53 protein-coding genes, 3 tRNA genes, 3 rRNA genes and 1 pseudogene (2 of these 60 only partly in view) are annotated in these 57,210 nt (G+C 69.8%); 9 read left to right on the top strand and 51 right to left on the bottom strand.

The genetic code is table 11. The features are described 5' to 3' along the window. The 4 genes from JOD51_RS06855 to rplS form a co-directional block, all read right to left on the bottom strand. Positions 1-207, bottom strand: the 5' portion of a protein-coding gene (locus JOD51_RS06855) for a DUF2469 family protein (RefSeq protein WP_110826150.1). It extends 117 nt beyond the left edge of the window; the window shows 207 of its 324 coding nt (coding positions 1-207); its start codon is at positions 205-207; its stop codon lies beyond the left edge, outside the window. Positions 208-266: 59 nt separating this feature from the next. Beyond that, a complete protein-coding gene (rnhB, locus tag JOD51_RS06850) occupies positions 267-962 on the bottom strand; it encodes a ribonuclease HII (protein WP_204607591.1) in 696 nt (231 codons plus the stop codon). Then, complete coding sequence (lepB, locus tag JOD51_RS06845) at positions 959-1,708, bottom strand: signal peptidase I (protein ID WP_204607590.1); 750 nt, start codon at positions 1,706-1,708, stop codon at positions 959-961. The genes rnhB and lepB overlap by 4 nt, the downstream gene beginning before the upstream one ends. Before the next feature lie 159 nt (positions 1,709-1,867). After that, entirely contained in the window at positions 1,868-2,221 is a 354-nt protein-coding gene (rplS, locus tag JOD51_RS06840; protein ID WP_110826147.1) for a 50S ribosomal protein L19, read from the bottom strand. 166 nt (positions 2,222-2,387) lie between these two features. Between rplS and map the strand changes: the two genes are divergently transcribed. Next, on the top strand, positions 2,388-3,170 hold the full coding sequence (gene map, locus JOD51_RS06835; RefSeq protein ID WP_204607589.1) for a type I methionyl aminopeptidase: 783 nt from the start codon (positions 2,388-2,390) through the stop codon (positions 3,168-3,170). Between the two features lie 91 nt (positions 3,171-3,261). On the opposite strand, the gene trmD is transcribed toward map, so the two are convergent. The 5 genes from trmD to JOD51_RS06810 all read right to left on the bottom strand — a co-directional run bounded on the left by trmD (position 3,262) and on the right by JOD51_RS06810 (position 7,530). Continuing rightward, entirely contained in the window at positions 3,262-3,948 is a 687-nt protein-coding gene (gene trmD / locus JOD51_RS06830; RefSeq protein WP_204607588.1) for a tRNA (guanosine(37)-N1)-methyltransferase TrmD, read from the bottom strand. Positions 3,949-3,951: 3 nt separating this feature from the next. After that, a complete protein-coding gene (rimM, locus tag JOD51_RS06825; protein WP_204607587.1) occupies positions 3,952-4,560 on the bottom strand; it encodes a ribosome maturation factor RimM in 609 nt (202 codons plus the stop codon). 19 nt (positions 4,561-4,579) lie between these two features. After that, entirely contained in the window at positions 4,580-4,816 is a 237-nt protein-coding gene (locus JOD51_RS06820; RefSeq protein ID WP_110826143.1) for an RNA-binding protein, read from the bottom strand. Positions 4,817-4,819: 3 nt separating this feature from the next. Further along, positions 4,820-5,230, bottom strand: a complete 411-nt coding sequence (gene rpsP, locus JOD51_RS06815; RefSeq protein WP_204607586.1) for a 30S ribosomal protein S16 — start codon at positions 5,228-5,230, stop codon at positions 4,820-4,822. Between the two features lie 185 nt (positions 5,231-5,415). Beyond that, positions 5,416-7,530 carry an oxidoreductase gene (locus JOD51_RS06810; RefSeq protein ID WP_259556664.1) on the bottom strand — a complete coding sequence of 705 codons (2,115 nt, stop codon included), beginning with the start codon at positions 7,528-7,530 and terminating at the stop codon, positions 5,416-5,418. A 94-nt stretch (positions 7,531-7,624) separates the two neighbouring features. On the opposite strand from JOD51_RS06810, the gene JOD51_RS06805 reads away from it, so the two are divergent. Continuing rightward, positions 7,625-8,755: a glutamate--cysteine ligase gene (locus tag JOD51_RS06805; RefSeq protein WP_204607585.1), complete on the top strand. Its 1,131-nt coding sequence runs from the start codon at positions 7,625-7,627 to the stop codon at positions 8,753-8,755. 119 nt (positions 8,756-8,874) lie between these two features. Here JOD51_RS06805 and ffh read toward each other — a convergent pair whose 3' ends face one another. The 3 genes from ffh to JOD51_RS06790 all read right to left on the bottom strand — a co-directional run bounded on the left by ffh (position 8,875) and on the right by JOD51_RS06790 (position 11,830). Beyond that, the gene (ffh, locus tag JOD51_RS06800; RefSeq protein WP_204607584.1) at positions 8,875-10,428 is read right to left on the bottom strand and encodes a signal recognition particle protein; all 1,554 of its coding nucleotides are present in this window, start codon (positions 10,426-10,428) and stop codon (positions 8,875-8,877) included. Between the two features lie 71 nt (positions 10,429-10,499). Beyond that, entirely contained in the window at positions 10,500-11,462 is a 963-nt protein-coding gene (locus JOD51_RS06795; RefSeq protein WP_204607583.1) for a hypothetical protein, read from the bottom strand. Further along, positions 11,459-11,830 (bottom strand): PadR family transcriptional regulator, encoded by a 372-nt coding sequence (locus JOD51_RS06790; RefSeq protein WP_239539796.1) that lies wholly within the window; start codon positions 11,828-11,830, stop codon positions 11,459-11,461. Before JOD51_RS06790 ends, JOD51_RS06795 begins: the two co-directional genes overlap by 4 nt. 81 nt (positions 11,831-11,911) lie before the next feature. Here JOD51_RS06790 and lipB point away from each other — a divergent pair, with 81 nt between their 5' ends. Together lipB and lipA are read left to right on the top strand one after the other, a co-directional pair. Continuing rightward, positions 11,912-12,697 (top strand): lipoyl(octanoyl) transferase LipB, encoded by a 786-nt coding sequence (lipB, locus tag JOD51_RS06785; RefSeq protein ID WP_204607582.1) that lies wholly within the window; start codon positions 11,912-11,914, stop codon positions 12,695-12,697. After that, positions 12,694-13,677: a lipoyl synthase gene (gene lipA, locus JOD51_RS06780; RefSeq protein WP_204607581.1), complete on the top strand. Its 984-nt coding sequence runs from the start codon at positions 12,694-12,696 to the stop codon at positions 13,675-13,677. Before lipB ends, lipA begins: the two co-directional genes overlap by 4 nt. 89 nt (positions 13,678-13,766) lie before the next feature. Here the strand turns inward: lipA and JOD51_RS06775 are convergent, their stop codons facing one another. Both JOD51_RS06775 and ftsY read right to left on the bottom strand, forming a co-directional pair. Next, entirely contained in the window at positions 13,767-15,107 is a 1,341-nt protein-coding gene (locus JOD51_RS06775) for a glycosyltransferase family protein (protein WP_204607580.1), read from the bottom strand. 101 nt (positions 15,108-15,208) lie between these two features. Beyond that, on the bottom strand, positions 15,209-16,078 hold the full coding sequence (ftsY, locus tag JOD51_RS06770) for a signal recognition particle-docking protein FtsY (RefSeq protein ID WP_204607579.1): 870 nt from the start codon (positions 16,076-16,078) through the stop codon (positions 15,209-15,211). Between the two features lie 275 nt (positions 16,079-16,353). Here ftsY and JOD51_RS06765 point away from each other — a divergent pair, with 275 nt between their 5' ends. Beyond that, a complete protein-coding gene (locus JOD51_RS06765; RefSeq protein ID WP_204607578.1) occupies positions 16,354-17,382 on the top strand; it encodes a TerC family protein in 1,029 nt (342 codons plus the stop codon). Positions 17,383-17,532: 150 nt separating this feature from the next. Here the strand turns inward: JOD51_RS06765 and JOD51_RS06760 are convergent, their stop codons facing one another. The 7 genes from JOD51_RS06760 to JOD51_RS06730 form a co-directional block, all read right to left on the bottom strand. Next, entirely contained in the window at positions 17,533-21,297 is a 3,765-nt protein-coding gene (locus tag JOD51_RS06760) for an AAA family ATPase (RefSeq protein WP_204607577.1), read from the bottom strand. A gap of 33 nt (positions 21,298-21,330) precedes the next feature. Beyond that, a complete protein-coding gene (mutM, locus tag JOD51_RS06755) occupies positions 21,331-22,365 on the bottom strand; it encodes a bifunctional DNA-formamidopyrimidine glycosylase/DNA-(apurinic or apyrimidinic site) lyase (protein WP_204607576.1) in 1,035 nt (344 codons plus the stop codon). Positions 22,366-22,369: 4 nt separating this feature from the next. After that, positions 22,370-23,101 (bottom strand): ribonuclease III, encoded by a 732-nt coding sequence (rnc, locus tag JOD51_RS06750; RefSeq protein WP_204607575.1) that lies wholly within the window; start codon positions 23,099-23,101, stop codon positions 22,370-22,372. Positions 23,102-23,114: 13 nt separating this feature from the next. Then, positions 23,115-23,318 carry a 50S ribosomal protein L32 gene (gene rpmF, locus JOD51_RS06745; protein WP_110902027.1) on the bottom strand — a complete coding sequence of 68 codons (204 nt, stop codon included), beginning with the start codon at positions 23,316-23,318 and terminating at the stop codon, positions 23,115-23,117. Between the two features lie 47 nt (positions 23,319-23,365). Next, positions 23,366-23,980, bottom strand: a complete 615-nt coding sequence (locus JOD51_RS06740; protein ID WP_307839410.1) for a YceD family protein — start codon at positions 23,978-23,980, stop codon at positions 23,366-23,368. Between the two features lie 57 nt (positions 23,981-24,037). Beyond that, positions 24,038-24,526: a pantetheine-phosphate adenylyltransferase gene (gene coaD, locus JOD51_RS06735; RefSeq protein WP_204607574.1), complete on the bottom strand. Its 489-nt coding sequence runs from the start codon at positions 24,524-24,526 to the stop codon at positions 24,038-24,040. 71 nt (positions 24,527-24,597) lie between these two features. After that, positions 24,598-26,772 (bottom strand): ATP-dependent DNA helicase RecG, encoded by a 2,175-nt coding sequence (locus JOD51_RS06730; protein WP_259557286.1) that lies wholly within the window; start codon positions 26,770-26,772, stop codon positions 24,598-24,600. A gap of 234 nt (positions 26,773-27,006) precedes the next feature. Between JOD51_RS06730 and JOD51_RS06725 the strand changes: the two genes are divergently transcribed. Continuing rightward, positions 27,007-27,573: an RsmD family RNA methyltransferase gene (locus JOD51_RS06725; protein WP_204607573.1), complete on the top strand. Its 567-nt coding sequence runs from the start codon at positions 27,007-27,009 to the stop codon at positions 27,571-27,573. 63 nt (positions 27,574-27,636) lie between these two features. Here the strand turns inward: JOD51_RS06725 and thiL are convergent, their stop codons facing one another. Further along, positions 27,637-28,698, bottom strand: a complete 1,062-nt coding sequence (thiL, locus tag JOD51_RS06720; RefSeq protein ID WP_259557283.1) for a thiamine-phosphate kinase — start codon at positions 28,696-28,698, stop codon at positions 27,637-27,639. Between the two features lie 84 nt (positions 28,699-28,782). On the opposite strand from thiL, the gene JOD51_RS06715 reads away from it, so the two are divergent. Then, on the top strand, positions 28,783-29,286 hold the full coding sequence (locus JOD51_RS06715) for a DUF3515 family protein (protein ID WP_204607572.1): 504 nt from the start codon (positions 28,783-28,785) through the stop codon (positions 29,284-29,286). A gap of 81 nt (positions 29,287-29,367) precedes the next feature. Here the strand turns inward: JOD51_RS06715 and JOD51_RS06710 are convergent, their stop codons facing one another. The 6 genes from JOD51_RS06710 to leuC form a co-directional block, all read right to left on the bottom strand. Continuing rightward, positions 29,368-30,513 carry a D-alanine--D-alanine ligase family protein gene (locus JOD51_RS06710; RefSeq protein ID WP_204607571.1) on the bottom strand — a complete coding sequence of 382 codons (1,146 nt, stop codon included), beginning with the start codon at positions 30,511-30,513 and terminating at the stop codon, positions 29,368-29,370. A gap of 31 nt (positions 30,514-30,544) precedes the next feature. Further along, positions 30,545-31,558 carry an NAD(P)H-dependent glycerol-3-phosphate dehydrogenase gene (locus JOD51_RS06705; protein WP_204610905.1) on the bottom strand — a complete coding sequence of 338 codons (1,014 nt, stop codon included), beginning with the start codon at positions 31,556-31,558 and terminating at the stop codon, positions 30,545-30,547. A 106-nt stretch (positions 31,559-31,664) separates the two neighbouring features. Then, entirely contained in the window at positions 31,665-32,477 is an 813-nt protein-coding gene (locus tag JOD51_RS06700) for a lysophospholipid acyltransferase family protein (protein WP_204607570.1), read from the bottom strand. Then, positions 32,474-33,841, bottom strand: coding sequence for a UDP-N-acetylglucosamine 1-carboxyvinyltransferase (gene murA, locus JOD51_RS06695; protein ID WP_204607569.1), 1,368 nt, complete (start codon positions 33,839-33,841; stop codon positions 32,474-32,476). Before murA ends, JOD51_RS06700 begins: the two co-directional genes overlap by 4 nt. Further along, positions 33,841-34,437 (bottom strand): 3-isopropylmalate dehydratase small subunit, encoded by a 597-nt coding sequence (leuD, locus tag JOD51_RS06690; RefSeq protein ID WP_204607568.1) that lies wholly within the window; start codon positions 34,435-34,437, stop codon positions 33,841-33,843. Before leuD ends, murA begins: the two co-directional genes overlap by 1 nt. Further along, positions 34,437-35,885, bottom strand: a complete 1,449-nt coding sequence (leuC, locus tag JOD51_RS06685) for a 3-isopropylmalate dehydratase large subunit (RefSeq protein ID WP_204607567.1) — start codon at positions 35,883-35,885, stop codon at positions 34,437-34,439. Before leuC ends, leuD begins: the two co-directional genes overlap by 1 nt. Before the next feature lie 147 nt (positions 35,886-36,032). Between leuC and JOD51_RS06680 the strand changes: the two genes are divergently transcribed. Together JOD51_RS06680 and JOD51_RS06675 are read left to right on the top strand one after the other, a co-directional pair. Next, positions 36,033-37,100: an FUSC family protein gene (locus JOD51_RS06680; protein WP_204607566.1), complete on the top strand. Its 1,068-nt coding sequence runs from the start codon at positions 36,033-36,035 to the stop codon at positions 37,098-37,100. Positions 37,101-37,140: 40 nt separating this feature from the next. Further along, the gene (locus JOD51_RS06675) at positions 37,141-37,566 is read left to right on the top strand and encodes a GNAT family N-acetyltransferase (RefSeq protein ID WP_204607565.1); all 426 of its coding nucleotides are present in this window, start codon (positions 37,141-37,143) and stop codon (positions 37,564-37,566) included. 108 nt (positions 37,567-37,674) lie between these two features. Here JOD51_RS06675 and JOD51_RS06670 read toward each other — a convergent pair whose 3' ends face one another. The 23 genes and pseudogenes from JOD51_RS06670 to serA all read right to left on the bottom strand — a co-directional run. Continuing rightward, positions 37,675-38,277, bottom strand: coding sequence for a histidine phosphatase family protein (locus JOD51_RS06670; protein ID WP_204607564.1), 603 nt, complete (start codon positions 38,275-38,277; stop codon positions 37,675-37,677). After that, a complete protein-coding gene (gene crcB, locus JOD51_RS06665; RefSeq protein WP_204607563.1) occupies positions 38,274-38,648 on the bottom strand; it encodes a fluoride efflux transporter CrcB in 375 nt (124 codons plus the stop codon). The genes JOD51_RS06670 and crcB overlap by 4 nt, the downstream gene beginning before the upstream one ends. Then, positions 38,645-39,178, bottom strand: a complete 534-nt coding sequence (locus JOD51_RS06660) for a fluoride efflux transporter FluC (protein WP_204607562.1) — start codon at positions 39,176-39,178, stop codon at positions 38,645-38,647. The genes crcB and JOD51_RS06660 overlap by 4 nt, the downstream gene beginning before the upstream one ends. A gap of 75 nt (positions 39,179-39,253) precedes the next feature. Further along, a tRNA-Glu gene (locus tag JOD51_RS06655) sits at positions 39,254-39,329 on the bottom strand. Between the two features lie 33 nt (positions 39,330-39,362). Further along, positions 39,363-39,438: transfer RNA gene (locus JOD51_RS06650), tRNA-Glu, on the bottom strand. A 105-nt stretch (positions 39,439-39,543) separates the two neighbouring features. Further along, positions 39,544-40,176 (bottom strand): MBL fold metallo-hydrolase, encoded by a 633-nt coding sequence (locus JOD51_RS06645; RefSeq protein ID WP_204607561.1) that lies wholly within the window; start codon positions 40,174-40,176, stop codon positions 39,544-39,546. 36 nt (positions 40,177-40,212) lie between these two features. Beyond that, a complete protein-coding gene (locus JOD51_RS06640; RefSeq protein WP_259557280.1) occupies positions 40,213-41,031 on the bottom strand; it encodes a LacI family DNA-binding transcriptional regulator in 819 nt (272 codons plus the stop codon). 60 nt (positions 41,032-41,091) lie between these two features. After that, positions 41,092-41,223 (bottom strand): annotated as a pseudogene (locus tag JOD51_RS17325) (helix-turn-helix domain-containing protein); the annotation flags it as partial. A gap of 18 nt (positions 41,224-41,241) precedes the next feature. Beyond that, the gene (locus tag JOD51_RS06635; protein WP_204607559.1) at positions 41,242-41,505 is read right to left on the bottom strand and encodes a hypothetical protein; all 264 of its coding nucleotides are present in this window, start codon (positions 41,503-41,505) and stop codon (positions 41,242-41,244) included. Positions 41,506-41,507: 2 nt separating this feature from the next. Beyond that, positions 41,508-42,344, bottom strand: coding sequence for a carbohydrate ABC transporter permease (locus JOD51_RS06630; RefSeq protein ID WP_259557278.1), 837 nt, complete (start codon positions 42,342-42,344; stop codon positions 41,508-41,510). Between the two features lie 62 nt (positions 42,345-42,406). Next, positions 42,407-43,429, bottom strand: a complete 1,023-nt coding sequence (locus tag JOD51_RS06625; protein WP_204607557.1) for a carbohydrate ABC transporter permease — start codon at positions 43,427-43,429, stop codon at positions 42,407-42,409. Between the two features lie 107 nt (positions 43,430-43,536). Beyond that, positions 43,537-44,760: an ABC transporter substrate-binding protein gene (locus JOD51_RS06620; protein ID WP_204610903.1), complete on the bottom strand. Its 1,224-nt coding sequence runs from the start codon at positions 44,758-44,760 to the stop codon at positions 43,537-43,539. A gap of 270 nt (positions 44,761-45,030) precedes the next feature. Continuing rightward, positions 45,031-45,321 carry a zinc ribbon domain-containing protein gene (locus JOD51_RS06615; protein ID WP_204607556.1) on the bottom strand — a complete coding sequence of 97 codons (291 nt, stop codon included), beginning with the start codon at positions 45,319-45,321 and terminating at the stop codon, positions 45,031-45,033. Positions 45,322-45,473: 152 nt separating this feature from the next. Beyond that, positions 45,474-45,545, bottom strand: a tRNA-Gln gene (locus tag JOD51_RS06610). 43 nt (positions 45,546-45,588) lie between these two features. Continuing rightward, positions 45,589-46,512 carry an NAD(P)/FAD-dependent oxidoreductase gene (locus JOD51_RS06605; protein WP_204607555.1) on the bottom strand — a complete coding sequence of 308 codons (924 nt, stop codon included), beginning with the start codon at positions 46,510-46,512 and terminating at the stop codon, positions 45,589-45,591. A gap of 5 nt (positions 46,513-46,517) precedes the next feature. Further along, positions 46,518-48,005, bottom strand: coding sequence for a glutamate--tRNA ligase (gene gltX / locus JOD51_RS06600; protein WP_204607554.1), 1,488 nt, complete (start codon positions 48,003-48,005; stop codon positions 46,518-46,520). A gap of 133 nt (positions 48,006-48,138) precedes the next feature. Next, positions 48,139-48,255 (bottom strand): 5S ribosomal RNA (gene rrf / locus JOD51_RS06595). Positions 48,256-48,381: 126 nt separating this feature from the next. Beyond that, positions 48,382-51,511, bottom strand: a 23S ribosomal RNA gene (locus JOD51_RS06590). A 479-nt stretch (positions 51,512-51,990) separates the two neighbouring features. After that, positions 51,991-53,520 (bottom strand): 16S ribosomal RNA (locus JOD51_RS06585). The 16S, 23S and 5S rRNA genes sit together here, the layout of an rRNA operon. A 571-nt stretch (positions 53,521-54,091) precedes the next feature. Further along, entirely contained in the window at positions 54,092-54,862 is a 771-nt protein-coding gene (locus JOD51_RS06580; protein ID WP_111076311.1) for a fumarylacetoacetate hydrolase family protein, read from the bottom strand. Between the two features lie 9 nt (positions 54,863-54,871). Next, the gene (locus tag JOD51_RS06575; RefSeq protein WP_204607553.1) at positions 54,872-56,008 is read right to left on the bottom strand and encodes a branched-chain amino acid aminotransferase; all 1,137 of its coding nucleotides are present in this window, start codon (positions 56,006-56,008) and stop codon (positions 54,872-54,874) included. 16 nt (positions 56,009-56,024) lie between these two features. Further along, positions 56,025-57,095 carry a 3-isopropylmalate dehydrogenase gene (locus tag JOD51_RS06570; protein ID WP_204607552.1) on the bottom strand — a complete coding sequence of 357 codons (1,071 nt, stop codon included), beginning with the start codon at positions 57,093-57,095 and terminating at the stop codon, positions 56,025-56,027. A gap of 9 nt (positions 57,096-57,104) precedes the next feature. Beyond that, a protein-coding gene (gene serA / locus JOD51_RS06565; protein ID WP_204607551.1) for a phosphoglycerate dehydrogenase crosses the window boundary here: on the bottom strand, positions 57,105-57,210 show its final stretch. 1,484 nt of this gene lie beyond the right edge of the window; only the last 106 of its 1,590 coding nucleotides appear in the window; its start codon lies beyond the right edge, outside the window; it ends in the stop codon at positions 57,105-57,107.

Genomic DNA, 57,210 nt, shown 5'->3' with positions numbered 1-57,210 from the left:
GACGTCCCAGACCCACACGTCGTTCATCGTCAATTCGAAGTAGAAGTCGTGCTCGGTGTCGCGGCGGACGAGTTCGACCTCGTTCGCCAGGTAGAACCGCCGCTCGGTCTCGACCACGTACCGGAACTGCCCCACGACGTCGCGGTACTCGCGGTACAGGGCCAGTTCGACCTCGCGGTCGTAGTCGTCGAATTCTTCGTCATCCATGGCCCGCCCAGTCTAGAGCGAGGTCGGGCACATCACCGCCCGACCGGACGGAACCGGACTCACCCGTCGACGGCGTCCAGTTCCGCGAACCCGTCCAGGGCGACGCTCGTCGCCGCGTGCAGCCACGTCTTCCGGTGCAGCTCGTGGGGACCGACCGCGCGGATCGCGTCGTAGTGCGCCGTCGACCCGTAGCCCTTGTTCGACGCCCACGCGTAGTGCGGGGCCTCGTCGTGGGCCGCGATCATCAGGTCGTCACGGGCGACCTTGGCGACGACGGACGCCGCTGCGACGGACGCGCAGTCCCGATCGGCCTTCACCCGCACCTGGACGTCGAGCGGCCGGTGTTCCGCCGGCAACGCGCGGGTGAGCCAGTCGAAGGACCCGTCGAGGACGACCACGGCGCCGTCGAGCGAGACGCCGTCCTGCACGAGCGTCCCGATGGCACGGGACCCGGCCAGTCCGAGCGCGGCGACGATGCCCTGCTCGTCGACGACCTGCGCCGACGCCATGCCGACCGCGGTCCGTGCCCAGCGTGTGACCACGGGGACCAGGGCCTCACGGCGTGCCTGGCTGAGGAGCTTCGAGTCGGCGAGGCCCTGCGGCACCCGTCGGACGTCGATCGTGACGGCGGCGGCACCGACCGCGACCGGGCCGGCGATCGCACCGCGCCCGACCTCGTCGACGCCGATGACGGTGACCCGCCCGGCGGCGAGCAGCGACTTCTCGAGCCGCAGGGACGGCCGGACCGGCGTCACTTGTCCCGCTGCTCCACACCGGCGAAGACCTCGGGGTGGTCGTCCAGCCAGGTCCAGCGGTTCGTCGGCCACGAGATCACGAAGGCCCGACCGGTGACGTCGGACAGCGGCACGAAGCCCTTCGACGGGGTGTCGCCGTTGTACCGGGAGTCACGCGAGTTGTTGCGGTTGTCGCCCATCACCCAGATGGTGCCCTTCGGCACGGTGACGGAGAAGTCGGTCTGCGACGCGCGGGTGTCCCCCGCGGGCAGCTTGAGGTACGGCTCGGTGAGCGGGACCCCGTTGACGGACATCTGCCCGAGGTCGTTGCAGCAGCTCACCTTGTCGCCCGGCAGCCCGATGACCCGCTTGATGAGGTGGTCGTCGCTGTCGCCGGTGCCCAGGCCGACCTGCGTGAGCAGCCAGTCCGCCGCCTTGCCGATCGAGGTGGTCGGCTGCACGTTCGGCAGGGTCTCACCGGTGAGCCACCCGCCCGGGTCCTTGAACACCACGACGTCGCCGCGCTTCAGCTTGACGGCACCGGGGACCAGTTCGTTCACGATGACGCGGTCGTTGACCTGCAGGGTGTTCTGCATCGACTCGGAGGGGATGTAGAACGACCGGATCAGGAAGGTCTTCACCAGGAAGGAGACCAGGAGGGCCGCGATGAAGATGATGACGAGGTCCCGCAGGAAGGTCAGGACCCCGTTGCGCGGCTTCTTCGCCGTTCGTGGCCGACGGGCTTCACCCTCTGTCGTGTCCGTCATTTCCGCTCTCGTCGACCTGTTCCCGGCACCGCACCCGAGTTGGTTCCGCCCCGGCGGCGACGGGCTCCAGGAACGGACGAGCCCCTCGCCGATGCACAACCGTACATGGACGAGGGGCTCGCAGAGGAACCGGCTTCCCGGCGCTCCCTGTGAAGGCGATCAGTTGTCGCGCTTCTCCTTGATCTTGCGGCGGGCCGCCTTGCCGCGGAGTTCGCGGAGGTAGTAGAGCTTCGCGCGACGGACGTCACCGCGGGTGACGATCTCGACGTGGTCGATGATCGGGGAGTGCACGGGGAACATGCGCTCGACACCGACCTGGAAGCTCACCTTGCGGACCGTGAAGGTCTCGCCGATGCCGTGGCCCTGGCGGCCGATGACGACACCCTGGAAGACCTGGATACGCGAGCGCGTGCCTTCGACGATGTTGACGTGGACCTTGACGGTGTCGCCGGGGCGGAAGTCAGGGTGGTCGGTGCGCAGGGCACCGGCGGTCACGTGGTCGAGGAGCTGCATGATGGTGTCACTTCCTGCGGACGCACACGGGTCGCCGCGGATCGAATTCGGAAAAAGAACGAGACGTGCCCGGTGTCGGCGACTCCCCCGTGGCAGAGTCCAGCCAGGGCACGATCGTTCATCATGCCACACCGAGCGCACTGCAGCCAACCGGCAGGATGGACCCATGATCGAACTCCGCACCCCCGCCGAACTCGACGGACTGCGTGTCGCCGGCCGTTTCGTCGCCGATGTCCTGGACGCCCTGCTCGAGACCGTCGACGTCGGCGTGAACCTGCTCGACCTCGACCGCGTCGCCGCACGCATGATCGCCGAGCGCGGGGCGGAGAGCTGCTACGTCGACTACCACCCGTCCTTCGGCAAGTCCCCCTTCGGCAAGAACCTCTGCACCTCGGTGAACGACGCCGCCCTCCACGGCCTGCCGTACGACCTCGTCCTGCAGGACGGCGACCTGGTCAGCCTGGACTTCGCCGCGAGCGTCGACGGCTGGGTGGCGGACTCCGCCGTCACGGTCCAGGTCGGCACCCCGCGTGACGAGGACCAGCGACTCATCGCGACCGTCGAGCAGTGCCTCGCCGCGGGCATCACCCAGGCGGCTCCCGGCAACAAGCTCGGTGACGTCTCGGCCGCGATCGGCTCGGTCGCCCGCGGTGCCGGCTACGACGTGAACCTGCAGTTCGGCGGCCACGGCGTCGGACACACGATGCACGGCGACCCGCACGTCCCGAACGACGGGCGCCCCGGCCGCGGCCTGAAGCTCCGCCCGGGACTGGTCGTCGCCATCGAGCCCTGGCTCATGCAGGGCACGGACGAGCTGTACCAGGACGAGGACGGCTGGACCCTCCGCAGCGTCGACGGCTCACGGGCCGCGCACGTCGAGCACACGGTCGCCGTGACCGAGCAGGGTCCGGAGGTCCTCACCCTCCGCCGCGCCCAGCGCGACGCCTGACCCCGGCCCGGTCGGCCACACGACAGACGGGAGGCCCGTCACCAGCTGGTGACGGGCCTCCCGTGACGTCGTCGGTCGGTCTGCGACCCGCTCAGTCCGGCAGCAGGTCCGGTCGGACGCGGCGCGTCCGCTCCACCTGCTGCTCGTGGCGCCAGGCGGCGACCCGACCGTGGTGTCCACTGAGCAGGACGTCTGGCACGTCGAGGCCGCGCCACGACGCCGGCTTCGTGTACGAGGGGTACTCGAGCAGGCCGTCCTCGTGGGACTCCTCGACCAGTGACTCGGGGTTGCCGACCACGCCGGGGACCAGACGACCGACGGCTTCGATCACGGCCATCGCCGCGACCTCGCCGCCGTTCAGCACGTAGTCCCCGAGCGAGAGCTCGACGACGGTGCTGCGCGTCGCCGCCCACTCGAACACCCGGGCGTCGATGCCCTCGTACCGCCCGCAGGCGAAGACGAGGTGCTCGTGCTCGGCGAGCGAGCGGGCGATGGTCTGCCGGAACGGCGTGCCGGCGGGCGTCGGGACGACGAGGGTCGAGGAGCCGTCGGACCGCAGGATCGAGGACAGCGCCTCGGCCCACGGTTCGGGCTTCATGACCATGCCGGCACCGCCGCCGTACGGGGTGTCGTCCACGGTGCGGTGGCGGTCGGTCGTCCACGAGCGCAGGTCGTGCACGTGCAGGTCGAGCAGGCCGCCCTGCCGTGCCCTGCCGAGCAGCGAGACGTCGAGCACCCCGAAGAACTCCGGGAAGATCGTGACGATGTCGATCCGCACGGATCAGTCCTCGGTGTCGGCAGGCGACGTGTCGGCAGGCGACGTGTCGGCGTTCGACGAGCCCGCAGCCGGCGTGACCGTCTCGGGACGGCTCATGTCCTCGGGGTCCTCGAACAGGCCCACGGGCGGCGTCACCGTCACGGTGCCGGCGTCCAGGTCGACCGAGGGGACGATCGCCGCGACGAAGGGCACGAGGACCTCGCCGCGGGACTCGGTGTCGACCGCGAGCAGGTCCTGGGCCGGCATGTGGTCGACCCGAGCGACGGTGCCGACCTGCACGCCGTCGCGGAGGACCGTCAGGCCGACCAGCTGGTGGTCGTACCAGGCGTCGTCCTCGCCGGTCTCTTCCTCGGTGTCCTGTTCGACCCAGAGGATGGCGCGGGCGAGGGTCTCGGCGGCGCTCCGGTCGGCGATGCCCTCGAAGAAGGCGACCGGGTGCGAGTTGTACCAGCGCAGCTCGTCGAGCGCGATGGTCTTCCCCGACCAGGGAGAGTCGTCGGGGACCTGGAGCGTGAAGACGGCTCCGGGCGTGAACCGACGATCCGGGTCGTCGGTGTAGAGCTCGAGCTTGATGCCGCCCTTGAGCCCGTGTGCCTTGGTGATGCGACCCACCCGGAGCTGGGTCGTCTCCCTAGGAATCGCTGTCCACCACGTCGACCCGCACGCGCTTGCCGTCGGCCAGGGCCGTGACGAGCGTGCGGAGCGCCTTCGCAGTGCGACCGGCGCGACCGATCACGCGGCCGAGGTCCTCGGGGTGCACACGCACCTCGAGGACCTCGCCCCGCGCGGAGGTGGAGCTGGCGACGCGCACGTCGTCAGGGTGATCGACGATCCCCTTGACGAGGTGCGTCAGCGCGGATTCGAGCAAGGACTACGCCTCGGTCGTCTCGTCGGTGGTCTCGGCTGCGGCCGGAGCGGCGGGGGCCGTCTTCTCCGACTTGGGCTTGAGGACGGCCTTCTTCGAGCTGTCGACCGTGAAGGCCGGCTTCGGCTCGCGGACCTTGACCTTGGACGCGGTGTCCTTCTCGCCCTTGAACTTGGCCCAGTCACCGGTCAGCTTGAGGAGTGCGGCGACCTGCTCGGTCGGCTGCGCACCGACGCTGAGCCAGTACTGCGCACGCTCGGACTGGACCTCGATGAACGAGGGCTCCTCGGTGGGGTGGTACTTGCCGATCTCCTCGATCACACGACCGTCGCGCTTGGTGCGCGAGTCGGCGACGACGATGCGGTAGTAGGGCGCTCGGATCTTGCCGAGGCGCTTGAGACGGATCTTGACAGCCACAATGACTCCTGTTGCGTACGTGTTGTGGTTGAACCGGAACCGCGGGCGTGGGGGCACACACGGTGGAAGCTCTGAGAGACTCGCGATCCGCTGGATAGAGGGTCGAGCGGACACGATTCGACCGTTCATTCTTGCAGATTCCGGAGCGGGAAGCGAGCCACGTCCCGCGGCGCGTCGGCCGAGGGCTACGGCGCCAGGCGGCGGACGGCCTCCAGGGCCTCGCTCGTGGCGCGGACGGCGTCGACGCTGCGCGCATCACGTGCGCCGCCGACGACCGCGTACGGTACGTCCGCGGACCGGAGGCCCGTGGTCAACTCGTCCCGCGCCTCCTGTCCGGCACACACCACGACGACGTCGGCCGGCACCGCGAGCTCTTCCCCGGACTCGTCGCGGATCCAGAGCCGACCGGGCTCGATCCGCAGGTACTCCTGCACGCCGCCGACCATGCGGACCCCGGCGTCACGGAGCCGCCCGAGCGCCACCCACCGCGACGTGAGGCCGATCCCCTGCCCGAACTTGCCCGTCCGGCGGAGCACCGTCACCTGGTGCCCGGGTCGGATCGTGCGGTGCGCGGCCGGTCGACGCTGCGGCAGGTCGCCGACGAGCTCGTCGGACACCGGCACCTGCCACCGCGCGCCGAACTCGGTGGCTCGGACGGCCTCGTCCGGGGACTCGGTGAGGAACGCGGCGGTGTCGACGCCGATCCCACCGCCACCGATGACGGCGACCGTCCCGTCGGGCACGCCGTCGCGGAGTGCCTGCTCGTAGGTGAGCACGTGCGGCAGGTCAGCCCCGGGGACGTCGACCACGCGGGGCGTCACCCCGGATGCGAGCACCACGGCGTCGCTGTCCGTCAGGTCGGCCAGGGTGGCGGCGCGACCCAGGTGGACGGTCGCGCCACGCTCCGCGAGCTCCGCGCGGGCCGCCTGCACCGGGCCGGCGTAGTCCTCTTTCCCGGGGACCTCGGCGGCGAGCCCGAACTGTCCGCCGAGCACGTCCGAGGCTTCCCAGAGCCGGACGTCGTGTCCGCGTCGTGCGGCGTCGACCGCCGCGGCGAGCCCGGCCGGTCCCCCGCCGACGACGTCCACGCGTTTCGGGGCTGCCGTCGGACGGAGCGGGAACCGCACCTCGCGGGCGGCGCGCGGGTTGACCAGGCACGACACCGGTGCGCCGACGACGGAGCGGTCGAGGCACGCCTGGTTGCAGCCGATGCAGGTGTTCACCAGGTCGAAGCGGCCGGCCAGGGACCGGGCGACGAGTTCCGCGTCCGCCAGGAACGGCCGCGCGAGCGCCACCGCGTCGAGCCGGCCGTCGGCGAGGACCGCTTCGCCGTCCCGCAGGTCCGTCATCCGGTTCGACGCGATCACGCGCACGTCCGGGTGGTCGGAGGCCCGGACCACGTCCGCGATCCGGGTCGCCTGCTCGATCCACGCGCCGTGCGGCACGGACGCCTGGATCGTCGGGGTCCGGGACTCGTGCCAGCCGATACCGACCGAGATCGCGTCGAGGCCGAGCGGCAGGAGCTCGAGCACCAGGGCGTCGACGTCCGCGTCGGTGGAGGACCCGGGCATCAGGTCGGCGCCGGAGAGCCGGATCGTGACGGCCAGCTCGGGCACGGCGGCGCGGACGGCTCGGACGACCTCGACCGCGAAGCGACGGCGGCGCTCGGGGCTCCCACCCCACTCGTCGTCGCGCTGGTTCGTCAGCGGCGACTGGAACTGGTTGACGAGGTACCCCTCGGACGCCATGATCTCGACCCCGTCGAAGCCGATCGCCGCCGCTGCCCGGGCGGCCGTGGCGAAGTCCTCGATCGTCCGCCGGACCTCGTCGCCGGTCAGTTCCTCGGGCACCACGCCCCGCGCCGCGGCCCAGGGCAGCGCCGAGGGGGCGACGACGCGCTGCGGTCGGCTGTCACGGTCGGTCAGTCCCCCGACGAGCGCGTACCGACCGGCGTGGAACAGCTGCGCCAGGACCGTGCTGCCCGCGTCGTGCACCGCGTCGACCGCACGGCGGAAGCGCTCGTCGGCACCCCCGACGCCGAACACCGCGAAGTCCGGGCCGCCGCGGGCCTCGTCGCTCACCGCGATGCCGCCGGTGATGATGCACGCGGCACCGCCGGCAGCGCGTTCCCGGTAGAACTCGGCCATCGCGACACCACCGTCGTCCAGGACCTCGAGCCCGGTGTGCATCGACCCCATCACCACCCGGTTGGACAGGTGCAGCGGGCCGAGCGTCCACGGCGAGGCCACGGTACGGAGCTCGGCGGGCACGTCGGCAACGGGCGGAACGACAGCGGTCACGCAACGAACACTAGGCGAACGTGCCCGGTCGGCGGCAGAGCGGACACGCCGGACTCTCCGTCGTTCCGGTGGGGTGGACGGGCAGGATGGCCCCATGGACATCCGGTTCTCCGAATCCGCTCCGTCGACGATCGGCGTCGAGTGGGAGCTGCCCCTCGTCGACCGTGCGACGGGTGACCTCACCCCACGGGCCCCCGCGGTGCTCGCCGCCGTCCGGGAACGCCTGGACGACCCGGACCGGGTGACGGAGGAGCTCCTCACGAACACGGTGGAGGTCGTCACCGGTGTCCACGACAGCGTCGGCGGCGCCACCCGCGAGCTCTCCGGGATCATCGGCGAGGTCATCGACGCCGCCGACCCCCTCGACGCGCAGCTGATGTGCTCCGGCACGCACCCGTTCGCGCAGTGGGACCAGCAGGAGATCACGCCCGACAGCGAGCACTACACGACCCTCATCGACCGGACCCGCTGGTGGGGGCGGCAGATGCTCATCTGGGGCGTCCACGTGCACGTCGGCATCGACGACCGCGACAAGGCCGTGCCGATCATGAACGCGATGCTGGGCTACGTCCCGCACCTGCAGGCCTTCACCGCGTCGAGCCCGTTCTGGGCGGGCACCGACACCGGGTACGCCTCGAACCGGGCCCTGATGTTCCAGCAGCTGCCGACCGGCGGGCTCCCGCCGCAGCTCGGCGCGTGGGCGAACTTCGAGGAGGTCGTCGGCGACCTCGTGCACACCGGGGTCATCGACGGTGTGAAGGACCTGCGGTGGGACATCCGACCGTCGCCGGGCTGGGGCACGCTCGAGAACCGGGTGTCCGACGGCATCTCGACCCTTCACGAGGTCGGTGCGGTCACCGCGCTCGTGCAGTGCCTGGTCACCGAGAGCTCGGACCGGATCGACGCCGGTGAGACCCTGCCGGCGATGCAGCCCTGGTTCGTCCGCGAGAACAAGTGGCGAGCGGCCCGGTACGGCATGGACGCCGAGATCATCACGAACGTCGCCGGCGACGAACGACTGGTCACCGACGAGGTCCACGACCTGGTCGCGCGCCTCGACCCGGTCGCCGAGCGACTCGGCTGCCAGGAGGAACTGCACCACCTCGACACGATGATCGAGCGGGGCGCCTCCTACCAACGGCAGTTGGCGGTCGCGCAGGAGAACGGCGGCGACCTCCGCGCGGTGGTGCAGCACCTGGTCGGGGAGCTCCGCGACTCGCTCTGAGCACGCGCCCCACACGGCGAGGTCGCGACGCGACCACCCGACGGACGGGAGGCCCGGTACCAGCTGGTACCGGGCCTTCTGTCCGTCAAGTGGTGACCTGGGTCACCAGCGACGCACGGTCAGCGACCGAGGAACTTCTGCAGCGACGCGAGCTCTTCCTCGGACGGCGCGCCGCCGTTCTTGCCGGACCCCATCCCGAGCCCGAGGCCCGCACCCTTCGGTGCCTGCTGCGGCGCCGGAGCGGTACCGGAGGCGAGCGCCGCGCGCTTCGCGGGGTTGCCGACCTTCTTCTTCTTGCCCTGCGGCTGCTGCTTCTTGCCGCCGTGCATACCCGGGATCGGTCCCATGCCGGGCATCTGCGGGACACCGCCGCGCGCGACGGTCTTCATCATCTTCGCGGCCTGCTCGAACCGGTTGACGAGGGCGTTGACCTCGGTCACGGTGGAGCCGGCACCGCGGGCGATGCGCAGTCGGCGGGACCCGTTGAGGAGCTTCGGCAGTTCGCGCTCCTGCGGCGTCATCGACTGGATGATCGCCTCGGTGCGCACGATCTCGCGCTCGTCGAAGTTGTCGAGCGCTTCCCGCATGCCCTTCGCGCCGGGGAGCATGCCGAGCATGCCCTTGATCGACCCGGCCTTCCGGAGCTGCTGCATCTGCTGCAGGAAGTCGTTCAGCGTGAAGTTGTCGGTCGCGATCTTCTCGGCGACCTTGCGGGCCTCGTCCTCGTCGAAGGCGCCCTGGGCCTGCTCGATGAGCGAGAGGATGTCACCGAGGTCGAGGATGCGGCTCGCCATGCGGTCCGGGTGGAACGGCTCGAAGTCGTCGAGCCCTTCGCCGGTCGACGCGAACATGATCGGGCGTCCGGTGATCGAGGCGACCGACAGGGCCGCACCACCGCGGGCGTCGCCGTCGAGCTTGGACAGGACGACGCCGGTGAAGTCGACGCCCTCCTGGAAGGCACGGGCGGTGGTGACGGCGTCCTGACCGATCATCGCGTCGATGACGAAGAGGACCTCGTCCGGGTCGACGGCCTTGCGGATGTTCGCGGCCTGCTTCATCAGCTCGGCGTCCACACCCAGGCGACCGGCGGTGTCCACGATGACGGTGTCGTACTGCTGGTCGACCGCGGCCTTGATGGCGTTCTTCGCGACCTTGACCGGGTCCCCGACGCCGTTCCCGGGCTCGGGGGCGAAGACGTGCACGCCGGCCTGCTCGCCGACGACCTGCAGCTGCTGCACCGCGTTCGGACGCTGGAGGTCCGCCGCGACGAGCATCGGGGTGTGGCCGTCCTTCTTGAGCCACTTGCCGAGCTTGCCCGCGAGCGTCGTCTTGCCGGCACCCTGCAGGCCCGCGAGCATGATGACCGTCGGCGGCCGCTTCGCGAACTCGAGGCGTCGCTGCTGCCCGCCGAGGATGCCGACGAGCTCTTCGTTGACGATCTGGACGACCTGCTGCGCCGGGTTCAGCGCCTTGTTGACCTCGTCCGAGAGCGCCCGTTCACGCACCGAGGCGGTGAAGGACTTCACGACCTCGAGCGCGACGTCCGCGTCGAGCAGTGCCCGCCGGATCTCGCGGACGGTGCCGTCCACGTCGGACGGGGTCAGCCGTCCCTTGCTCCGCAGGTTGCGGAAGGTCTCGGTGAGCCGATCGGAGAGTGAACCGAATTGCGCCATGATCCGACCATCCTACCGTCCGTGGCGTGCGGCCCGGGAGGCGCGGCACCGGCCCGGCCCGCCGGTGCGGTTCACGCGCGCTCGCGTCGGGACCGCCGGGGTGCCCGACGTGCGATCACCAGGGCGGTGAGCGCCATCAGCGTCGAGCCCACCGCCATCAGGACCGATGCCCCGTCGTCTGCGGCGAAGTACCGGAGCGTGATGGTGCCGGCGATCGCCCACGGCATCCAGGCGACGGCGAGCGCGGCGGCGAGGACACCGTGCCGACCGCGGACGAGTTCGACGACCGCGACCAGGACGAGCACCCCGACCACACCGAGGAGCGCCGGGTTCACCGCGGTCCCCCACCAGCCGGCGTCGCCCAGCAGTGTCGCCTCGAACGGGTGGCCGGTCGGCAGCTGCAGGCCGACGAAGAGCGCGAGTCCGGCCGTCACCACCCCGAACGCGATGCCGAGGGCGCGCCGGTCGCGCGGTGCCCCGATGTTCGCGACGACGATGAGCGCCGTCATCGTCACGAGCGTGGTCGTCCCCGGTCCGTTCCAGTTCTCGGTCGCCTGCACCGTGGTCCGGGCGACGACGACGCCGAGCACGGCGAGCACACCGGCCAGGTGCGCGAGTACCCGCTGCCGACCGAGCGCAGCGAGCGCGCCGAGCAGGACCGGCGCCGCGAACAGCACGCCGACGTTCCGGAACGGCCCGAAGCCCGGCAGGTCGGGCCAGGCCGTGCCCGGCGGCGGACCCCACGGCACCCAGGACACCGCGAGCAGGTAGACCAGGGCGAATCCAGCTGCGGTCCCGGTGCCGATCGACGCCGCGAGCACCCGGACGTCGCCGGGGACGACGGCGTTCACGCGTTCGCGGAGCCCCTGCCACCGCAGTTCGGCGAGCTCACCCTGCGCCGGGCGAGTGCGCCCCTCACCGTCGGCGACGTCGAGCAGCGTGCCGAGCATCGCCGGCCCGTGCGTCCGGCGCCAGCGCATCGGGTACCACCCGAGTGCCTTGTCGTAGTCCTGTTCCAGCCTCGTGTTCGTCACGACGCGCCCCCCGGTCGGATGTGGATGCTGCGCACGGCCGGGCTCGGCCGCCACGCGGTGAGCCGTGCCCGTGCGGCAGCGGCGTTGGCCTCGATGCGGCGGACCTCGGCGTCGAGCGCGTCGGCTCCGGCGTCGGTGAGTTCGAAGTAGCGCCGGAGTCGTCCGTCCACCACCTCTTCCCCCGCGCCGGCGACGAGCCCCTGGTCGAGGAGTCGATCGAGGACGGCGTACAGCGTGCCGACCTTGAGTCGGACCCGCCCGTCGGACAGTTCGACGGCGTCCCCGATCAGGCCGTACCCGTGCTTGCGTCCCCCGGCCAGCGAGGTCAGCACGAGCAGGGTCGGTTCGCGCATCTCAGCGGTGCTCATGTGGCGAAGATACTCTGTCGAACAGAGCATGGCAAACACGCGGTTGTTGTACTGCGTCCAACTACTGGGTACGCTCGCCGCGTGCCGGAGATCGAGATCGTCCGCTGGACCCAGCCGCTGCCCTACACCGACGGGCTCGCCCTGCAACACGCACTGCGCGCCGACGTCCTCGCCGGCCGCTCCCCCGGAGCACTCGTCGTGTGCGAGCACCCGCCGGTGTACACCGCCGGTCGGCGGACCGAGCCGAGCGACCTACCGACGGACGGCTCCCCCGTGGTGGAGACCGACCGCGGTGGCAGGATCACGTGGCACGGCCCGGGACAACTCGTCGCCTACCCGATCGTCCGACTGCCCGAGCCGCTCGACGTCGTCGCCTGGGTCCGGTCACTCGAACAGGTGCTCATCGACGCCGCGGCGAGCGTCGGGGTCACGGCTGGTCGGGTGTCCGGCCGCAGCGGCGCCTGGGTGGGCACCGGGTCGACCGCCGCCAAGACCGGCGCCGTCGGGCTCCACGTGGCGCAGGGGATCTCGACGCACGGCATCGCGCTCAACTGCTCGAACAGCCTCGACGCCTACGCGGCCATCGTCCCCTGCGGCATCGCCGACGCGGGGGTCACGACACTGAGCCGCGCCGCCGGACGGCCGGTCAGCGTGGCCGACGTCACCGACGCGGTCACGGACGGGGTCCTTCGGGCGCTCGCCGGCGAGCGCCCCCGGTCGGAGACCGGAGGACAGGACCCGGCGAGCGGACGAAGCGCAGCCGTGACGGGCCTCCCGGCCGGAGCCAGCACCACCACCGGCCCGAGCACGGGCACGAGCACGAGCACGAGCACGAGCACGAGCCACCGTCAGGAGACCGCAGCATGACCCTCGCGCCGGAAGGACGCCGGATGCTCCGGGTCGAGGCCCGCAACGCCGAGACGCCGATCGAGTCCAAGCCACCGTGGATCAAGACCCGCGCGACCCAGGGTCCGGCGTACCGGGAGCTGACGGCGCTGGTGCAGGACCAGCGACTGCACACCGTGTGCCAGGAGGCCGGGTGCCCGAACGTGTTCGAGTGCTGGGAGGACCGCGAGGCGACGTTCCTCATCGGCGGGTCGCAGTGCACACGGCGGTGCGACTTCTGCCAGATCGACACCGGCAAGCCCGAACCGCTCGACCGCGACGAACCCCGCCGGGTCGCGGACTCCGTGGCCGCGATGCAGCTGCGGTACGCGACGGTCACCGGCGTCGCACGTGACGATCTCGACGACGGCGGGTCGTGGCTCTACGCGGAGACGATCCGGGCGATCCACGAACACTCCCCGGGCACGGGCGTCGAGATCCTGGTGCCCGACTTCTCCGGACGCCCCGACCAGCTCGGCGCGGTGTTCGACGCCCGTCCCGAGGTCTTCGCGCACAACGTCGAGACGGTTCCGCGGATCTTCAAGCGCATCCGCCCGGCGTTCCGGTACGACCGGTCGCTCGACGTCATCACCCAGGGACGGGACGCCGGGCTCGTGACCAAGTCGAACCTGATCCTCGGGATGGGCGAAGAGCGGCACGAGATCGAGGACGCCCTGCAGCAGCTCCGCGAGGCGGGGACCGACATCATCACCCTGACGCAGTACCTCCGCCCCTCACCGCGCCACCTGCCGGTCGCCCGCTGGGTCCGACCGGAGGAGTTCGTCGAGCTCCGCGAGCTCGCCGAGGGGATGGGCTTCGCCGGCGTGCTCGCCGGACCGCTCGTCCGCTCGTCGTACCGCGCCGGACGCCTCTGGGCACGGGCGACTCTCGCTCGCGGCGGGACGGTGCCGACGGCGCTGTCGCACCTGCTCGACGCACCGGTCGGCCGCCAGGCGGTCTGACCGGGCGGGGCGAACGGGCGGGGCGTCAGACGCGCGAGCCGACACGGTGGTCGCGGCGGACGATCCAGCCGATGCCGTCCCCGGTCACGTCAGGGGAACGCCGTGTCCGGTCGTCCGTCCGGCCGGCCCGGCGCCGACGTCGCCGGGTCCGGGCCGACACGATCCGGAGCGACGGGGCCGGGCTCGTCCGGACCTGCGTCGTCGCGGTCGACCGCCCGACTGCGGAGGAAGACGACCGCCAGGATCGGCAGCAGGATGATCTGTGCCCACAGGCCGATCGACATCGCCTCGTCGGCGTAGGTGCGGACCGTCGTGCCGGACGCCTGCAGGAAGATGTGCCGGAACCACCCGGCGAACAGCAGCGTGTTCGCCGCCAGGTAGGCGACCACCCACCCGGCCCGGATCCGGACGATGACGAAGAACGGTGCGAGCCAGAGCGCGTACTGCAACGAGTCCACCTTGTTCGCCACGAGGTACGCGCAGAGCAGCGCGGCACTCGTCTCGATCCACGGCATGCGTCCGCGTCGGATCCCGAGCACGAGACCGGTGACGAGCACGGCGAACAGGGCGAGGGCGGTGGCCCCGGTCGCGAGCAGGTTGAGCGTGTGCTGGAACCCGGGATCGTCCTCGGCCGACCACGGCTGGAACGCGTAGTACCAGACCGACAGCGTGGCCGAGTCGATGTCCCGGATGCCCTGGTAGCGGATGATCGAGAACCAGGACTCCGGCTCGGCCAGGAGGAACGGCACGTTCGCGACCAGGACCACTCCGACCGAGCCGATGACCGCCCCCGCGGTGCGTCGGATCCGGTCGCCCCAGGCAGCCGTCGCGTCGACGAGCAGTGCCAGGACGAACGGGGCGACGAAGACGAGCGGGTAGAACTTGAACGCACCGCCGAGACCGAAGAGCGCACCCACGACGACCGCGCGCCAGACGAGCGCCCGCCCGGCCGGCCACCGGATCGCGACCGCGAAGGCGACGACGCTGCACATCACGGGCAGCAGGTCCCAGTTGTAGAGCGCGTAGAGGAACAGCGGCGGGGTGGCGGCGAAGAACCAGGCACGACGACCGGCGACGCGGGCGAGGCACACCACGGTGACGACGACGACCGGCACGAACGTGAGCGCCGTCACGACGAGGAAGCCGCGGAGCGTGTCGACCGGCAGGGCACTCAACCACGCCCACAGCCCGGTGAGCGACGGGTACTCCAGGCTGCCCGGCGGCAGGCCGTTCTCGCCGAGCGGATGCCCGTAGGGGAACACGTGCGATGCGAGACCGCGGCTCGAGAACAGGCTGACGGTGTCGGCGAAGCACGCCTTGCGGGTCGCCGTCAGGAGGTCCACCTCGGGGGCCGCGCACTGCAGCTTGTGGAGCAGGCTGCCGATGGTCAGGGCGACGGCGACGACACACATGACGACGATCTCCGGCACCGAGACGCCGCGCGTGTGACCACGGCGGCCAGGACGGAGGTCTCCCTGGCCGGACGGCGGACCGCCGACGGCCGAGCCCACCGTGGACGGCCTCGCGGCGCTCACCCCACGAGGTTCTGCACGAACACGTGCGGCGTGAAGCCGGTCAGGTCGTTGATGCCCTCGCCCTGCCCGATCAGCTTGATCGGGATCCCCGTCTTCTCCTGCACGCTGAGCACGAACCCGGCCTTGGCCGAGCCGTCGAGCTTCGTGATGACGAGCCCCGTGACCCCGGCGCCCTCGATGAACGCCTGCGCCTGGGCGAGGCCGTTCTGACCGGTCGTCGCGTCGAGCACGAGCAGGACCTCGGCGATCTCGGTCTGCTTCTCGACGACGCGCTTGATCTTGCCGAGCTCGTCCATCAGCCCGGCCTTGGTGTGCAGTCGGCCGGCGGTGTCGATGACGACGATCTCGATGCCGGTGCGGATCGCCTGCTCGACGGTCTGGTACGCGACCGAGGCCGGGTCCTGCCCGGGCTGCGACGGCCGGACGACGTCGACGCCGGCGCGCTGGGCCCAGGTCGCGACCTGCTCGACGGCGGCGGCGCGGAAGGTGTCGGCCGCGCCGACCAGGACCGTGCGGTCGTAGGTGCGGAGGAACTTGGCGAACTTGCCGATGGTGGTGGTCTTGCCGACGCCGTTCACCCCGACGACGAGCACGACGGCCGGGCGGGCGCTGAGCTTCAGCGTCGTGTCGAGCTTCGACAGGCGCTCTTCGAGGACCTCGCGGAGCATCCGGTTGAGGTCGGCGGGGTCGGTCGTGCCGTACCGGTCGACCCGGGCGCGGAGGTCCTCGATGATCTCCTCGGAGATGTCGGGACCGAAGTCGGCGCCGATGAGTGCGGTCTCCAGTTCCTCCCACGTCGTCTCGTCGATGGTCTTCCGCTGGAAGAGACCCCGGAGCCGGGAGGACAGTGACCAACTACTCGCCATGTTCACAGCCTACGGGAGCCCGAGGGGGTGCTGCCTTCGGTAGAGTCGAAGACGCGAAGGGGAGTATTCCCTCTCGGCGACCCCGTCAGTACGGCCCGGAACGACCCGGACCCGGGGCGTCGGTCGCGGCCCAGTTCGGAACCGACCTCGTCGGACACCGATCAGGACCGTGGCGGAAGAGACCTTCAGGCTCTGGCGTACCCGTTTTCCGCACCACTTCCGTGGTCGGAGCTCGTCGATGGACGATGTGGTGCGCCCCTGACCTGGAGGTTCCAGTGGACGTTCCCCTGTACGTGTGGCTCATCACGATCGCAGGCATCCTCGCCTTGCTCGTGTTCGACTTCTTCTCGCACGTGCGCACCCCGCACGTGCCGCACATCCGCGAATCGGCCTTCTGGTCGGTCGTCTACATCGCCCTCGCGATCCTGTTCGGTGTCGGTGTCTGGGTGTTCGGCGGTGGACAGGCCGGCGGTGAGTACTTCGCCGGGTGGTTGACCGAGAAGGCGTTGTCCGTCGACAACCTCTTCGTCTTCCTCATCATCATGACGACCTTCGCGGTGCCGAAGGAGTTCCAGCAGAAGGTCCTGCTGGTCGGCGTCGCGATCGCCCTCGTCGCCCGCGGCGTCTTCATCGCCCTCGGCGTCACGATCATCGAGAACTTCTCGTGGGTCTTCTACCTGTTCGGCATCCTGCTGTTCTGGCTCGCCTGGTCGCAGGCCAAGGGCGGCGACGAGCACGGTGCCGAGGACGGCGACTCGAAGCTCATCCGTCTGCTCCGCCGTGTCATCCCGACCTCGGACCACTTCGACGGCGACCGCATGACCACCCGGGTGGACGGCAAGCGCCTCTTCACCCCGATGCTCCTCGTCATGGTCTCCATCGGTCTGACGGACGTCCTCTTCGCGCTCGACTCGATCCCCGCGATCTTCGGCCTCACGCAGGACGCGTTCATCGTGTTCACCGCGAACGCGTTCTCGCTGCTGGGTCTCCGCCAGCTGTACTTCCTGATCGCCGGACTGCTCGAACGCCTCATCTACCTGGGTCAGGGTCTGGCCGTCATCCTCGCCTTCATCGGCGTGAAGCTCGTCTTCCACGCGCTGCACGTCAACGAGGTGCCGTTCATCAACGGCGGCCAGCACGTCGAGTGGGCCCCGGAGATCCCGATCTGGTTCTCGCTCGGGTTCATCCTGCTGACGATCACCGTCGCGACGGTGGCCAGCCTCGTGGTGTCGAAGCGTCGCCAGCAGCGCGGTCTCACCCCCGCCGGCGACGCGCCGTCGGAGGTCCAGGCGGACGCGAAGTAGGCGTCCCCACACGACGGACGGGAGGCCCGGTACCAGCTGGTACCGGGCCTCCCGTCCGTGATGGGTGCGGCCACACGACCGAGGCTCGGTCCGGCGGACAGACTGCGCCGCCGCGCCGGCACGAAGTGTCCGCCGAGCCGAGGCTCGCCGTCAGCCGCTCCGCGGCCGCTGCACCCGCTGGCCGACGACCGCCGAGACGCCGTCCTGCCGCATCGACACCCCGTAGAGCGCGTCCGCGATCTCCATCGTTCGCTTCTGGTGCGTGATGACGATGAGCTGTGACGCCTGCCGGAGCCGACCGAAGACGGTGAGCAGGCGGCCGAGGTTGGCATCGTCGAGGGCCGCTTCGACCTCGTCCATGATGTAGAACGGGCTCGGCCGCGCGGTGAAGATCGCCACGAGGAGCGCCACAGCCGCCAGCGACCGCTCACCACCGGACAGCAGCGTCAACCGGTCGATCTTCTTGCCCGCGGGCTTCACCTGCACGTCGATGCCCGTCGTCAGCAGGTCGTCGGGGTTGGTCAGCGAGATCGAGCCCGAGCCGCCCGGGAACAGGATCGGGAACACGACGTCGAACGCCGCCTGCGTGTCCTCGAACGCCGACGAGAAGATCGTCTGCATCTTGCCGTCGAGCTCCTCGATGATCGTCAGCAGGTCGGTGCGGGTCTGCTGCAGGTCCTCGAGCTGCTCGGACAGGAACGCGTGCCGCTGCTCGAGCGCCTGGAACTCCTCGAGCGCCAGCGGGTTCACCTTGCCGAGCCGGCCGAGGTCCCGTTCGGCGGCGGCGAGTCGGCGTTCCTGCTCCTCGCGGACGTAGGGGGTCGTCGGGACGTCTGCCGGGTCGACGTCGGGCGCCTCGAACTCCGGGAGTGCCGGTCCGCCGGGCAGGGTCGACTCGGCGTCGACGAGCTCGGTGCCCGTGTCGGCGTCGGCGTCCGTCTCGGTGGACGTGTCTGTGTCCGTGTCGGTGGTCGTGTCCGCGCCGGTGGTCGTGTCGGCGGTCGTGTCCGTCCCCGCGGTCGTGCCGTCGTCGCCGGCCTCGGCCGCCGCCGCCCGCGCGGCCTCGCGGTGCCGTCGCGCCAGGACACGAGGGTCGACCAGCACGTCGACCGGCACCGGTACGTCGGGCCCGTACTCGGCGACCAGCACGGACTCCCCCAGCCCGAGTTCGCTCTGCGCCCGGTCCAGGACCCCGGTGACGTGCAGACGCTTCTCGTAGATCTCCATCTCGAGCGAGTGCACGCCGTCGGTGAGGGTCTGCAACCGGTCGCGCAGCTCGCGCTCCTCGTTCCGGATCGTCTGCAGCTCGGTGTTGCGGCGGGACCGCTCGGACTCCTCGGTGGCCAACTGCACCCGCGCCTGGGCGAGCGAGCGGTCGACCGAGGCCAGGACCACCGGCAGGTCGGCGAGCACCCCTTCGGCCGAGGCGATCTGCGCACGGCGGACGACCGCGAGCCGTGCCGCCTCCTCGGCCGCGGCCCGCTCGGCCTCGAGCTGCCGTTCCAGCTGGTCGGCGCGTCGGCGCTCGGCGCGCGCACGTTCCCGGGCGGTCTCGACCTGCAGCCGGTGCTCGATCTCCGCAGCCCGGGCGGCGTCCACCGCCTCCTGCGCCGCCGGTCGGGCCGAGGCGTCGACCACGGGCTTCGGCCGGGCGGTGAACTGCAGGAGGACGGTCTCCGCTTCGAGCAGCGCCGCGTCGGTCGCCGCTGTCGTGCCGTCGGTCTCGGCCAGTGCGGCACGCAGACGGTCCACCTCGGCCGCCGTGTTCTCGGCACGTGCTCGGGCGGACGCACTGGCCCGGTCGTACTCGGCGCTCGCGCGGGCGTGCTCACGCGCGGCACGGTCGGCCTCGTCCACCGCCCGTCGTGCGGTCTCGACCGCGGTCCGCGCGGCCTGGAGGCCCGTGGCCGCCTCCTCCGCCTCGGACACGACGGTCTGTCGTCGCGTCGCCGCGGCGTCTCGGTCGGCGACGAGCTCGATGCGGGACGTGGTCCGTGCACCGCCGCCGGTCACCCGGGCAGCGCGGACCAGGTCACCGGACCGTGTGACGACCGTGGCGTCCGGGGCGGCGGCGAGCACGGCCTCCAGGTCGACGTCGTCGTCCGCGACCAGCGTGTCGGCCAGCAGCGCGGTGAGCGCCGGCGGGCCCTGCACCAGGTCGAGCGCCCGCCGGACCGACGACGGCAGCACGGCCGGCAGCCGGGACCCGGAGCCGGGGACGTCCGCGACGACCACGTCGATGCGGCCGAGGTCGGCGGACCGGGCGTGCTCGACGGCGCCGAGTGCGACCGCACGGTCGTCGGCGAGGACGGCGTCGGCCAGGCCGTCGAGCGCCGTCGCGACCGCGGCCTCGAACCCGGGGGTGACGGTGAGCCGGTCGGCCAGGCGGCCGACGATGCCGTCGCGGCCGGCGTCGATGACGGCCTGGGACCCGTCCCGCACGTCGATCGACAGCGCCAGGGCCGCGATCCGGGCGTCGAGCGCGTCCCGTTCCCGCTCGAGCGTGTGCAGCCGGTCACGGTGGGCGTCGCGGTCGGCCTGCGCGCGGTCGAGCTGCTCCCGCGCGGTGGTGAGCGCCGCCGTGAGGGCGTCCTCGTCCGCGTCGAGCGACGGGTCGCGGCCGACGTCCTCGAGCGCGGCGGCCGCCTGCTCGGCACGGGCGACGGCCTCGGTCAGCGACCGCTCCCGACGCTCCCGGTCGTTCACGGCCGAGGAGCGCTTCGAACGCGCCACCTCGACCGCACTCGCCAGGCGCTGCCCGTCGAGGTCGTGCTGCGCGACCAGGGCGGCCTGCGCGGCGATCTGCTCGTCGAGGGCGTCGAGTGCGGCACGCGCGGCCCGGACCTGGTCGCCGACGGTCGTCGTGCCGGCCTGCATCTCGCGGGCACGCTCGTCCAGCCGGTCGGCCTCGGCACGGACACCCGCGACCCGCTCGGGGGTGATCGTCGGACCCTGCTGCGGCGCCTCGGCCTGCTGCGCCAGGAACATCAGGCGCTGGTTGGCGAGCATCGACAGGCTGCGGAGGCGCTCCTGCACGCTCTCGAGACGGTGCACCACGGTCCGGGCGCGGTCCACGTCGTCGCCGACCATGCTCGCCTCGACCTGCTGCTGGCGCTGCCGGATCTGGTCGAGCCGCTCCTGCAGGACGCCGCGCTCGGACTTCCGGCCGGTCTCGACCGCCAGGTGGTCACGGAGTTCGCGGCGGAGGCGCACCACGTCGTCCGCCAGGAGGCGCGCCTTCGCGTCGCGTGCGACCGCGGCGACGGACTGCGCCTTGCGGGCCACCTCGGCCTGGCGACCGAGCGGCTTCAGCTGCCGACGGATCTCGCCGGCCAGGTCGGAGAGCCGGGTGAGGTTCGTCTGCATCGCCTCGAGCTTGCGGAGCGTCTTCTCCTTGCGGCGACGGTGCTTGAGGATGCCCGCGGCCTCCTCGATGAAGCCGCGGCGGTCCTCCGGGGTGGCGTGCAGCACCTTGTCGAGCTGCCCCTGCCCGACGATGACGTGCATCTCACGGCCCAGGCCGGTGTCGCTCAGCAGCTCCTGCACGTCGAGCAGCCGGCAGTTCTCGCCGTTGATGGCGTACTCGCTGCCGCCGTTGCGGAACAGCGTGCGGGCGATCGTCACCTCGGCGTACTCGATCGGCAGCAGCCCGTCCGCGTTGTCGATCGTCAGCGTGACCTGCGCCCGACCGAGCGGCCCACGGGTGGCGGTGCCGGCGAAGATGACGTCTTCCATCTTGCCGCCGCGCAGGGTCTTCGCGCCCTGTTCGCCCATCACCCAGGCCAGAGCGTCGACCACGTTCGACTTGCCGGAACCGTTCGGCCCGACGATGCACGTGACGCCGGGTTCGAACGCGAACGTCGTCGGCTGCGCGAAGGACTTGAACCCCTTGATGGTCAGGCTCTTCAGGTACATGCGGTCTCCGGGGTCCTCGGCGTCCGCGTCAGGCTAACGCAGGCGGGCCCGGGGCCTCGGTTGGCACACGGGGCAACGGTGGCTGGAGCGGTTCATCCACGGCTCGCGCACGATCGGCGTCCCGCACCGTGGACACGGCTCACCCTGTTGCCCGTAGACCGCCAGGCGCTGCGAGAAGTAGCCGGACTGCCCGTTCACGTTGACGTACTGGTCGTCGAAGCTCGTGCCGCCGTCCTCGAGCGCGCGTCGCAGCACCGCACGGACCTCGTCGAGGAGCCCGCGGAGCGTCGCGCGGGGCAGCCGGTCGGCCGGGCGGTCGAAGTGGAGCTTCGCGGCCCAGAGCGACTCGTCGGCGTAGATGTTGCCGATGCCGCTGATCACGCCCTGGTCGAGCAGGACCCGCTTGATGCCGCTCGACCGTTTGCGTGCGGCGGCGAGGAACCGGTCGTCGTCGAACGCCGGGTCGAGCGGGTCGCGGGCGATGTGCGACACCTGGAACGGGATCCGGCGGCGCCAGGCGGCGGCGGGGTCGAGCGTGTCCACGGCACCAGCGAGCCCCGCGGGAGCGCCGTCGACCGTCGGCAGCATCCGGTCGATGGCCATCGAGCCGAAGGTCCGCTGGTCGACGAACTCGAGCTGGACGGGTGCCTCCGGCGCACCGTCGCGGTCCGTGCCGGGCGGCTGCACGTCGATGACGATGCGGCGGTGGCGGGCGGCGGGGCGGTCGCGGCCGAGCAGGATCTGGCCGCTCATGCCGAGGTGGGCGACGAGGGCCTCGGGGCGCGCGTCGGTTCCCGGTCCGGCGTGCGCGTCGGTTCCCGGTCCGGCGTGCGCGTCGGTTCCTGGTCCGGGCTGCGCGTCGTCGTGCAGCGGGAACCACATGAACTTGCCACGGCGGACGGCGGCGGCGATCGTCCGGCCGGTCAGCCGGTGCGCGAAGTCCTCGGCCAGGCCGTCGTGCCGGGTGAGGGCCCGCTCGTCGAGCACCTGCACGTGCAGCACCCGTGCACCGGTGACCGCGGGTTCGAGGCCCGCGCGGACGACCTCGACCTCGGGGAGTTCGGGCACCTGGTCAGGCCCCGGCGGTGCGCCCGGACAGTCGCGTCCAGGCGTCGAGCGCCGCCGACATCTCGGCGGTCTTCTTGCTCGTCCCGGTGCCGGTGGCGATGTCCTCGCCCTGCAGCACCACGGTGGCGTGGAAGGTCTTGTCGTGGTCCGGGCCCGCCTCGGTGATCCGGTAGGCCGGGTTGCCGAGCGTCAGCACGGAGGCGAGCTCCTGCAGGCTGGTCTTCGGGTCCATCGCGGCACCGAACCGAGCCGGGTCGACGAGCAGCGGCGCGACGAGACGGAGCACGAGGTCGGTCGCGGCGTCGGCACCGGCGGAGATGTACGTCGCACCGATCACGGCCTCGACGGTGTCGGCGAGGATCGAGGACTTGTCCCGCCCGCCGGTCTGTTCCTCGCCCTTGCCGAGCCGGAGGTACGCGCCGAGCCCGATGTGCCGGCCGATCTCCGCCAGGGCGACGGTCGACACGAGGCTGGCGCGCCGCTTGGCGAGCTCACCCTCGTCGAGCTCCGGGTAGTCCCGGAAGAGCTTGACGGTCACGGCCTGGCCGAGGATGGAGTCGCCGAGGAACTCCAGCCGCTCGTTGTGCCGGATCCCGCCGTGCTCGTACGCGTACGAGCGGTGGGTCAGCGCGAGCTGGAGGAGCTCGGGGTCGACGGGGACCCCGAGGAGGTCACGAAGACGAACGACGTCCGGCCCCACGGGGCTGGACCCCGCGGCGCCGGACGTCGCAGTCATGAGTGCAGTCCGATCAGACGTCGGCGACCTTGCGGCCCTTGTACTCCATGTACAGGGGGGTGCCGGCGGAGTCCTCGACGACCTTCGCACGGTGCGGGAGGCTGTAGACGACCTTGCCGTTCTCGATCGTCTTCACGAGCTGGACCGGTGCGGCCTTCCACTGCGATCGACGGGCGTGCGTGTTCGCACGGGACTGCTTGCGCTTCGGGACGGCCATGGTGGTTCTCTTTCGTTTGGTCGGTGGTCAGTCGCGGATGGTGGCGGTCACTCGGCCTGGTCGGCCGGCGCCCGCTCCTCGTCCGCGGTGGTCTGGTCAGCGGCGTGGTGCCCGCCGGGGTTCTGGTGCTCGTTGCTGTCGTTGCTGTCGAACTGGATCCCGCCGAGCGCTGCCCAGCGAGGATCGGTGGCCGACGGAGCCGGTCGTTCGCCGACGTCCGCCAGGCGCTCACCCGTCACCGGGTCGAGTCCTGGACAGTCCGGTCGGCAGACCGGGGTGAACGGCAGCGACAACACCACCGCGTCTCGGACGACCGGTTCACAATCCACGTGGTCATCGTGAACCTGGTAGTCGAATTCCTCCGAGGCAGCATACGCGAACAGTTCCGCGAATTCGACCTCGACGGGCTCGCTGATGTCGATGAGGCAGCGCGAGCACTCCCCCGTTGCCTCGGCCCGGGCGTGTCCGGACACCAGGACGCCCTCGTGCAGGCCCTCGAGCTTGACGTCGAGGTGCATCTGGTCACCCTCGCGCACCGCGATCAGACCGGCGCCGAGCGTGCTCGGCACCGCGATGTCGAGCGAGACCTCGCGCATCTCGCCCGGCCGTTGCGCGAGTTCACGCACACGCAGGGCGTAGGGGCTGTTCACGGAGGAATACACGATCAACCAGCCTAGCGCGCCCGAGCCGAGGAGTCGAGCACCCGACGCGTGTCGACCTCAGCGGCGGTCGGCGAGCGCCCGGGCCACGACCTGGGGCACGTACGGCGTGACGTCCCCGCCCAGGCTCGAGACCTGCCGGATGAGCGAGCTCGACACGTGCGCCCGGGCGGCGTCCGGCAGCAGGAACACCGTCTCGACGCCGGCCAGGTGGCGGTTCATGATCGCCATCGGGGTCTCGTACGCCACGTCCTCGCCGGAGCGGACGCCCTTCACCAGGATCTTCGAGCCGACCTGTCGGCAGTAGTCGACCAGCAGCCCGGCGGTCCACTCCCCGACGACGACCCGGCCGGGGACCCCGACCTCGGTCAGGGACTCCTCGATCAGACGGACCCGGTCGACGGCGTCGAACAGCGCGGCCTTCTTGTCGGGGTTGTGCACGACGAGCACGTGGACCTCGTCGAACAGCTCGGCGGCACGGGCGATGACGTCGAGGTGCCCCAGCGTCACGGGGTCGAAGGAACCGGGCACGACGGCGATCTTCGTCATGCAGGCGACCATACCGGCCCGGTCCTGACCCGCTGCGGCGCGGTCCGGCCCCGTGCCCGGTCGCCCCGTGCTCAGTTCTTGCCGAGGAAGGCCGCGTCGGACTCGTCCAGGCGGCGTGTCAGGGCGTCCCGGAGCGCCGGGCTGCCGCTGAGGTCCGGGTCGCGCTCGAGGAGCCGCTCGGCCTCGTCACGGGCGTCGATGATGACGTCCGCGTGCTGCACCACCCGCAGGAGCGTCAGGGACGACCGCCCGCCGGACTGTCGTTCGCCGAGGACGTCGCCCTCACGTCGGAGTTCCAGGTCGACCCGGGCGAGCTCGAACCCGTCGTCGGACGCCGCGACGGCGTCGACCCGCTCGCGCGAGACCGTCTCGGCCTCGGCGTGGGTGACGAGCAGGCAGACGCCCGCGTACTGCCCGCGGCCGATCCGACCACGGAGCTGGTGCAGCTGCGAGACACCGAACCGGTCGGCGTCGAGCACGGCCATCATCGAGGCGTTCGGCACGTCCACCCCGACCTCGATGACCGTCGTGGCGACGAGCACGTCGACCGCGCCGTCGGCGAAGGACGTCATCACGCGGTCCTTCTCCTCCGCCGTCATCCGTCCGTGCAGGACCTCGATCCGACGCCCCGCGAGGACCGGCATCGTCCGCATCCGTTCGGCGGTCGCCAGGACGGTCGCGGGCTTCCGGGTCGGCGTGCCCTCGGGGTCGCTGCCGTCGGCTGCCGGTTCCGGTGCGCCGTCGTCCTCACCGTGCGCGTCGTCGATGGCCGGGCAGACCACGAACGCCTGCCGGCCGTCGGCGAGTTCCTCCGCCATCCGGGTCCAGATCCGGGACTCCCACCCCGGGTGCTCGGCCAGCCCGACCGTGAAGGTCTCCACACCGGCGCGGCCGGAGGGCATGCCCTGGATGGTCGAGACGTCGAGGTCGCCGAACACCGTCATCGCGACCGTGCGCGGGATCGGCGTCGCGGTGAGCACCAGCACGTGCGGCGGGGTCGCGCCCTTCGTCCGGAGTGCCTCACGCTGCTCGACGCCGAAGCGGTGCTGCTCGTCGACGACCACCAGACCGAGCTCGGCGAAGTCCACGCGGTCACCGAGGAGCGCGTGCGTCCCGACGACGAGCCGGGAGCCACCGGAGGCCGCCGCGAGCAGTGCGCGTCGGCGTTCGTCGGTGGACTGCGAGCCGGTCAGGATCACCGGCCGGAGTTCCGCCGCCAGGTCCGGGCCGAGGAACTTCACGATCGACCGGAGGTGCTGCGCGGCCAGGACCTCCGTCGGGGCGATCAGGGCGGACTGGCCGCCCGACTCCGCCACGGTGAGCATCGCCCGGATCGCCACGAGGGTCTTGCCGGAACCGACCTCGCCCTGCACGAGCCGGTGCATCGGCCACGTTCCGGCCATGTCCTGGGCGATCTCGGCACCGACCGCTCGCTGGTCGTCGGTGAGCGTGAACGGCAGGGTCGCGTCGAACCGCTCGAGGATCCCGCCCGGAGCGGCGACCCGGGCCACCGACGCCGTCGCACGGGCCGCGATCCGGCGCTGCACCAGGGCGGTCTGCAGCACGAACGCCTCGCGGTAGCGCAACGCGTCCTGAGCGCGTTTGAAGTCCGCGACCTTCTCGGGTCGGTGCAGCATCTCGAGCGCCTTCCGGAACGGCACCAGGTCGAGACGGGTCCGCACCGATGCGGGGATCGGATCGGTGACCTCAGGCAGGGTGTCGAGGACGATGCCCATGGCCTTCGCGATCTGCCACGACGACAGTGACGCGGTGGCCGGGTAGATCGGGATCGGCTGGCGGGAGAAGCGGATGGCCTCGTCCGACTCCGGGTCGGCCGTCGCGCGCGGGTCGTCGGCGTCGAAGAGCTCGTAGTCCGGGTGGGCCAGCTGCCGGGCCCCGCGGTAGTCGCCGACCTTGCCCGCGAAGATGCCCCGAGCGCCGACGACCAGGTCCTTCGTGCGCCAGCCCTGGTTGAAGAAGGTCAGGGTCAGCAGGCCCTTGCCGTCCCCGATCTTCGCTTCGAGGATCGAGCCGCGCCGGGCCCGCATCGTGCGCTCGCGGACCTCGACCACTTCGGCCACGATCGTCACCGGTTCGCCGATCGCCAGGGAGTCCAGGGCGGTCAGCGCACCGCGTTCGGCGTAGCGCCGGGGGGCGTGCTCGAGGAACTCACCGACCGTCCGGTGCCCGAAGGCCTTCTCGATCGCCTTCGCGGTCCGGCCACCGAGGACGTTGGCCAGCTTCACGTCGAGCGGCGCCGGCCCCCACTCGACTGCAGGCGTGGCGGGCGCGGGACCGTCAGGCAGGGAACCGCCGGGCACGGAACCGTCGGGCACGGAGCCGCCGGGCGTCGTCGGGGCGGTGTCGGCGCGGGAGGTGACCACACGCCAACGGTACCCGGCACGACCGACCGACCACGGGCCTCCCGGACGCCTGTGGAGAACGCCGGAGGGGCCGCGGCTGCCCGCTACGGTGGCTGTATGACCCGCATCATCGCCGGTGCCGCCGGCTCCACGACGCTCCGGGTGCCGAAGTCCGGCACCCGGCCGACGAGCGACCGCGTGCGCGAAGCGCTCTTCTCGTCGCTCGAGTCGCGCGGGCTGATCGACGACACCTCGGTGGCCGACCTCTACGCGGGGACCGGCGCACTCGGGCTCGAAGCGGCGTCGCGCGGTGCGGTCGAGGTGTCGCTCGTCGACCGGGCGGCTCCCGCTGCCGCCGCCTGTCGCGAGAACGCGAAGGCGGTGCAGAAGCGGGTGCCCGGCGTCCGGGTCGCGGTGCACGCGCAGCCGGCCCTCGGCTACCTCCGGACCACGGCGAAGACCTTCGACCTGGTGTTCATCGACCCGCCGTACGAGGTCCCGGAGTCCGAACTGACCGACGTCCTCGACGCCCTGGTGTCCCGACTGACGCCCGAGGCGGTCGTCGTCGTCGAACGGGGCACCCGTTCCCCGGAGCCGACGTGGCCGACCGGACTGACGCCGTTCAGCAAGCGGTCGTGGGGCGACACCGTCGCGTGGGAAGCCGTGGCGGACGCCGCCGGCTGAGCCGGTCGCTCAGCACGCTGTCGCGGTCGACTGTGCTCCGTCGCGGTCGACCGCGCTCCGCTCTCAGCCCGCTGCGCCGTCCCAGTCGGCGTAGGGGTCCCACCCCGTCGTCGGGACCACTTCCCCGCCACGCACCAGGTCGACACTGCGGCCGGTACCGCCGCGCGCCGTGTCGCTGCTCCCCGTGTCGTAGCTCCCCGTGTCGCCGTGCCCCGCCTCGCCGCTGCCCACGTCGTCGCGCACCCGGACGACCCCGATCCGTCGGAACCCGCCCGGCAGGGCGGCCTCGGCCGGGAAGGTCGCCAGCAGCCCGTGGTCCTCACCACCGTGCAGCGCGACCGGGTCCAGCGCCGGCTCGACGTCGAGTTCCAGCGTCACCCCACTCGCACGTGCCAGCCGACCGGCGTCGATCGCCAGGCCGTCCGAGAGGTCGAGCATCGCGGTCGCTCCGGCCCCAGCAGCGAGCGGACCGTCGGCGATCGGCGGGACCGGACGGCGTTGCCGGGCGACGTCGGGGTCGGTGTCCGCCCCGCTCGCCCGGACCCGGTCCGCGTCCGGCTCACCGGCAGCGTCCACGCCGTCGCGGAACAGCCGGGCGAGCCCCCGTGCGGCCGGCCCGAGCTCGCCGGAGACCGCCAGGACGTCGCCGGGGCGCGCGCCCGAGCGGAGGACCGGGGTGCGTCCGCCGAGGTCGCCGAACGCCGTCACGGTCAGTGAGAACGTCGCCGAGGTCGACAGGTCGCCGCCGACGACGCCGATCCCAGGTGCCAGTGCGTCGATGGCGGTGCGGAAGCCGTCGGCGATGCCCTCGAGCACGGTGACCGGCGTCTCCTGCGGGGCGGCGATGGCGACCACGAGACCCGAGGGCACCGCGCCCATCGCGGCGACGTCGGAGAGGTTCGTGGCGGCGGCCTTCCAGCCGACGTCCTCGGGCGAGGACCACGCCCACCGGAAGTCCGGGCCGTGCACCATCATGTCCGTCGTCACGACGAACCGTCCGTCCGGAGCGGCGACGACCGCGCAGTCGTCGCCGGGGCCGAGCAGCGGTGACCCGGACGGGAGGCGCCGGGTCACGCGGGCGAGCACGGCCAGTTCGCCGAGTGCCCCGACCGTCGGTGTGCCCACCGTCGGTTCACCCACCGTCCGGGGCCGGGTGCCGGGGTCCTGCTCGTCCGTCGCGTCCACACCAGAACGGTAGCCTGGACGCCGATGGACACCGCACCCCGCCGCCCCCGGACCGTCACCCGCCGCCGCAGTGCCCTCGCGGGTCTGGTCCTCGCCGCGGCCGTCGTCGTGGGGCTGACCGGCTGCACGAACGCCGTCGCCATGCAGCCCGCTCCCTCGGCGAACGCGGCCGCCTGCGCCGGCGCCCAGGTCCGGCTCCCCGCGACGCTGAACGGCACGCTCCCGCTCCGGAACACCTCCGCGCAAGCGACCGCCGCGTGGGGCTCCCCCGCCGCCGTGCTCTACCACTGCGGCGTCGCCGTGCCGACCGTCTCCGACCTGCCGTGCTTCGCGAAGGGTTCGGTCGACTGGATCCGCGACGACCGCGGGCAGAACGTCGTCTACACGACCTTCGGCCGGTCCCCGGCGGTGCAGGTCGTCATCGACACGAAGCGCGCCACGGCCGACGCGCTGCAGGACCTCGGTGACGCCGTGTCGACGCTGCCGAAGGACGGGCACCGCTGCCTCGATCCGCAGGACGTCAGCTAGGGCACAGGGCCGCAGGACGTCAGCTCGGGCGCCGGCCCGCAGGACGCCCAGCGCCCGCGCTGTCCCGGGCCGCCCGGACCGTCAGCGGACCGCGACGCGTCCCAGCTCGATGAGCTCGGCGACGAGGTCCGGGTACGCCAGTCCCGACGCCGCCCAGCAGCGCGGGTACATCGAGAACGGCGTGAAGCCCGGCATCGTGTTGACCTCGTTGACCACGAAGCCGTCGTCGGTCAGGAAGCAGTCCACGCGTGCCAGTCCGGCGCCGCCGATCGCCTCGAACGCCCGTGCCCCGATCGACCGGATCTCGTCGGTCTCGGCCTCGGTGAGCGGGGCCGGGCAGAGCAGCTGCTCGTCGCCACCCAGGTACTTGGCCGCGAAGTCGTAGAAGCCGTCCTCGGCGACGACGATCTCGCCGGGCAGACTCGTGCGCGGGGTGCCGTCACGGCCCTCCAGGACGGCCACCTCGATCTCGCGCCCGACGACCCTGGGCTCGACGATCACCTTGCTGTCGTGCTCGAAGGCCAGGTCCATCGCGGCACCGAGCTGTGCGGGCTCGTCGACGCGCGAGACGCCCATGCTCGAGCCGGCGCGGGCGGGCTTCACGAAGAGCGGGAACCCGTGTGCGGCGACCGACTCGGCGACGTCGACCGGGTCGGACTGCCACTGCCGACGGAGCACGGTCGTCCAGGGTGCGACGCGCAGGCCGGCGTGTTCGAGGACCGCCTTCGCGACGTGCTTGTCCATCGCCAGGGCACTGGCCAGGACGCCGTCACCGGCGTAGGGCAGACCGGCGGTCTCGAGGAGGCCCTGGATCGTGCCGTCCTCGCCGAACGGACCGTGCAGGATCGGGAACACCACGTCGACCGACCCGAGGGACTCCACCGAGCCGTCGGGCAGTTCGACGAACAGCTCGCGGGAGTCACCGGAGAGCGGGAAGCGCACGCGGGTGCCGTTGTCCGGCACGGTCGGCAGCTCCTGGCCGCGCAGCGCCCAGTCCGACGGGTCGTCCGCCTGCAGGGTGAACGCGCCGTCCTTCGTGATGCCGATCGGCAGCAGGTCGTAGCGGTCGCGGTCGACGACGTCCATGATCCCGCCGGCGGTGACGCAGCTGATCTCGTGCTCGCTCGACCGGCCGCCGAACAGCACGGCGACGGTGGTGCGGTCGTCAGCGTCGCTGACGACCAGCTCGGCGTCGGTCGGTTCGGGGGCGGGCGCGGTGCTGCTCATGGACGCTCCAAGCGGTGGGTACCGGGACCGCTCACTCGCCCTGGGGCTCGTCGGTCTCCGTGAGGTGCGGCGCGATGTTGCGCGGATCGAGCCTACCGGCGAGGACCTCGCCGACCTGCCCGACGATGGGCATGTCGACACCGTTCGCCCGCGCCAGCTCGAGGATCGGCGCGACCGAGGCCAAGCCCTCCGCGGTCTGGTTCATCTGCCGGACGACCTCGTCGAAACGGTACCCCTGGCCGAGCAGCCGGCCCGCGGTGTTGTTCCGCGACAGCGGCGACTGGCAGGTCGCGATGAGGTCGCCGAGGCCCGCGAGCCCGGACAGCGTCGACGGTTGGGCACCGAGCGAGACCGCGAACTCGGTCATCTCGGCCAGGCCGCGGGTGATGATCGACGCCTTGGTGTTCTCGCCGTAGCCGACACCGTCGACGATGCCGATCGCCACCGCGATGAGGTTCTTGAGGACCCCGCCGAACTCGGTGCCGATCACGTCGGTGTTGATGAACGAGCGGAAGTAGGGGTTGGTCGCGACGGCGGCGACGGCGGTCGCGGTGTCGACGCTCGAGGACGACACGACGGCCGCGGTGGGCTGGCGTCGGGCGATCTCGAGCGCCAGGTTCGGCCCGCTGGCGACGGCGATGCGGTCCTGGTCGATGCCGAGCCCCTGCAGCAGCACCTCGCTCATCCGCAGCCCGGTGGCCTTCTCGACGCCCTTCATCAGGCTGACGACCGGCACGTCCGCGGGCAGGAGCTCCCGGATCGCGGCGAGGTTCGAGCGGAGGGTCTGCGACGGCACCGAGACGTACACCTGCTCGGCGCCGGCGAGCACTGCGGCGAGGGACGTCGACGCGGTCAGGGTGCGCGGCAGGTTGATGCCGGGCAGGTAGTCCGAGTTCCGCTTGGTCTCGGTGATCTCGCGCGCGACCTCGGGCCGGCGTGCCCAGACGACGGTCTCGGCACCGCCCTCGGCCAGGACCTTCGCGAACGTGGTCCCCCAGCTGCCGGCACCGATGACGGCGACGCGCGGCTTGTCGGTGGACTGCATCACGACGCGGATCGCCGCGGTGTCCACCGCACCGCGTGCGGCGACGGAGGGGTCCGGGTGGTCGTCGTGCGGTCGGAGACCGGGGGCGGTCACCCGGTCGGCTGCGTCACTCAAACTTGCCGGTCTCCTTCTGGCGGGCAGTGCTCGGGTCCCACCGCTTCTCCGGGGCACGCTCGCCGCGGAGCTGTTCGACGAGCTTCGTGATCTCGGCCATCAGCGCATCCGTGACCTCCTGCAGCAGCGCCTGGTCGATCGGCTTGCCCCGGTACGCGGACAGGTCCATCGGCTCACCGAACAGGATGTCGACGTGGGCCTTGCGGAACAGGTTGAGGCGCTTCGAGTACCGCGGCAGGATCCGCTGCGTGCCCCAGTGCGCCATCGGGATCAGCGGCACGTCGTTCTCGAGCGCGATCCGGGCAGCGCCGGTCTTGCCGCGCATCGGCCACAGGTCCGGGTCGCGGGTGAGCGTGCCCTCCGGGTAGACGATGACGGCGCCGCCGTTCCGGACGAGGCCGCCGCCGCCCTGCAGCGGGTTGTTGGAGCGCGTCCGGCCGGACCGTTCGACCGGGATCTGCCCCATGCCGGACATCAGCTTGCCGACGACGGGCACGTCGAAGATCGACGCCTTCGCCAGGAACAGCGGTGGTCGGCGGCTCACCCAGACGGCGGTGCCGACCACCAGCGGGTCGATGTTCGTGTAGTGGTTCGGCGCGAGCACGAACGCCCCGTCCGCCGGCAGGCGGTTCGGGCCGTGCCAGCGGTACGCCGCCACCCACCGGAACAGCGGGATCACGAAGACCGAGGTGATCCGGAACGCGACGTTCAGGTCACCACGCTTCCAGCGCCTCCCGGGGTTCGGGAGGCCCGTGGTGACCTGGTCCACCGCACCGGCTCGGGCGTCGGCCGGCTCGGCGCTCATCCCGCGAAGTCGAAGTCCGCGCCGAGCTTGCGGAGCTTCGGGATGAAGTGCTCGTAGCCGCGGCTGATGATGCCGACGTTCGTGATGTGCGACTCGCCGTCGGCGGTCAGCGCCGCGATGAGGTGGCTGAAGCCACCGCGGAGGTCGGGGACACGGACGTTCGCACCGTGCAGCTTGGTCGGGCCGGTGACGACCGCGGCCTGCTCGAAGGGACGGCGGGCGACACGGCGGTCGTGACCCGGCAGGCCCTCCTTGTGCACGACGATGTCGGCACCCATCTCGTTGAGCGCGTCGGTGAAGCCGAAGCGGTTCTCGTAGACGGTCTCGTGCACGACGCTCTGCCCCTCGGCCTGCGTGAGCGCGACGACGAGCGGCTGCTGCCAGTCGGTCATGAACCCGGGGTGCACGTCGGTCTCGATGACGACGGGCTTCAGGACGTCGAGCTCACGGTAGAACCGGATGCCGTCCTCCTGGATGTCGAACCCGCCGCCGACCTTGCGGAAGACGTTGAGGAACGTCATGAGCTCCTGCTGCTTGGCGCCCTCGACGAAGATGTCGCCGTTGGTGGCCAGCGCGGCGGAGGCCCAGCTCGCAGCCTCGTTGCGGTCGTTGATCGCACGGTGGGTGTAGCCGCGGAGCGACTTGACGCCCTCGATGAAGATCGTGCGGCTGGGCTCGACCGTGACGATCGCGCCCATCTTCTGCAGGATCGCGATGAGGTCCATGATCTCGGGCTCGATCGCGGCGTTGCGGAGCTCGGTGGTGCCCTCGGCGAGGACGGACGAGAGCAGGACCTGCTCGGTCGCGCCGACGCTCGGGTAGGGCAGCTCGATGTTCGCGCCCTTGAGGCCGTTCGGGGCCGTGATGTGGATGCCCGAGATCTGCTTGTCGACGACGGCACCCATGGCACGGAGTGCGTCGAGGTGGAAGTCGATCGGCCGGTCGCCGATGCGGCAGCCGCCGAGGTCGGGGATGAACGCCTCGCCCAGCTTGTGCAGCAGCGGGCCGCAGAACAGGATCGGGATGCGGCTCGACCCGGCGTGGGCGTCGATCTCGGCGAAGTGCGCGGTCTCGACGCGGGACGGGTCGAGGATCAGCTCGCCACGGGCCGGGTCGGTCACGCGCACGCCGTGCACCTCGAGCAGGCCGCGGACGACCTTGACGTCGGAGATGTCCGGGACGTCCTTGAGGATCGACGGGGTGTCTCCGAGGAGCGCGGCGACCATGGCCTTGGTCGCCAGGTTCTTCGCACCGCGGACCTCGATGCGTCCCACGAGGGGCTTGCCCCCGCGGATGACGATCTCGTCCGACTTCAACCCGACGCGCGCCCCTGCAGCTGCTGCGTCCTGTACGAGAGAGTTCACTACTTCACCGGCAATGTCTTCGGCCGCCAACTGGAGCGGCAGTGTTCGAACTCCGTGATCGAGGTCTCGTCACGGAGGGTGAGCCCGATGTCGTCGAGCCCTTCCATCAACCGCCAACGAGTGTAAGCGTCGATCTCGAAAGCCACGTCCACGTCGCCGATCGACACGCGCTGTGTCGCCAGGTCCACGGTCGCCTCGATGCCCGGCTGCGCGTCGATGGCGGCCCACATCCGCTCGATCTCGGGCTCCGGCACCATCGCGGTGACCAGGCCCTGCTTGCCGGCGTTGCCCTTGAAGATGTCCGCGAAACGGGGGGACACGACCACGCTGAAGCCGAAGTCGCGGAGTGCCCACACCGCGTGCTCGCGCGACGAGCCGGTGCCGAAGTCCGGTCCGGCGATCAGGACGCGCGCGCCCTGGAACGCCGGCTGGTTGAGCACGAACCCGGGGTCCTGGCGCCAGCCGGAGAACAGCGCGTCCTCGAACCCGGTCTTCGTGACCCGCTTCAGGTACACGGCAGGGATGATCTGGTCGGTGTCGACGTTCGACCGCTTGAGCGGTGCGGCGACCCCGGTGACCGTGGTGATCTTGTCCATCAGTGGTTCCCTCCAGCGGTCACCGGCACGGTCAGGCGTGCGTCGTCGTCCAGGTCCCACGGGCTCGAGAGCGTCCCGCGGACGGCGGTCGCGGCCGCGACGAGCGGCGAGACCAGGTGGGTCCGGCCGCCCTTGCCCTGCCGACCCTCGAAGTTGCGGTTCGAGGTCGAGGCGCATCGCTCCCCCGGCGCGAGCTGGTCGGGGTTCATGCCGAGGCACATCGAGCAGCCGGCGAAGCGCCACTCGGCGCCGAAGTCGGTGAAGACCTTGTCGAGCCCCTCGGCCTCGGCCTCGAGCCGGACCCGAGCAGAGCCGGGGACGACCATGACACGCACACCGGGTGCCTTCTCACGGCCCCTGATGACGGAGGCGAAGGCCCGGAGGTCCTCGATGCGGGAGTTCGTGCAGGAGCCCATGAAGACCGCGTCCACCGCGATGTCCTTCATCGGCGTGCCGGCCTCGATGTCCATGTACTCGAGCGCGCGGGAGGCCGCGGCGCGGTCGTTCGGGTCGGCGTAGTCCGCCGGGTCCGGCACGGCGTCGGACAGCGAGACGCCCTGGCCGGGGTTCGTGCCCCAGGTGACGAACGGCTCGAGCGTGTCGGCGTCGATGAAGACCTCCGCGTCGAACACCGCGTCGTCGTCGGTGGCCAGGGTGTCCCAGTACGCGACGGCGTCGTCCCAGTCGGCGCCGGTCGGGGCGTGGTCGCGGCCCTGGACGTAGTCGTAGGTGGTCTGGTCGGGGGCGACCATGCCGGCGCGGGCGCCCGCTTCGATGGACATGTTGCAGATGGTCATCCGGCCCTCCATCGAGAGCGCCCGGATCGCCGACCCGCGGTACTCCAGGACGTAGCCCTGGCCACCGCCGGTGCCGATCTGCGCGATGACGGCGAGGATGATGTCCTTCGCGGTGACCCCGGTGCGGAGCGTGCCCTCGACCGTGACGGCCATCGTCTTGAAGGGCTTCAGCGGCAGGGTCTGCGTCGCCAGGACGTGCTCGACCTCGCTGGTGCCGATGCCGAACGCCATCGCGCCGAACGCCCCGTGGGTCGACGTGTGCGAGTCGCCGCAGACCACCGTGATGCCGGGCATGGTCAGGCCGAGCTGCGGGCCGACGACGTGCACGATGCCCTGCTCCTTGTCGCCCAGCGAGTGCAGGCGGACACCGAACTCGGCGCAGTTGCGGCGGAGCGTCTCGATCTGCGTCCGGCTCGTCGGGTCCGCGATCGGACGGTCGATGGCGAGCGTCGGCGTGTTGTGGTCCTCGGTCGCGATGGTGAGGTCCAGGCGACGCACCGGGCGACCGGCCTGCCGGAGACCGTCGAAGGCCTGCGGGCTGGTCACCTCGTGCACGAGGTGGAGGTCGATGTACAGGAGGTCGGGGTTCCCGTCCTCTCCCTTGACGACGACGTGGTCGTCCCACACCTTCTCGGCGAGCGTCCTGCCCATGCCCGTGCCTCCTCGCTTCGCGTTCCGACACCGCTGTCGCGGCGCCGTGCGAGCACTCTAGCAGCTTGGTATACCAATCGTGGGACGACGGTCGGGAGGCCCGCCACGCCTCGACGACACCCGTCGCGGTGAGAGGATGGCCAGGACATGACGACCGCTCCGCACTCGACCCGCACCACCAACCTCGAGGGCGCAGCCCGCGCCGCGATCGCGGGCGGGGTCCCGCTCGCGCTGCTCATCGGACTCGGGATGCCGCAGTACGCCGCGTTCGCGATGTTCGCCGGATTCACCGCGATCTTCGGCGCCACCGAGCCCTACCGGCAGCGTGCCGTGACCACGGGTGTCGCCGGCGCACTGCAGGTCGCGTGCATGGCCGCCGGCATCGCGGTGTCGCTGCTCGGGGCACCGCTGTGGCTGCAGGGCACCGGACTCGTCCTCGTGCTCGTCGTCGCGGTGTCCACGCTCAGCGCGCTCCGGACGATCCCCGCCCAGCCGATCTTCCCGGTGTTCGCGTTCGTGGTGTCCGCCCTCGTCCCGGTGCACACCGGCGACCTGCCGCTCCTCGCCACGATCATCCTCGGCTCGGTCGTCTGGGCGTGGCTCGTCGCGATGTCCGGCGCGGCCTTCCGCCGGGTGCTGCACCCGTACGCACCGCACCGGTTCCGCCCGCTCGCGGACCCGAAGCACCGGTCACTGGCGGTCGTGGGCACGTCGGCGCTCTGGGAGACCGTCGCGCTCAACGTCGTCGGCGCGCTCGTGGCCGGGACGGTCGCCGAGTTCCTGCCCGGTCTCGGCCACCCGTACTGGGCCGTGATCGCCGTCGTGTCGACCCTGCCGGCGCTCCGGCAGCGCCACACCGTCTCCCGCGCCGTGCAGCGTGTGGTCGGCACCGTCGGCGGCACCGTGGTCGCGGTCGGGATCCTGCTGCTCGAGCCCTCGGCGTGGTGGATCGTCGTGATCGCCGTCATCGGGCAGTTCATGGCCGAGGTCTTCGTCGCCCGGAACTACGCCGTCTGCCTGCTGTTCCTGACGCCGCTGGCCCTCGCGGTGTCGTGGCTCAGCCTGCCCGAGGCACCGGGCCTGCTGGCGCTCGACCGGATCGTGCAGACGCTGCTCGGCGCGTTCGTCAGCGTCGCACTCCTGGCGGTCGGACGGGTCGTCGAACGGCGCCGCGGGCGGGCCCTGGGGGCGACCAGCAGCATCCGCACGGTCTGACGGCAGCGCACCCCACGACCGCTTCGGGCAGGCTGGGGGCATGGACACCGCCGACGACTACACACTGCTGCCGACCGCCCCGCCGCTCGAGGACTACCTGCGGCTGCGGCGCGACTCCGGCCTGACACCGGTGACGGCCGAGCAGGGCGCGCCGGCCATCGCGGGTGCCTGGTCGGCCTGCCACGTCGTCGACGCTGCGGGCACACCGGTGGCGATGGGCCGCGTGATCGGCGACGGCGGGTGGCACTTCCACATCGTGGACGTCGCGACGGACCCGGCACACCAGCGACAGGGCCTCGGCCGCGCGGTGGTCGAGTGGCTCGTGGCGGACATCCGCGACCGCGCCCCGGCGGGCCCCTGGGTCTCACTCATCGCCGACCCGCCCGGGCAGCGGCTGTACCGCTCGCTCGGGTTCGAGGACGTGTCGCCGAGCCTCGGCATGGGGATCGTGCTCGGCGCTGACTGACCCGCGGTCGCCGGGCCGGACGACGGCGGGCCGGACGACGGCGGGCCGGACGACGGCGGGCGGCGGGGTGTCGTCACCGCCGCCCGTGCCGTCCGTGCGTCCGTCCGCTCAGGACGGGGTGATGTTCCAGGCGTCGATGACGGGTCGGCCGTGCTCGTACCCCAGCGTGCTGACCGTCGCCGTGCCGAGCTTCAGCACCGCACCGTCCTGCGGAGCCAGACGGATCCACGCGGCACCGAGGGCGCGGAGCACGTGGCCGTGCGCGACGAAGATCGCGTCCTGCCCCTCGGCGAGGACGGGGCGCGCGCGGTTGATGACCCGCTCGACGCGGACCCTGACCTCGGCGGCGCTCTCACCGGGGGTGTCGCCGGCCGGGACCCCGTCGGTCCAGAGGTCCCACGGGCCGTGGCGCTGGACCTTGATCTGCGGCGTCGTCAGCCCCTCGTACGCGCCGTAGTCCCACTCGTACAGGTCCTCGTCGAGCTCCGGGTCGACGCCGATGATGCGGGCGGTCTCGCGGGCCCGGGCGAGGGGGCTCGACAGCGCGAGCGCGAAGTCGCGGTCCGCCAGGTACCGGGCGGCCCGTCCGGCCTGCGTGACACCGTTCTCCGTCAGCGGGATGTCGGTGCGGCCGGTGTGCTGCCCGCTCTTCGACCACTCCGTCTCTCCGTGGCGGACGAGGACGAGTTCGCCGGGGCGTTCCGAGGTCATGTGTTCCTTCCGAGCTGGAGGCCGAGCGCAGCAGCGCCGACCGAGACGACGAGCATCCCGAGGCCGTTCAGGACGGCGAGCCGGGTCTTGCCGGATCGGAGGAGCTGCACGGTCTCGACGCTCGCCGTCGAGAACGTCGTGTACCCACCCATCATGCCCGTCCCGAGCACGGCGACCATCGGGACCGCGAGCGTGCCGGCCTCCCCCAGGCCCGTGACGACCCCGAGGACGAGCGATCCGGAGACGTTGATGAGCAGCGTGCCGAGGGGGAACCGGGTCACCCGGGTCTTGACGACACCGTCCAGGACGAACCGCAGCGCTGCCCCGACTCCGCCGCCGAGCGCGACGACCAGCAGCGTCAGGGCGGTCACCGCGCTGCCCGCTCCGTCGTGCCGCCCGCGACCGCGAGCCCGGCGACCACCGCGGCGAGCCCGAGCACCACCGACAGCAGCGCGTACCCGCCGCCGGCCGCCCACCGACCGTCGCCGAGCAGTCGGGCAGTGTCGTTCGCCAGGGTGCTGTAGGTCGTGAACCCGCCGAGCACGCCGGTGCCGACGAACAGCCGGAGCGACCGACGACGCCCGACGTCCGGACCCCGGCGGGCGAGGGTGTCGAGCAGCAGTCCGAGGCAGAACGCGCCGACGACGTTGATCGCGAGGATCGTCCAGCTGATCCCGTCGACGGCCGGGAACGCCTGCGCGAGGAAGGCGCGGACCGCGGTGCCGATCGCGCCGCCGAACGCCACGAGGACGATCAGCGACCAGCGCCGGTGCGGCGGCCGCTCCTGCGCCGGTCCACCCTGTGCCGGCCCGCCTCGGGCCGGTCCACCTCGGGCCGGTCCACCTCGGGCCGGTCCACCTCGGGCCGGTCCGGTGTGCTGCGGCCGTCGGGTCGGGTCCATGCCGACATCTTCCCGCACCGGCACCCACGAACGACGAAGTCCCCCGCCCGGGATCCGGACGAGGGACTGCATGCGTGGTGACCCCAGCGGGATTCGAACCCGCGTTACCGCCGTGAGAGGGCAGCGTACTAGGCCGCTATACGATGGGGCCGCGGCGATGTGTCGGTTCGGAGTGTGTCACTCGTGGTGACCCCAGCGGGATTCGAACCCGCGTTACCGCCGTGAGAGGGCGGCGTACTAGGCCACTGTACGATGGGGCCGTTCCGACAACTCGACAAGTATTGCACAGGGTCTCAGCGAGCGCCAAAACGGCCGCGCCCACACCGGTGTGTCGGCGGCGCGAGATGCGCCTCGGCACGCGGTCCTCAGACCGTGAGCGACTCCCCCGGCCGGAGCACGACGACCTGGCCCGCCGGCTCGACGGCCTGCCGGATCCGGTCCGTGTGTCCGACGAACCCGATGTCGGACAGCGTGGCCTCGTGGATCGGGAACGCCCGGTGTGGGGCGACCGCGGCCAGGTGGTCCATCAGCTCGCCGATCTTCAACCACGGCGCCCCGACCGGCGTCGCGAACACCTCGACGGGCACCCCCGGGTCGATGTAGGCGTCCCCCGGGTGGAACAGCGTGCCGTTGACGAGCACCCCGGTGTTGTCGACGACCGGCACCGACGAGTGGATGAGCTGGTGCCGCGTGCCGTGGAAGGTCAGGGTGAAGGCACCGACGGTCCGGGTGTCGCCGTCGGTCACCACGTCCACGACGACCGACCCGGCCAGCGCCGACGCGACCCCGGCCGGGCCGAGGACCGGGACGCCGGGGTTCCGTTCCAGGATCCGTGTGAGTTGCTCGGCCGTGCCGTGGTCGGGGTGCTCGTGCGTGACGACGACGGCGACGACGCCCGTCGCCTCGACCGGGCGGGTGTAGGCGCCGGGGTCGATGACCAGGCGGTCGCCGTCCTGCTCGACGACGAGACAGGCGTGCTCGAGTTTCGTGACCAGCATGTGGGCGAGGCTACGCCCGCCGCCGGCGGACCGACCTCACCGGGACGGTCGCGCGGTCGTCCGCCGCACGACGAGCCGCGCGGCGGACGGCGGGAGCGGTCCCGGGGACGCGCCCTGGGCCTCCAGGACGACCGTCCGCGCGGCCACGCGACCCTGCGCCTCCGGGTCCTGCGCGACGGTCGTCAGCCCGAGGACCTCGCCGTACTCGTGCCCGTCGACGCCGGTGACGGAGACGTCCCGCGGCACGTCGAGCCCGAGCCGGTGCGCGGCGACGACGACGCCGAGCGCCATCTCGTCGGAGGCGCAGACGACCGCGGTCGGTCGCTCCCGCGCGGCGACGTCGAGCAACGCGGTGCCCGCCGCGACGCCGCCGGCGAACGAGAAGCGACCGTCGGCGTACCAGGTCGGGCGGACCGACGCCCCGGCGCGGGCCATCGCCTCGGTGAAGCCGTCACGGCGGCGGTACGGCACGGCCACGCTGAACCCGGCTTCGTCCTGGCCGCCGACGTAGGCGACGTCGCGGTGTCCGAGCTCCACGAGGTGCGTGACCGCCAGGGCCGCGACCTCGTGGTCGTCGACACCGATGTTCCGCAGGTCGCGGGCCGGTCCGCCGATCACGACGGTCGGCAGCTCGCTCACCTGCAGCTCGCGTCGCTCGGTCTCGTCGAGGACCAGCGACAGCAGCACCAGCGCATCGACCCGCTGGCGCAGCATCGTGCGGCGGAAGGCCCGGTGTCGGTCACCGCCGGGGCCGCCGAGGTTGTACAGGACCAGGTCGTGTCCGGCGGCCTGGAGCTCGGCGTCGACCCCGCCCAGGGCCTTGGCGGTGAACCACCGGTCGATCACCGGCACCACGACGCCGACCGCGCGCTGGCGACCGGTGGCCAGGCCGGCCGCCGCCGAACTCGGGACGTACCCGAGTTCGTCGGCGACCCGGCGGACCTGGTCGATCGTCGGCCGCGCGACCGTCGGCAGGCCGCGGAGCGCCCGCGAGACGGTGGCCTTCGACAGACCGGTCGCCTGCGCGATCTCCTGGATCCCCACGGGGTCCTCCCGGGAGGCCCGTCAGCGGCCGGACACGCGCGTCACGGTCGGCGCGCGGTCGGTCCGGGCAGCGTCCGCCGTCCGCCGGAGCACCCGTCGTCGCCACCGGTCCAGCAGGACGACCGCGACGACGGTTCCGAAGAGGGCGAGTGCCCAGCCGAGTGCCGGCCGTCCGGTCAGCTCGCAGAACACCGTGACGCCGAAGAACAGCAGGCCGAAGCACCCGACGAACCCGATCGCCTCCTCGATCCGCGACGTGGGCCGGAGCGGTGCGCGCTGTGCCACGGTCAGCCCTTCACGCCGCCGGCGGTGAGGCCGGCCACGATGCGTCGCTGGAACACGAGCACCAGGATGACGAGCGGGATCGTGACGATCGTGCCCGCCGCCATCACCGCGGTGTACGGCTCCTGGTGCGGCTGCGACCCGGCGAAGGACGCGATGGCGACCGTGACCGGCTGGGTGGCGTCGCTCGAGAGCTGGGACGAGATGAGGTACTCGTTCCAGGACGAGATGAACGCCAGGATCGCGGTCGTGAACACGGCCGGGGCAGCGAGCGGCAGGATGATCCGCCGGAACGCCTGGACCCGGGTGCACCCGTCGATGCGTGCGGCCTCCTCGAGGTCCCACGGCATCTCGCGGAAGAACGACGCCAGCGTGTAGACCGTCAGCGGCAGCACGAACGAGATGCTCGGCAGGATCAGCGCCTGGTAGGAGCCCATCCACCCGATGTCGGTGAACAGCTGGAACAGCGGCGAGATGAGTGCGACGCCCGGGAACATCGACGCGGCGAGGATCGCGCCGGCGATGAGGGACTTGCCGCGGAACTCGAGCCGGGCCAGTGCGTACGCCGCGGTCGTCCCGACGAGCAGGGCGATGATCGTCACCACCGCGCCGATGAACACGCTGTTGAGCAGTGCGCGCCCGAGGTGGTTGCCGAGCGCCGTCGAGAACGCGGTCGCGTAGTTGTCGAGCGTCACGTGGGTGAAGAACGGCGTCGGGTCGAACGTGTACCCGACGTCACGGAACGAGGTGACGATCATCCAGTAGAAGGGCAGGAGGCACCACAGGGCGATCACCGCGGCCTGGATGCCGGTGCGGAGCGTCGGGCCCACGTGGCGTTTCACCCGGACCTCGCCACGTGCACCAGCACGTTCGGCGGGGATGCGGAGACGGTCTGCTGCGAGGGTCACTTGAGTTCGCCCTTCTGCTGTGCTGCCTGGGTCTGCACGACGTTCGCGCCGAGGAACCGGACGAAGACGAACGCGACGACGAAGACGATCACGAACGTGATGGTGGAGAGTGCCGAGGCGGAGTTGAAGCCCTGACGGATCTGGTCGACGACCAGCACGGACAGCGAGACGGTCGCGTTGCCGGAACCACCACCGCCACCGGTCATGATCGCGATGAGGTCGTAGATCCGCAGCGCATCGAGCACGCGGAACAGGATCGCGACCATGAGCGCCGGCTTGACGAGCGGCAGCGTGATGTTGACGAAGCGCTGCACGGTCGAGGCGCCGTCCATCTTGCCGGCCTCGTACACCTCGTCGGGGATCAGCTGCAGCCCGGCCAGGATGAGCAGCGCCATGAACGGCGTCGTCTTCCAGGTGTCGGCGATGATGATCGCGAAGCGCGAGGCCCACTCGTCCGAGAACCAGAGGACCTGGTGGCCGATGACGTGGTTGAGCACGCCGTTCGCGTCGAAGATGAAGTACCAGAGCTTCGCGGTGACGGCGGTCGGGATGGCCCACGGGATGAGGATCGCGGCGCGGACGAGGGCGCGGCCCCTGAAGTTGCGGTTCATGATGATGGCCATCCAGAGCCCGATCACGGTCTCGAGTGCCACGGTCACGACCGTGAAGAACAGCGTGTTGCCGAAGGCCGTCCAGAACTGCGACCCGAGGTTGCCGGGCGGGCAGGCCGCGTTGCCGCACTGCTGGCCGAGCCAGTGCACGTAGTTCGTGACGCCGGCAAAACCGCCCTCGACGAACAGGCCGGTGGCCTTGTCGAGGCCCTGGTCGAGCTGGAACGACTGGATGACCGCGCTGACCACGGGGTAGCCGATGACGATCGCCAGGAGCACGAGCGTCGGGCCGATGAGGTACACGGCCCACCGGCCGTGGTCCGCGTTGAGCCCGCCCTTGCGACGCTTCGGTGGCTCCATCCCCTGGGGATCGGGGATCGCTGCGGGGATCTCGGTTGCTGCTGACACGAACGGCCTCCTTGCCGGTGTCGGGAACGCACAGAGGGAGGACGGGAGGGTCGTGGTCGCGTGACCACGACCCTCCCGTCAGCGGGTGGCGTCCGCCACCCGCGGTGTCAGTTGCCGCCGCCGTCGGTCGCCGACTTGAGGGCGGCCTGCATGTCCTGCATGGCCGAGTCGACGGACTTCGACCCCTTGAGCGCGGCGTAGGTGTTGTCCTGGATCGCCTTCGTGACGGCCGGGTAGAACGGCGTGACCGGACGCGGTTCCGCCGACTCGATCGACTTCAGGAGCGTCGGCAGGTACGGCAGCTTCGCCGTCAGCTCCTGGTCCGTGTACAGGTCACCGATGACCGGGGCGAGCGACCCCTGCGTCGCGAAGAACTTCTGCGTGTCGTTCGAGATGAGGAACTCGAGGAAGTCGTGCGCGGTGGCCTTGTGCTTCGAGTAGACGCTGATCGCGGCGTTGTGGCCGCCGAGGGTGGACGCACCGACACCGTCGGCGCCCGGGATCGGGGCGATGCCGAAGGTGTCCTTCACCTTGCTCGAGCCGTCCGTCTTCGCGAGGCTGTACACGTACGGCCAGTTGCGCAGGAACAAGAGCTTGCCGTCCTCGAACGCCTGGCGACCCTGCTCCTCCTGGTAGGTGATCGCCTCCTTCGGGATGTTGCCGTCCTGGAACGCGTCGACGAGCTTCTGCAGCCCGGCCTTGGCGTCGGAGGTGTCGACGTCCGGCTTGCCGCTGCCGTTGAGGACGGCTCCGCCAGCGCCGTTGATGGCCTCGGACGCGTTGACGGTCAGCCCCTCGTACTTGGCGAACTGGCCCGCGTAGCAGCCGATGCCGGCGTCCTTGGCGATCTTGCAGTCGCTCATCATGTCGTCCCACGTCTTGGGCGGCGTCTTGACGAGGTCCTTGCGGTAGTAGAGCAACGCGCCGTCGGAGGTCTGCGGCGCCGCGTAGAGCGTGTCGTTGTAGGTCGCGGTCTTCACCGTGGACGGCAGGAGCTTCGAGGTGTCGATCTTCATGTCACCGGTCAGCGGGGTCAGCCAGCTCTTCGCGGCGAACTCGGCGGTCCAGACGACGTCGACGTCCACAACGTCGTAGTTGTCGTCCTTCGCCTGGAAGTGCTGCACGAGGTCGTCGTGCTGCTGGTCGGCCTGGTCGGACTGCTCCTTGAAGGTGACCTTCTCGTCAGGGTGTGCCTTGTTCCACTTGGCGATCAGCGGGCGGACGACGTTCGAGTTGTCCTTGCCCTGGACGTAGGTGATCGGTCCGCGGCTGTCCTGCCCGCTCTTCGCGTCGTCCGAGGCGGAACTGCCGCTCGAGCAGCTCGCGAGCATCAGGCCGACGACCGCGATCCCGGCGATCGAGGCCGCACGGCCCTTCGCACGTGTGTTCTTCACAGCGTTGTCTCCTCATCGAGATCACCAGGAGCATCGCCGGACCGTGCCCGGCGACGCTGCACTGGAGCAGGCGACGCTGCCTGCTGAGCGAGGACGCTACGCCCCGGACGGGGGTCGTGCAACCGGTTGCACGCGCACCGTGACCGGAGCGTTACCGAGCTGTGCCGTGGCGAGCCGTCCAGCCCGCAGCGCGGTGGTCGCTGGTGCTCAGACGCCGCTCGGCGGCAGGGTCTCCTGCGCCAGGTGCGCCTGCTGGGCCCGCTCGCTGTCGGCGATGAACCGTTCGGCACCCTCGCGCGGCATCGAGGACTGCCCGCCGCAGTACGCGCACTGCAGCACGTACCGACCGTGGCCGAAGGGGAACACGGGCAGGAAGAACAGCGTGAACCAGGTCCGCAGCCGGTGCAGGCGCTGCGCAGCGGTGGACCCGCACAGGGCGCAGGCGAAGAAGAGCACGCCGACGAGAGCGGAACGCGAACGGCTGCCGAAGATGATCATGGGTCCCCCTGGTCGTGTGGTGCCCTGACGGCGTCCGGGCGTGGCGGCGTGATGGCCGCGTTCGTGCACCGACGATAACCCAGCGCCGCACCACCGCGCCTGCGAACAACGAAAGCCCCCGGTTTCCCGGGGGCTTTCGTGGTGTTCAGATGCTGGGGTACCTGGACTCGAACCAAGAACGACGGTACCAGAAACCGCTGTGTTGCCAATTACACCATACCCCAAAGGCCTTGCAGCCCTGCACCCCGTTGTCCGGGGCACGATCAACTACTGTACAGCATCCCGCGGGTCTTCGAGACCACCGACGAGGTCCCGGTGCACGGCCGCCGCGGTCGACGCACCGTGCCCCGCCGCGACGATGAGTTGCTCGGGTCCGGGCGGTGTGACGTCCCCGACCGCGTACAGCCCGGGCAGGTTCGAGCGACCGAGCCGGTCCACCCGGACGAAGCCCAGCGCGTCACGGTCGAGGTCCGCGTCGACCCAGTCCAGGTCGGCGTGCCACTCGGGCCGGACGAAGGCACCCGTCCGCGGCACCACGTCGCCGTCGGCCAGCCGCACGCCGGTCATGCCGGAGCGGTCACCCTCCAGGTCCGCCACCGGTCGCTCGTCGACGCGGATGCCCGCGGCCGCGAGACGCGCACGTCCCGCGTCGGACACCCGGGCGACACCGTTCGTGAAGACGATGAGGTCGTCCGTCCACGACCCGACGAGCAGTGCGCGGTCCACGACGTCGTCGGTCTCACCGATGAACGCCAGGGGCGCTCCGGCCTTGTCGTACCCGTCACACTCGACGCAGCTGTGCACGTCGGTTCCGTAGAACGCCCGGAGCGACGGCAGCGCGGGGAAGGTCTCCCGGAGGCCCGTGGCGATCACCACCGCACGCGCGGTCGCCGACACCTCGGCACCCCGCCACGTCCCGTGGACGTTCCACGCCCCGTCCGTCTGCCACACCCGGTCCACGACCGCCTGCGTGACCGTGGCCTCCGGGTACGCGGCGACCTCGTCCCGCCCGAGCTTCCGCAGCTCGAGCGGCGAGATGCCGTCCCGCGTGATGAAGCCGTGCGACCGGAGGGTGGCAGCGTTCCGCGGCCGGTTCGCGTCGAGGAGCAGCACCGTCCGCTTCGCCCGCACCAGGTTCAGGGCAGCGCTGAGCCCCGCGGGGCCCGCACCGATGACGACGACGTCGACCATGGACGTCAGCGGGCCGCGAGGGAGCGGAGCCGCGTGAGCGTGGACTGCTTACCGAGGATCTCCATCGACTCGAACAGCGGGGGGCTGATGCGACGACCGGAGACCGCGACCCGCAGCGGCCCGAACGCCACCCGCGGCTTCAGCTCGAGCCCGTCGATCAGTGCCGTCCGGAGCACCTGCTCGATCGCGGCCGTCGACCAGTCGTCGAGCTGCTCGAGTGCGGCGATGCCGGCCTGGAGGACCGGGGCCGGGTCGCCCTTGAGGGAACCGAGCGCGTCGTCCTCGACCACCAGGTCGTCGTCCGAGGTGAAGAGGAAGCCCAGCATCGCCGGTGCCTCGCTGAGCAGCTGCATGCGCTCCTGCACGAGCGGGGCGGCGAGCTCGAGCACGCGCTCCTGCTCCGCCGTCGCCGGCTCGTCGAGGAACTCGGTCAGGTAGGGCCGCAGACGACCGCGGAAGTCGGTGGGGTCGAGCAGGCGGATGTGGTCGCCGTTGATCGACTCGGCCTTCTTGTGGTCGAAGCGCGCCGGGTTCGGGTTCACGTCGGTGACCTCGAACGCCGCGACCATCTCGTCGATCGAGAACACGTCGCGGTCGGCACCGATCGACCACCCGAGCAGCGCCAGGTAGTTGACCAGGCCCTCGGGCACCATGCCGTTGGCGCGGTGGTGGAAGAGGTTCGACTCCGGGTCACGCTTCGAGAGCTTCTTGTTGCCCTCCCCCATCACGTACGGCAGGTGTCCGAACTGCGGGATGAACGCGGCGAGGCCGATCTCGTACAGCGCCCCGTACAGCGCGATCTGGCGCGGCGTCGACGACAGCAGGTCCTCGCCGCGCAGGACGTGCGTGATCCCCATCAGGGCGTCGTCGAGCGGGTTCGTGAACGTGTACAGGGGCTTGCCGTTCGGGCGCACCACGACGAAGTCGGGGAAAGAGCCCTGCGGGAAGGTGATCTCGCCACGGACCAGGTCCTGGAAGCTGAGGTCGCGGTCCGGCACCCGGAGGCGCAGCGCCGGCTGGCGGCCCTGGTCACGGAAGGCCTGCCGCTCGGCGTCGCTGAGGTCCCGCTCGTGGTTGTCGTAGCCCTGCTTCGGGTCACGGCCGTTCGCGACGTTGCGCGCTTCCATCTCCTCCGGGGTGACGTAGGACTCGTAGACGTGTCCGGCCGCCGTCAACTGTGCGATGACGTCGGCGTAGACGTCAGCGCGCTCGGACTGGCGGTAGGGGCCGTGCGGTCCCCCGACCTCGACGCCCTCGTCCCAGTCCAGCTCGAGCCAGCGCAACGCCTCGATGATCTGCCCGTACGACTCTTCGCTGTCTCGGGCAGCGTCCGTGTCCTCGATGCGAAAGACGAGCTTGCCGCCGGTGTGGCGGGCGTAGGCCCAGTTGAACAGGGCGGTCCGGACGAGGCCGACGTGCGGCGTGCCGGTCGGGGACGGGCAGAACCGGACGCGGACGTCGGAACCAGTGGCAGAGGAGAATAGCGCAGTCATGACGCCCTGATCCTACCGCGGGCGCCTGCTCCGACCGCTGACGGCCGCGATGGACCCTCGGACGCCGAATGCGAAAAGCCCCTGACGGGTGGAGCGTGATGCTCCACCCGTCAGGGGCTTTCCATGAAAAGAAGTCCGGCGGCGTCCTACTCTCCCACAAGGTCCCCCTTGCAGTACCATCGGCGCTGAGAGGCTTAGCTTCCGGGTTCGGAATGTGACCGGGCGTTTCCCTCTCGCTATGACCACCGGAACACCATCGACCAGATCTGGTCTCAGACTGCTCCGCCGTAGCGAATATTCAGTTTGATTCCCGATCGTCTGTCGGGAACCACAAAGTGGACGCGAGCCCTGACCACAAGGGGCCAGGAAAAAAGTGTGTGTCAAGTCTTCGGCTTATTAGTACCGGTCAGCTCCACGGGTCGTTAGTCCCCGCTTCCACATCCGGCCTATCAACCCAGTAGTCTGCTGGGAGCCTCTCACACTCAAGGTGCATGGAAATCTCATCTCGAAGACGGCTTCCCGCTTAGATGCTTTCAGCGGTTATCCGGTCCGAACGTAGCTAATCAGCGGTGCCCTTGGCAGAACAACTGACACACCAGAGGTTCGTCCATCCCGGTCCTCTCGTACTAGGGATAGATCTTCTCAAATTTCCAACGCGCGCAGCGGATAGGGACCGAACTGTCTCACGACGTTCTAAACCCAGCTCGCGTACCGCTTTAATGGGCGAACAGCCCAACCCTTGGGACCTACTCCAGCCCCAGGATGCGACGAGCCGACATCGAGGTGCCAAACCATGCCGTCGATATGGACTCTTGGGCAAGATCAGCCTGTTATCCCCGAGGTACCTTTTATCCGTTGAGCGACAGCGCTTCCACAAGCCACTGCCGGATCACTAGTCCCGACTTTCGTCCCTGCTCGACCTGTCAGTCTCACAGTCAAGCTCCCTTGTGCACTTACACTCGCCACCTGATTGCCAACCAGGTTGAGGGAACCTTTGGGCGCCTCCGTTACTCTTTGGGAGGCAACCGCCCCAGTTAAACTACCCATCAGGCACTGTCCATGAACCCGATCAGGGTCCTACGTTAGACATCCAAAGTGACCAGAGTGGTATTTCAACAATGACTCCACGAACACTAGCGTGCCCGCTTCACAGTCTCCCACCTATCCTACACAAGCCACTCCGAACACCAATACCAAACTGTAGTAAAGGTCACGGGGTCTTTCCGTCCTGCTGCGCGTAACGAGCATCTTTACTCGTAGTGCAATTTCGCCGAGTTCGCGGTTGAGACAGCTGGGAAGTCGTTACGCCATTCGTGCAGGTCGGAACTTACCCGACAAGGAATTTCGCTACCTTAGGATGGTTATAGTTACCACCGCCGTTTACTGGGGCTTAAATTCAGAGCTTCGCCGTGAGGCTGACCCTTCCTCTTAACCTTCCAGCACCGGGCAGGCGTCAGTCCGTATACATCGTCTTGCGACTTCGCACGGACCTGTGTTTTTAGTAAACAGTCGCTTCCCACTGGTCTCTGCGGCCTTCAACGCTCACGGAGCAAAGTCCGGTCACGTATCCGGCCCCCCTTCTCCCGAAGTTACGGGGGCATTTTGCCGAGTTCCTTAACCACGATTATCTCGATCTCCTTGGTATTCTCTACCTGACCACCTGAGTCGGTTTCGGGTACGGGCGGCTGCAACCTCGCGTCGATGCTTTTCTCGGCAGCATAGGATCACTGAATTCCCCTTACGGGTACGCGTCGGGTCTCAGGCATACAGACGACGGATTTGCCTATCGTCAGCCCTACATCCTTACACCAGGTTCACCTTACGGATACCATCGCCTGGCTCAGCTACCTTCCTGCGTCACACCTGTTCATACGCTAACCGCACCAGCATGGGGTCGAGCGTTAGACCGGCCCGTCTCACCCCGAAGGGATCAACAAGTGCCGGGTTAGGACTCTTAGCACCACTGGATTAGCTTGGGCGGTTGTTCGCCGGTACGGGAATATCAACCCGTTGTCCATCGACTACGCCTGTCGGCCTCGCCTTAGGTCCCGACTTACCCAGGGCGGATTAACCTGGCCCTGGAACCCTTGGTCTTTCGGAGGACGGGTTTCTCACCCGTCTTTCGCTACTCATGCCTGCATTCTCACTCGTGTGGCGTCCACGGCTGGATCACTCCGCCGCTTCACTCGCCACACGACGCTCTCCTACCACTCCGCACGACTGAACCACGAAGGCTTGTCTAGTGTGCGAAATCTACAACTTCGGTGGTGTGCTTGAGCCCCGTTACATTGTCGGCGCGGAATCACTTGACCAGTGAGCTATTACGCACTCTTTCAAGGGTGGCTGCTTCTAAGCCAACCTCCTGGTTGTCTGTGCAACTCCACATCCTTTCCCACTTAGCACACGCTTAGGGACCTTAGTTGGTAGTCTGGGTTGTTTCCCTCTCGACGATGAAGCTTATCCCCCACCGTCTCACTGCTGCGCTCTCACTCACCGGCATTCGGAGTTTGGCTGACGTCAGTAACCTGTTGAGGCCCATCGGCCATCCAGTAGCTCTACCTCCGGCGAGAAACACGCAACGCTGCACCTAAATGCATTTCGGAGAGAACCAGCTATCACGAAGTTTGATTGGCCTTTCACCCCTATCCACAGCTCATCCCCTCCATTTTCAACTGAAGTGGGTTCGGTCCTCCACGACGTCTTACCGTCGCTTCAACCTGGCCATGGATAGATCACTTCGCTTCGGGTCTAGGACATGCGACTGAATCGCCCTATTCAGACTCGCTTTCGCTACGGCTACCCCACACGGGTTAACCTCGCCACATATCGCTAACTCGCAGGCTCATTCTTCAAAAGGCACGCCGTCACCCCTACAAAGGAGGCTCCGACGGTTTGTAAGCAAACGGTTTCAGGTACTATTTCACTCCCCTCCCGGGGTACTTTTCACCTTTCCCTCACGGTACTTGTCCGCTATCGGTCATCTGGGAGTATTTAGGCTTATCAGGTGGTCCTGACAGATTCACACGGGATTTCTCGGGCCCCGTGCTACTTGGGATACACATCCGGCCATAACACCATTTCGTCTACGGGGCTGGCACCCACTACGGCCCGGCTTTCAAACCGGTTCGACTATGATGCGCTGTAACCGCCCCAGTCCGGCAGAACTGAGTGACGTGTCCCACAACCCCGACCATGCAACGCCCGCCGGCTATCACACATGATCGGTTTAGCCTCATCCGTTTTCGCTCGCCACTACTCACGGAATCACATGTTGTTTTCTCTTCCTGTGGGTACTGAGATGTTTCACTTCCCCACGTTCCCTCTACCCGCCCTATATATTCAGGCGGGAGTCACCAGGTCACAAAAGCGCCTAGCGGGGTTTCCCCATTCGGAAATCCTCGGCTCACAGCTCGATTATCAGCTCCCCGAGGCTTATCGCAGATTTCTACGTCCTTCTTCGGCTCCAGATGCCAAGGCATCCACCGTTTGCTCTTAGAAACTTGACCACAAAGATTAAAATTGCGATCCAACGCCACGAACCACGCCAACCCGAAAGCTGACGATCATCGATGACGCGAATCTAAAGATGCTCGCGTCCACTGTGTAGTTCTCAACATACGATCGGCACCACACTCCCCCACACCCAACGGTGCGGCTTCATGTGGCCCAACGAAGGACCCATACGGCCCAACCCCCACCACAGGTGGGCATCCAACACGGACACCACCCACAGCAGGAAGCCTGGTCCCTCAGGACCCAACAACGTGCACCAGCCAACCCGCTCCCCACCGACCCGTTCCAACCCCCCAACACCGGCACAAGACCGACGACGAGGAACGTACTGAGACCGGAAGACGCGCTCCCGACTGCACTGTCAATGTTCCACCCATGAGCTACCCGTCGGACACGTTCGGTCCGAATCGGGCGCCTGGACCAGCCACTGACCCACCATCACGGTGAACAGCACTGACCAGATGCTCCTTAGAAAGGAGGTGATCCAGCCGCACCTTCCGGTACGGCTACCTTGTTACGACTTAGTCCTAATCACCGATCCCACCTTCGACGGCTCCTCCCACAAGGGTTAGGCCACCGGCTTCGGGTGTTACCGACTTTCATGACTTGACGGGCGGTGTGTACAAGGCCCGGGAACGTATTCACCGCAGCGTTGCTGATCTGCGATTACTAGCGACTCCGACTTCATGAGGTCGAGTTGCAGACCTCAATCCGAACTGAGACCGGCTTTTTGGGATTCGCTCCACCTTACGGTATCGCAGCCCTTTGTACCGGCCATTGTAGCATGCGTGAAGCCCAAGACATAAGGGGCATGATGATTTGACGTCATCCCCACCTTCCTCCGAGTTGACCCCGGCAGTCTCCTATGAGTCCCCGGCATAACCCGCTGGCAACATAGAACGAGGGTTGCGCTCGTTGCGGGACTTAACCCAACATCTCACGACACGAGCTGACGACAACCATGCACCACCTGTACACCGACCACAAGGGGGCGACCATCTCTGGCCGTTTCCGGTGTATGTCAAGCCTTGGTAAGGTTCTTCGCGTTGCATCGAATTAATCCGCATGCTCCGCCGCTTGTGCGGGCCCCCGTCAATTCCTTTGAGTTTTAGCCTTGCGGCCGTACTCCCCAGGCGGGGCGCTTAATGCGTTAGCTACGACACAGAAACCGTGGAAAGGTCCCTACATCTAGCGCCCAACGTTTACGGCATGGACTACCAGGGTATCTAATCCTGTTCGCTCCCCATGCTTTCGCTCCTCAGCGTCAGTTACGGCCCAGAGATCTGCCTTCGCCATCGGTGTTCCTCCTGATATCTGCGCATTCCACCGCTACACCAGGAATTCCAATCTCCCCTACCGCACTCTAGTCTGCCCGTACCCACTGCAAGCCCGAGGTTGAGCCTCGGGATTTCACAGCAGACGCGACAAACCGCCTACGAGCTCTTTACGCCCAATAATTCCGGACAACGCTTGCACCCTACGTATTACCGCGGCTGCTGGCACGTAGTTAGCCGGTGCTTTTTCTGCAGGTACCGTCAAGAACCGAAGCCCCCTTCTTCCCTACTAAAAGAGGTTTACAACCCGAAGGCCGTCATCCCTCACGCGGCGTTGCTGCATCAGGCTTTCGCCCATTGTGCAATATTCCCCACTGCTGCCTCCCGTAGGAGTCTGGGCCGTGTCTCAGTCCCAGTGTGGCCGGTCACCCTCTCAGGCCGGCTACCCGTCGTCGCCTTGGTGAGCCATTACCTCACCAACAAGCTGATAGGCCGCGAGTCCATCCCCAACCAAAAAATCTTTCCACCACCAGGCCATGCGACCAGTGATCATATCCAGTATTAGACGTCGTTTCCAACGCTTATCCCAGAGTCAGGGGCAGGTTACTCACGTGTTACTCACCCGTTCGCCACTAATCACAGGAGCAAGCTCCTGATCATCGTTCGACTTGCATGTGTTAAGCACGCCGCCAGCGTTCGTCCTGAGCCAGGATCAAACTCTCCGTAAAAAATTACAACCAACACCGAAGTGTCAGCGAGTTGATCTTGACTGTTGACTGTCTACTGACAATCTTCAATCCAAAAGGAATTGCTTCATGACCCAATCAACCAAAGCCGACCGGGCACGAGGTCAATAAAATTGGCATTGACAATGTGCACGCTGTTGAGTTCTCAAGGACCAGACGCACTCCCCACATCACACCACGAAGATGATCCGCCAGAGAGGCTGTCGTTCTCGAACCCACCGGATCAACGACACGAGGTCGACATCTGATCGATGGGGTGGTTGCTGGAGGCGGACCCCGTCCGGACTGCGTCTTCCGGGTTGTGCACCCGGTGACCGTCTCGGCCGTTCCGTTCCGCCTCAGCGGCAACGAGTGATTACTCTACACACGGTCCGAGGGCCTGCCAACCGGGTGTCCCGCCCGGGCGTGTCGGCTGCCGAGGCGGGAGAACTCCGCCGGGTGGACCGATCGCCGGACCGGACCCGGGACGGACGGAAGGCCCGACACCCGAGGGGTGCCGGGCCTCCAGGTCGGGAGTCGCGGGCAGGCGCGCGACGGTCGGCACGCATGCCGGTCAGTGGCGAGCGATCACCGGGTTGCGGAGCGAACCGATGCCGGAGATCGTGACCTCCACCACCTCGCCGTCGCGGATCGCGCCGACACCGGCGGGCGTGCCGGTGAGGATGACGTCACCGGGCAGGAGCGTCCAGATCGACGAGATGAACTCGATGAGTGTCGGGATGTCGTGCACCATCTCGTTCGTCGAGGCCGCCTGACGGAGGTCGCCGTCGACACGCGTCTCGATCCGGATGTCCGACGGGTCGATCTCGGTCTCGATGACCGGGCCGAGCGGGCAGAAGGTGTCGAACCCCTTCGCGCGCGCCCACTGGCCGTCCCGTGCCTGCAGGTCACGGGCGGTCACGTCGTTCGCGATCGTGTACCCGAGGATCACGCTGGCGAAGTCCTCCTTCGCCACGTTCTTCGCGAGCGAGCCGATCACGATGGCGAGTTCACCCTCGTGGTCGACGCGCCCGATGTCGGCGGGCAGACGGATCGGGTCCTCCGGTCCGATGACCGAGGTGTTCGGCTTGAGGAACACCACCGGGTCGTCCGCGGTGTGCTCTTCCATCTCCGAGACGTGCTCGGCGTAGTTGAGGCCGACCCCGATGACCTTCGAGCGCGGGATGACTGGGGCGAGCAGCTTCGCGTCCTTGAGGGACACCCGCTCCCCCGTCGTCTCGAAGCCCTGGTACATCGGGTCGCCGGCGAGCACCACCAGTGCGCGCTCGTCGAGGATGCCGTAACGGGGGTCCTCCCCCTCGGTGCTGAACCGTGCGATCTTCACGGGTCGACCCTACTCAGCGTTCGGCGTCGGGTCGGTGAGTCGGACCATCCAGCCGTGCGGGTCGGGACGGCGGCCGTACTGGATGTCGGTGAGCTCCTCGCGCAGCGACATCGTCAGTTCGCCGGCGCCGGTCGTCGGGGAGCCGATCGTGAACCCGTCGCCACGCAGTTCGGCGATCGGCGTCACGACCGCGGCGGTCCCGCACGCGAAGGCCTCGGTGATCGTTCCGTCGGCGACGCCGTCCCGCCACTCGGCGAGGGACACCGCGCGGCGCTCCACCCGGAGGCCGCGGTCGAGTGCGAGCTGCAGGATCGAGTCGCGGGTGATGCCCTCGAGGATCGAGTCCGAGTCGGGCGTCACGAGCGTGCCGTCGGAGCGCACCAGGACGACGTTCATGCCGCCCAGCTCCTCGAGGTACTCGCCCTTCTCGGAGTCCAGGAACATCACCTGCTGGCAGCCGTGCTCGTACGCCTCCTGCTGCGGGAGCAGCGACGCCGCGTAGTTGCCACCGGTCTTCGCCGCGCCGGTCCCACCGCGCGCGGCGCGGGCGTACTGCGTCGAGAGCCAGATCGACACCGGCTCCGGACCCGAGGTGAAGTACGCCCCGGCCGGGCTCGCGATGCAGTGGTACTGCACGGCGTGGGCGGCGCGGACCCCGAGGAAGGCCTCGGTCGCGATCATGAAGGGGCGGAGGTACAGGCTGGTCTCCGGCGCGGAGGGCACCCAGTCCTGGTCGGCGGTGACGAGCTGACGGATCGACTCGACGAACACCGACTCGGGCAGCTCGGGCAGTGCCAGGCGACGGGCCGACCGAGCGAACCGACGGGCGTTGGCGTCCGGCCGGAAGGACCAGATCGACCCGTCGGCGTGCCGGTAGGCCTTCATGCCCTCGAAGATCTCCTGCGCGTAGTGCAGGACACTGGCGCTCGGGTCGAGGGAGAGCGGGCCGTACGGGTGGACCGACGCATCGTGCCAGCCGTCGTCGATCGTCCACTCGACCGTGGCCATGTGGTCGGTGAAGTGCTTGCCGAAGCCCGGGTCGGCGAGGATCTCCTCACGCTCGGCGGCGGCGCGGCGCTCCGGGGAGGGGGTCGTCGAGAAGTCGAGGGCGAAGGGGTCGGTGGTCTCGGTGGTGCTGTCGCTCATGCGGGGGTGACTCCTGTCAGGCCGTGGTGGTGCGTGCGGCGACCGCGGCCCCGGCGATGGCGTCGCCGATCTCGGCGGTCGACCGCCGGGTGGTCCCCCGGTCGGCGAGGTCGCTCTCGACCGCGCGGGTCACCACTGCCGCCAGGTCCGCGCGACCGACGTGGTCGAGCAGCAGGGCGACGGAGAGGACCGCTGCGGTCGGGTCGGCCAGCTGCTGGCCGGCGATGTCCGGGGCCGATCCGTGGACCGGCTCGAACATGCTGGGGAAGGTCGCGTCCGGGTTGAGGTTGCCCGAGGCTGCGAGACCGATGCCGCCGCTGATCGCGCCGGCCAGGTCGGTGATGATGTCGCCGAACAGGTTGTCGGTGACGATGACGTCGAACCGGGACGGCTCGCGCACCATGTGTATCGTGACCGCGTCGACGTGCTGGTAGTCGACCGTCACGTCCGGGTACTCGACGGCGACCGCGGCGACGGTGCGCTGCCACAGGGAACCGGCGTGGACCAGCACGTTGGTCTTGTGCACGAGGGTCAGGTGCCGCCGCGGCCGCCGCATCGCCAGGTCGAACGCGTACCGTACGACGCGCTCGACGCCGTGCGCGGTGTTGATCGAGACCTCGGTCGCGATCTCGTGCGGGGTGTCGACCCGGATCGCGCCGCCGTTGCCGACGTACGGGCCCTCGGTGCCTTCGCGGACGACGACGAAGTCGACCACGCCCGGGTCGGACAGGGGCGAGCCGACCGCGGCGTGCACCTTCGTCGGCCGCAGGTTGACGTAGTGGTCGAACGCGAACCGGAGCTTCAGCAGCAGGCCGCGCTCGATGATCCCGCCGGCCAGACGCGGGTCACGGGGATCACCGCCGACGGCACCGAGCAAGATCGCGTCGTGCTCGGCCAGAGCCGCCGTGTCGGCGTCGGTGAGGATGTCCCCGGTCGCCAGGAAGCGGTCGGCTCCCAGCGAGAACGGGGTCTCCTGCACGTCGAGCTCGCCGTCGGCCACCGCGTGCAGGACCTTCAGCGCTTCGTCGACGACCTCGGGGCCGATGCCGTCGCCACGGATGACCGCCAACTTGAGCGTCTGCGACATGTGGGTCTCCTAGAGCGTGATGTCGATCTCACGCAGCGAGGCCGCGTCGATCGTGGAACGGACGTGCTCGAGGACGTCGTCCGGCACCGGCGAGTCGACGGTCAGCACGCTGAGC

Source organism: Curtobacterium herbarum (assembly GCF_016907335.1).
Lineage (GTDB): Bacteria > Actinomycetota > Actinomycetes > Actinomycetales > Microbacteriaceae > Curtobacterium > Curtobacterium herbarum.
The sequence above is the reverse complement of the archived record's forward strand: the minus strand, read 5'-3'. Positions and strand labels throughout refer to the sequence as shown.

Coding starts and splice junctions, on each gene's coding strand:
- JOD51_RS06575 (WP_204607553.1), bottom strand. CDS start 56,008: ATGAGCGACAGCACCACCGAGACCACCGACCCCTTCGCCCTCGACTTC.
- ftsY (WP_204607579.1), bottom strand. CDS start 16,078: ATGGCGAGTAGTTGGTCACTGTCCTCCCGGCTCCGGGGTCTCTTCCAG.
- JOD51_RS06620 (WP_204610903.1), bottom strand. CDS start 44,760: ATGCTCGCGAGCTGCTCGAGCGGCAGTTCCGCCTCGGACGACGCGAAG.
- leuC (WP_204607567.1), bottom strand. CDS start 35,885: ATGGGCAGGACGCTCGCCGAGAAGGTGTGGGACGACCACGTCGTCGTC.
- ffh (WP_204607584.1), bottom strand. CDS start 10,428: ATGGCGCAATTCGGTTCACTCTCCGATCGGCTCACCGAGACCTTCCGC.
- rnc (WP_204607575.1), bottom strand. CDS start 23,101: ATGACTGCGACGTCCGGCGCCGCGGGGTCCAGCCCCGTGGGGCCGGAC.
- JOD51_RS06700 (WP_204607570.1), bottom strand. CDS start 32,477: ATGAGCGCCGAGCCGGCCGACGCCCGAGCCGGTGCGGTGGACCAGGTC.
- JOD51_RS06725 (WP_204607573.1), top strand. CDS start 27,007: ATGACCCGCATCATCGCCGGTGCCGCCGGCTCCACGACGCTCCGGGTG.
- lipA (WP_204607581.1), top strand. CDS start 12,694: ATGACCCTCGCGCCGGAAGGACGCCGGATGCTCCGGGTCGAGGCCCGC.
- leuD (WP_204607568.1), bottom strand. CDS start 34,437: ATGGACAAGATCACCACGGTCACCGGGGTCGCCGCACCGCTCAAGCGG.
- JOD51_RS06675 (WP_204607565.1), top strand. CDS start 37,141: ATGGACACCGCCGACGACTACACACTGCTGCCGACCGCCCCGCCGCTC.
- JOD51_RS06615 (WP_204607556.1), bottom strand. CDS start 45,321: ATGATCATCTTCGGCAGCCGTTCGCGTTCCGCTCTCGTCGGCGTGCTC.
- JOD51_RS06805 (WP_204607585.1), top strand. CDS start 7,625: ATGGACATCCGGTTCTCCGAATCCGCTCCGTCGACGATCGGCGTCGAG.
- JOD51_RS06670 (WP_204607564.1), bottom strand. CDS start 38,277: ATGACCTCGGAACGCCCCGGCGAACTCGTCCTCGTCCGCCACGGAGAG.
- JOD51_RS06760 (WP_204607577.1), bottom strand. CDS start 21,297: ATGTACCTGAAGAGCCTGACCATCAAGGGGTTCAAGTCCTTCGCGCAG.
- JOD51_RS06570 (WP_204607552.1), bottom strand. CDS start 57,095: ATGTCGCAGACGCTCAAGTTGGCGGTCATCCGTGGCGACGGCATCGGC.
- JOD51_RS06790 (WP_239539796.1), bottom strand. CDS start 11,830: ATGAGCACCGCTGAGATGCGCGAACCGACCCTGCTCGTGCTGACCTCG.
- lepB (WP_204607590.1), bottom strand. CDS start 1,708: ATGACGGACACGACAGAGGGTGAAGCCCGTCGGCCACGAACGGCGAAG.
- coaD (WP_204607574.1), bottom strand. CDS start 24,526: ATGACGAAGATCGCCGTCGTGCCCGGTTCCTTCGACCCCGTGACGCTG.
- JOD51_RS06645 (WP_204607561.1), bottom strand. CDS start 40,176: ATGCTGGTCACGAAACTCGAGCACGCCTGTCTCGTCGTCGAGCAGGAC.
- rplS (WP_110826147.1), bottom strand. CDS start 2,221: ATGCAGCTCCTCGACCACGTGACCGCCGGTGCCCTGCGCACCGACCAC.
- JOD51_RS06705 (WP_204610905.1), bottom strand. CDS start 31,558: ATGCAGTCCACCGACAAGCCGCGCGTCGCCGTCATCGGTGCCGGCAGC.
- gltX (WP_204607554.1), bottom strand. CDS start 48,005: ATGACTGCGCTATTCTCCTCTGCCACTGGTTCCGACGTCCGCGTCCGG.
- JOD51_RS06710 (WP_204607571.1), bottom strand. CDS start 30,513: ATGAGCAGCACCGCGCCCGCCCCCGAACCGACCGACGCCGAGCTGGTC.
- JOD51_RS06660 (WP_204607562.1), bottom strand. CDS start 39,178: ATGGACCCGACCCGACGGCCGCAGCACACCGGACCGGCCCGAGGTGGA.
- JOD51_RS06680 (WP_204607566.1), top strand. CDS start 36,033: ATGACGACCGCTCCGCACTCGACCCGCACCACCAACCTCGAGGGCGCA.
- JOD51_RS06715 (WP_204607572.1), top strand. CDS start 28,783: ATGGACACCGCACCCCGCCGCCCCCGGACCGTCACCCGCCGCCGCAGT.
- JOD51_RS06605 (WP_204607555.1), bottom strand. CDS start 46,512: ATGGTCGACGTCGTCGTCATCGGTGCGGGCCCCGCGGGGCTCAGCGCT.
- rpmF (WP_110902027.1), bottom strand. CDS start 23,318: ATGGCCGTCCCGAAGCGCAAGCAGTCCCGTGCGAACACGCACGCCCGT.
- map (WP_204607589.1), top strand. CDS start 2,388: ATGATCGAACTCCGCACCCCCGCCGAACTCGACGGACTGCGTGTCGCC.